Source organism: Gilliamella sp. LMG 34359 (assembly GCF_984569085.1).
The window spans coordinates 1730142-1787812 of sequence record NZ_OZ474906.1 but is presented as its reverse complement, the minus strand read 5'-3'; the positions used below and the strand labels follow the sequence as shown (position 1 = coordinate 1787812).

59 protein-coding genes, 1 tRNA gene, 1 pseudogene and 1 riboswitch (2 of these 62 cut by a window edge) are annotated in these 57671 nt (G+C 35.3%); of the genes and pseudogenes, 24 read left to right on the top strand and 37 right to left on the bottom strand.

Translation table 11 applies throughout. From position 1 onward, the window contains the following. Together rep and dusA are read right to left on the bottom strand one after the other, a co-directional pair. On the bottom strand, positions 1-499 hold the 5' end (the start) of the coding sequence (rep, locus tag AC5LXV_RS08305; protein ID WP_493467948.1) for a DNA helicase Rep. The gene continues 1517 nt to the left of window position 1, outside the view; only the first 499 of its 2016 coding nucleotides appear in the window; its start codon is at positions 497-499; its stop codon lies beyond the left edge, outside the window. A 96-nt stretch (positions 500-595) separates the two neighbouring features. After that, the gene (gene dusA / locus AC5LXV_RS08300) at positions 596-1522 is read right to left on the bottom strand and encodes a tRNA dihydrouridine(20/20a) synthase DusA (RefSeq protein ID WP_493467977.1); all 927 of its coding nucleotides are present in this window, start codon (positions 1520-1522) and stop codon (positions 596-598) included. 126 nt (positions 1523-1648) lie between these two features. Between dusA and AC5LXV_RS08295 the strand changes: the two genes are divergently transcribed. After that, complete coding sequence (locus AC5LXV_RS08295) at positions 1649-2032, top strand: DUF5362 family protein (RefSeq protein WP_493467947.1); 384 nt, start codon at positions 1649-1651, stop codon at positions 2030-2032. Positions 2033-2172: 140 nt separating this feature from the next. Here the strand turns inward: AC5LXV_RS08295 and AC5LXV_RS08290 are convergent, their stop codons facing one another. Then, positions 2173-3546: a ComEC/Rec2 family competence protein gene (locus tag AC5LXV_RS08290; protein ID WP_493467946.1), complete on the bottom strand. Its 1374-nt coding sequence runs from the start codon at positions 3544-3546 to the stop codon at positions 2173-2175. A 459-nt stretch (positions 3547-4005) separates the two neighbouring features. Continuing rightward, positions 4006-4425 (bottom strand): outer membrane protein assembly factor BamE, encoded by a 420-nt coding sequence (bamE, locus tag AC5LXV_RS08285; RefSeq protein ID WP_493451598.1) that lies wholly within the window; start codon positions 4423-4425, stop codon positions 4006-4008. 208 nt (positions 4426-4633) lie between these two features. Between bamE and bamJ the strand changes: the two genes are divergently transcribed. Beyond that, positions 4634-5245, top strand: coding sequence for a BamJ family beta-barrel-assembly machinery protein (gene bamJ / locus AC5LXV_RS08280; RefSeq protein ID WP_110433906.1), 612 nt, complete (start codon positions 4634-4636; stop codon positions 5243-5245). Between the two features lie 36 nt (positions 5246-5281). Here the strand turns inward: bamJ and AC5LXV_RS08275 are convergent, their stop codons facing one another. Then, positions 5282-6475, bottom strand: a complete 1194-nt coding sequence (locus AC5LXV_RS08275; RefSeq protein ID WP_493467945.1) for an MFS transporter — start codon at positions 6473-6475, stop codon at positions 5282-5284. Between the two features lie 127 nt (positions 6476-6602). Between AC5LXV_RS08275 and dapB the strand changes: the two genes are divergently transcribed. The 6 genes from dapB to tamB all read left to right on the top strand — a co-directional run bounded on the left by dapB (position 6603) and on the right by tamB (position 14764). After that, a complete protein-coding gene (dapB, locus tag AC5LXV_RS08270) occupies positions 6603-7424 on the top strand; it encodes a 4-hydroxy-tetrahydrodipicolinate reductase (RefSeq protein WP_493451601.1) in 822 nt (273 codons plus the stop codon). Between the two features lie 9 nt (positions 7425-7433). After that, positions 7434-7931 carry a tRNA adenosine(34) deaminase TadA gene (tadA, locus tag AC5LXV_RS08265; RefSeq protein ID WP_493467944.1) on the top strand — a complete coding sequence of 166 codons (498 nt, stop codon included), beginning with the start codon at positions 7434-7436 and terminating at the stop codon, positions 7929-7931. Positions 7932-8064: 133 nt separating this feature from the next. Beyond that, positions 8065-8604 (top strand): hypoxanthine phosphoribosyltransferase, encoded by a 540-nt coding sequence (hpt, locus tag AC5LXV_RS08260; RefSeq protein ID WP_110433909.1) that lies wholly within the window; start codon positions 8065-8067, stop codon positions 8602-8604. 51 nt (positions 8605-8655) lie between these two features. Continuing rightward, a complete protein-coding gene (locus AC5LXV_RS08255) occupies positions 8656-9108 on the top strand; it encodes a WapI family immunity protein (RefSeq protein WP_493467943.1) in 453 nt (150 codons plus the stop codon). 132 nt (positions 9109-9240) lie between these two features. After that, a complete protein-coding gene (tamA, locus tag AC5LXV_RS08250; protein WP_493467942.1) occupies positions 9241-10959 on the top strand; it encodes an autotransporter assembly complex protein TamA in 1719 nt (572 codons plus the stop codon). 1 nt (position 10960) lies between these two features. After that, positions 10961-14764 carry an autotransporter assembly complex protein TamB gene (gene tamB / locus AC5LXV_RS08245; protein ID WP_493467941.1) on the top strand — a complete coding sequence of 1268 codons (3804 nt, stop codon included), beginning with the start codon at positions 10961-10963 and terminating at the stop codon, positions 14762-14764. A 41-nt stretch (positions 14765-14805) separates the two neighbouring features. On the opposite strand, the gene mnmC2 is transcribed toward tamB, so the two are convergent. Then, the gene (mnmC2, locus tag AC5LXV_RS08240; protein WP_493467940.1) at positions 14806-15519 is read right to left on the bottom strand and encodes a tRNA (5-methylaminomethyl-2-thiouridine)(34)-methyltransferase MnmC2; all 714 of its coding nucleotides are present in this window, start codon (positions 15517-15519) and stop codon (positions 14806-14808) included. A gap of 86 nt (positions 15520-15605) precedes the next feature. Here mnmC2 and AC5LXV_RS08235 point away from each other — a divergent pair, with 86 nt between their 5' ends. Both AC5LXV_RS08235 and cmoM read left to right on the top strand, forming a co-directional pair. Continuing rightward, a complete protein-coding gene (locus AC5LXV_RS08235; protein ID WP_493467939.1) occupies positions 15606-16334 on the top strand; it encodes a 1-acylglycerol-3-phosphate O-acyltransferase in 729 nt (242 codons plus the stop codon). Positions 16335-16339: 5 nt separating this feature from the next. After that, positions 16340-17119 (top strand): tRNA uridine 5-oxyacetic acid(34) methyltransferase CmoM, encoded by a 780-nt coding sequence (gene cmoM, locus AC5LXV_RS08230; RefSeq protein WP_493467938.1) that lies wholly within the window; start codon positions 16340-16342, stop codon positions 17117-17119. Positions 17120-17191: 72 nt separating this feature from the next. On the opposite strand, the gene AC5LXV_RS08225 is transcribed toward cmoM, so the two are convergent. The 4 genes from AC5LXV_RS08225 to AC5LXV_RS08210 form a co-directional block, all read right to left on the bottom strand. Continuing rightward, positions 17192-18532, bottom strand: a complete 1341-nt coding sequence (locus tag AC5LXV_RS08225; RefSeq protein WP_375334985.1) for a GntP family permease — start codon at positions 18530-18532, stop codon at positions 17192-17194. Between the two features lie 202 nt (positions 18533-18734). Next, a complete protein-coding gene (pdxA, locus tag AC5LXV_RS08220) occupies positions 18735-19736 on the bottom strand; it encodes a 4-hydroxythreonine-4-phosphate dehydrogenase PdxA (RefSeq protein ID WP_493467937.1) in 1002 nt (333 codons plus the stop codon). 75 nt (positions 19737-19811) lie between these two features. Beyond that, entirely contained in the window at positions 19812-21110 is a 1299-nt protein-coding gene (locus AC5LXV_RS08215; protein WP_493467936.1) for a four-carbon acid sugar kinase family protein, read from the bottom strand. A 267-nt stretch (positions 21111-21377) separates the two neighbouring features. Then, positions 21378-22133 carry a DeoR/GlpR family DNA-binding transcription regulator gene (locus tag AC5LXV_RS08210; RefSeq protein WP_493451607.1) on the bottom strand — a complete coding sequence of 252 codons (756 nt, stop codon included), beginning with the start codon at positions 22131-22133 and terminating at the stop codon, positions 21378-21380. A gap of 240 nt (positions 22134-22373) precedes the next feature. Between AC5LXV_RS08210 and AC5LXV_RS08205 the strand changes: the two genes are divergently transcribed. The 5 genes from AC5LXV_RS08205 to AC5LXV_RS08185 all read left to right on the top strand — a co-directional run bounded on the left by AC5LXV_RS08205 (position 22374) and on the right by AC5LXV_RS08185 (position 26686). Then, a complete protein-coding gene (locus AC5LXV_RS08205; RefSeq protein ID WP_493467935.1) occupies positions 22374-23369 on the top strand; it encodes a KpsF/GutQ family sugar-phosphate isomerase in 996 nt (331 codons plus the stop codon). 131 nt (positions 23370-23500) lie between these two features. Next, positions 23501-24427 carry an ADP-glyceromanno-heptose 6-epimerase gene (rfaD, locus tag AC5LXV_RS08200; protein WP_493467934.1) on the top strand — a complete coding sequence of 309 codons (927 nt, stop codon included), beginning with the start codon at positions 23501-23503 and terminating at the stop codon, positions 24425-24427. Positions 24428-24438: 11 nt separating this feature from the next. After that, positions 24439-25485 (top strand): ADP-heptose--LPS heptosyltransferase RfaF, encoded by a 1047-nt coding sequence (gene rfaF, locus AC5LXV_RS08195; protein ID WP_493446324.1) that lies wholly within the window; start codon positions 24439-24441, stop codon positions 25483-25485. Positions 25486-25487: 2 nt separating this feature from the next. Continuing rightward, complete coding sequence (gene rfaC, locus AC5LXV_RS08190; RefSeq protein WP_493467933.1) at positions 25488-26450, top strand: lipopolysaccharide heptosyltransferase RfaC; 963 nt, start codon at positions 25488-25490, stop codon at positions 26448-26450. A gap of 35 nt (positions 26451-26485) precedes the next feature. Then, entirely contained in the window at positions 26486-26686 is a 201-nt protein-coding gene (locus AC5LXV_RS08185; protein WP_110433923.1) for a YaeP family protein, read from the top strand. Here AC5LXV_RS08185 and AC5LXV_RS08180 read toward each other — a convergent pair. From AC5LXV_RS08180 to trmA, 3 genes are all read right to left on the bottom strand, one after another. Continuing rightward, complete coding sequence (locus tag AC5LXV_RS08180; protein ID WP_493467932.1) at positions 26664-28082, bottom strand: heavy metal sensor histidine kinase; 1419 nt, start codon at positions 28080-28082, stop codon at positions 26664-26666. The genes AC5LXV_RS08185 and AC5LXV_RS08180 overlap by 23 nt on opposite strands. Next, positions 28069-28755 (bottom strand): heavy metal response regulator transcription factor, encoded by a 687-nt coding sequence (locus AC5LXV_RS08175; RefSeq protein WP_493467931.1) that lies wholly within the window; start codon positions 28753-28755, stop codon positions 28069-28071. The genes AC5LXV_RS08180 and AC5LXV_RS08175 overlap by 14 nt, the downstream gene beginning before the upstream one ends. A gap of 361 nt (positions 28756-29116) precedes the next feature. Then, positions 29117-30214: a tRNA (uridine(54)-C5)-methyltransferase TrmA gene (gene trmA / locus AC5LXV_RS08170; RefSeq protein WP_493467930.1), complete on the bottom strand. Its 1098-nt coding sequence runs from the start codon at positions 30212-30214 to the stop codon at positions 29117-29119. Between the two features lie 250 nt (positions 30215-30464). Here trmA and srmB point away from each other — a divergent pair, with 250 nt between their 5' ends. Together srmB and AC5LXV_RS08160 are read left to right on the top strand one after the other, a co-directional pair. Next, the gene (gene srmB, locus AC5LXV_RS08165; RefSeq protein ID WP_110433927.1) at positions 30465-31775 is read left to right on the top strand and encodes an ATP-dependent RNA helicase SrmB; all 1311 of its coding nucleotides are present in this window, start codon (positions 30465-30467) and stop codon (positions 31773-31775) included. A 124-nt stretch (positions 31776-31899) separates the two neighbouring features. After that, positions 31900-32502, top strand: a complete 603-nt coding sequence (locus tag AC5LXV_RS08160) for a peroxiredoxin C (protein WP_034884270.1) — start codon at positions 31900-31902, stop codon at positions 32500-32502. A gap of 135 nt (positions 32503-32637) precedes the next feature. Here the strand turns inward: AC5LXV_RS08160 and AC5LXV_RS08155 are convergent, their stop codons facing one another. The 5 genes from AC5LXV_RS08155 to AC5LXV_RS08135 form a co-directional block, all read right to left on the bottom strand. After that, positions 32638-32970 (bottom strand): DMT family transporter, encoded by a 333-nt coding sequence (locus AC5LXV_RS08155; RefSeq protein WP_493451609.1) that lies wholly within the window; start codon positions 32968-32970, stop codon positions 32638-32640. Between the two features lie 751 nt (positions 32971-33721). Then, positions 33722-34276, bottom strand: a complete 555-nt coding sequence (locus AC5LXV_RS08150) for a helix-turn-helix transcriptional regulator (RefSeq protein ID WP_493467929.1) — start codon at positions 34274-34276, stop codon at positions 33722-33724. Positions 34277-34575: 299 nt separating this feature from the next. Continuing rightward, positions 34576-34908 (bottom strand): primase-helicase zinc-binding domain-containing protein, encoded by a 333-nt coding sequence (locus AC5LXV_RS08145; protein WP_493467928.1) that lies wholly within the window; start codon positions 34906-34908, stop codon positions 34576-34578. Between the two features lie 82 nt (positions 34909-34990). Further along, positions 34991-35365, bottom strand: a complete 375-nt coding sequence (locus AC5LXV_RS08140) for a hypothetical protein (RefSeq protein WP_493467927.1) — start codon at positions 35363-35365, stop codon at positions 34991-34993. Positions 35366-35379: 14 nt separating this feature from the next. Further along, entirely contained in the window at positions 35380-35790 is a 411-nt protein-coding gene (locus AC5LXV_RS08135; RefSeq protein ID WP_493467926.1) for a hypothetical protein, read from the bottom strand. A gap of 52 nt (positions 35791-35842) precedes the next feature. On the opposite strand from AC5LXV_RS08135, the gene AC5LXV_RS08130 reads away from it, so the two are divergent. Both AC5LXV_RS08130 and AC5LXV_RS08125 read left to right on the top strand, forming a co-directional pair. Beyond that, the gene (locus tag AC5LXV_RS08130; RefSeq protein ID WP_141670768.1) at positions 35843-36022 is read left to right on the top strand and encodes a hypothetical protein; all 180 of its coding nucleotides are present in this window, start codon (positions 35843-35845) and stop codon (positions 36020-36022) included. Between the two features lie 3 nt (positions 36023-36025). Further along, complete coding sequence (locus AC5LXV_RS08125; protein ID WP_493467925.1) at positions 36026-36193, top strand: YlcI/YnfO family protein; 168 nt, start codon at positions 36026-36028, stop codon at positions 36191-36193. Positions 36194-36503: 310 nt separating this feature from the next. Here the strand turns inward: AC5LXV_RS08125 and AC5LXV_RS08120 are convergent, their stop codons facing one another. From AC5LXV_RS08120 to AC5LXV_RS08085, 8 genes are all read right to left on the bottom strand, one after another. Continuing rightward, complete coding sequence (locus tag AC5LXV_RS08120) at positions 36504-37031, bottom strand: BRO-N domain-containing protein (protein WP_493467924.1); 528 nt, start codon at positions 37029-37031, stop codon at positions 36504-36506. Continuing rightward, the gene (locus tag AC5LXV_RS08115; RefSeq protein ID WP_493467923.1) at positions 37018-37305 is read right to left on the bottom strand and encodes a helix-turn-helix transcriptional regulator; all 288 of its coding nucleotides are present in this window, start codon (positions 37303-37305) and stop codon (positions 37018-37020) included. The genes AC5LXV_RS08120 and AC5LXV_RS08115 overlap by 14 nt, the downstream gene beginning before the upstream one ends. Positions 37306-37315: 10 nt before the next feature. Further along, the gene (locus tag AC5LXV_RS08110) at positions 37316-37495 is read right to left on the bottom strand and encodes a helix-turn-helix transcriptional regulator (RefSeq protein WP_493467922.1); all 180 of its coding nucleotides are present in this window, start codon (positions 37493-37495) and stop codon (positions 37316-37318) included. A gap of 131 nt (positions 37496-37626) precedes the next feature. Continuing rightward, entirely contained in the window at positions 37627-37755 is a 129-nt protein-coding gene (locus tag AC5LXV_RS08105; protein ID WP_256363500.1) for a hypothetical protein, read from the bottom strand. 145 nt (positions 37756-37900) lie between these two features. After that, positions 37901-38107, bottom strand: coding sequence for a hypothetical protein (locus AC5LXV_RS08100; RefSeq protein ID WP_493467921.1), 207 nt, complete (start codon positions 38105-38107; stop codon positions 37901-37903). A 1229-nt stretch (positions 38108-39336) separates the two neighbouring features. Then, positions 39337-39412 (bottom strand) — tRNA-Lys (locus AC5LXV_RS08095). 97 nt (positions 39413-39509) lie between these two features. Further along, positions 39510-39824 (bottom strand): DMT family transporter, encoded by a 315-nt coding sequence (locus tag AC5LXV_RS08090; RefSeq protein WP_493467920.1) that lies wholly within the window; start codon positions 39822-39824, stop codon positions 39510-39512. Between the two features lie 23 nt (positions 39825-39847). Continuing rightward, the gene (locus AC5LXV_RS08085) at positions 39848-40171 is read right to left on the bottom strand and encodes a DMT family transporter (protein ID WP_144188191.1); all 324 of its coding nucleotides are present in this window, start codon (positions 40169-40171) and stop codon (positions 39848-39850) included. Positions 40172-40789: 618 nt separating this feature from the next. Between AC5LXV_RS08085 and AC5LXV_RS08080 the strand changes: the two genes are divergently transcribed. From AC5LXV_RS08080 to AC5LXV_RS08070, 3 genes are read left to right on the top strand one after another with little or no spacing between them, the layout of a single operon-like run. After that, positions 40790-41446 (top strand): nucleoside recognition domain-containing protein, encoded by a 657-nt coding sequence (locus AC5LXV_RS08080; RefSeq protein ID WP_034902527.1) that lies wholly within the window; start codon positions 40790-40792, stop codon positions 41444-41446. After that, positions 41439-41912, top strand: coding sequence for a YjiG family protein (locus AC5LXV_RS08075; protein ID WP_034902524.1), 474 nt, complete (start codon positions 41439-41441; stop codon positions 41910-41912). Before AC5LXV_RS08080 ends, AC5LXV_RS08075 begins: the two co-directional genes overlap by 8 nt. 14 nt (positions 41913-41926) lie before the next feature. Next, positions 41927-43027 carry a M20 peptidase aminoacylase family protein gene (locus tag AC5LXV_RS08070; protein WP_493467919.1) on the top strand — a complete coding sequence of 367 codons (1101 nt, stop codon included), beginning with the start codon at positions 41927-41929 and terminating at the stop codon, positions 43025-43027. A gap of 46 nt (positions 43028-43073) precedes the next feature. On the opposite strand, the gene AC5LXV_RS08065 is transcribed toward AC5LXV_RS08070, so the two are convergent. The 8 genes and pseudogenes from AC5LXV_RS08065 to eco form a co-directional block, all read right to left on the bottom strand. Next, positions 43074-45320: a TonB-dependent siderophore receptor gene (locus tag AC5LXV_RS08065; RefSeq protein WP_493467918.1), complete on the bottom strand. Its 2247-nt coding sequence runs from the start codon at positions 45318-45320 to the stop codon at positions 43074-43076. Between the two features lie 115 nt (positions 45321-45435). Beyond that, positions 45436-46365, bottom strand: coding sequence for an alpha/beta hydrolase (locus AC5LXV_RS08060; RefSeq protein ID WP_493467917.1), 930 nt, complete (start codon positions 46363-46365; stop codon positions 45436-45438). Between the two features lie 130 nt (positions 46366-46495). Beyond that, positions 46496-47134, bottom strand: coding sequence for a 3,4-dihydroxy-2-butanone-4-phosphate synthase (gene ribB, locus AC5LXV_RS08055; RefSeq protein ID WP_493467916.1), 639 nt, complete (start codon positions 47132-47134; stop codon positions 46496-46498). 150 nt (positions 47135-47284) lie between these two features. After that, a riboswitch (FMN riboswitch) is annotated at positions 47285-47423 on the bottom strand. 106 nt (positions 47424-47529) lie between these two features. Further along, positions 47530-48288: an ABC transporter permease subunit gene (locus tag AC5LXV_RS08050; RefSeq protein WP_110434114.1), complete on the bottom strand. Its 759-nt coding sequence runs from the start codon at positions 48286-48288 to the stop codon at positions 47530-47532. A 243-nt stretch (positions 48289-48531) separates the two neighbouring features. Then, positions 48532-49404 (bottom strand): annotated as a pseudogene (potH, locus tag AC5LXV_RS08045) (putrescine ABC transporter permease PotH); the annotation flags it as partial. Positions 49405-49728: 324 nt separating this feature from the next. Further along, on the bottom strand, positions 49729-50865 hold the full coding sequence (gene potG, locus AC5LXV_RS08040) for a putrescine ABC transporter ATP-binding subunit PotG (protein WP_219999759.1): 1137 nt from the start codon (positions 50863-50865) through the stop codon (positions 49729-49731). A gap of 101 nt (positions 50866-50966) precedes the next feature. Next, a complete protein-coding gene (locus tag AC5LXV_RS08035) occupies positions 50967-52076 on the bottom strand; it encodes an extracellular solute-binding protein (RefSeq protein WP_110433936.1) in 1110 nt (369 codons plus the stop codon). A gap of 313 nt (positions 52077-52389) precedes the next feature. Continuing rightward, positions 52390-52884 (bottom strand): serine protease inhibitor ecotin, encoded by a 495-nt coding sequence (eco, locus tag AC5LXV_RS08030; RefSeq protein WP_146210870.1) that lies wholly within the window; start codon positions 52882-52884, stop codon positions 52390-52392. Positions 52885-52985: 101 nt separating this feature from the next. Here eco and ydiK point away from each other — a divergent pair, with 101 nt between their 5' ends. Both ydiK and pssA read left to right on the top strand, forming a co-directional pair. Continuing rightward, positions 52986-54038, top strand: coding sequence for an AI-2E family transporter YdiK (gene ydiK / locus AC5LXV_RS08025; protein WP_493446312.1), 1053 nt, complete (start codon positions 52986-52988; stop codon positions 54036-54038). Positions 54039-54190: 152 nt separating this feature from the next. After that, positions 54191-55546, top strand: coding sequence for a CDP-diacylglycerol--serine O-phosphatidyltransferase (gene pssA / locus AC5LXV_RS08020; protein WP_493467915.1), 1356 nt, complete (start codon positions 54191-54193; stop codon positions 55544-55546). Positions 55547-55610: 64 nt separating this feature from the next. Here pssA and AC5LXV_RS08015 read toward each other — a convergent pair whose 3' ends face one another. From AC5LXV_RS08015 to dhaL, 3 genes are all read right to left on the bottom strand, one after another. Continuing rightward, entirely contained in the window at positions 55611-56594 is a 984-nt protein-coding gene (locus tag AC5LXV_RS08015) for a sugar-binding transcriptional regulator (RefSeq protein WP_110433939.1), read from the bottom strand. A gap of 19 nt (positions 56595-56613) precedes the next feature. Further along, a complete protein-coding gene (locus AC5LXV_RS08010; RefSeq protein WP_493467914.1) occupies positions 56614-57393 on the bottom strand; it encodes a triose-phosphate isomerase in 780 nt (259 codons plus the stop codon). Positions 57394-57463: 70 nt separating this feature from the next. After that, positions 57464-57671, bottom strand: the 3' portion of a protein-coding gene (gene dhaL / locus AC5LXV_RS08005; RefSeq protein ID WP_493467913.1) for a dihydroxyacetone kinase subunit DhaL. It continues 443 nt past the right edge of the window; only the last 208 of its 651 coding nucleotides appear in the window; the start codon falls outside the window, past its right edge; its stop codon occupies positions 57464-57466.

Genomic DNA, 57671 nt, shown 5'->3' with positions numbered 1-57671 from the left:
AGTGGGCAAATAATTTTTCTTTATTGGTTTGTGCTCGAGCCATCGCTATGGTTGAATCGATAATATCATTCTTCCAATTTGAGATGGTAGCGCGTAATTGGTTAATAAGGTCTTTGTCACCTTCAAACCATTGTTGAGTGAGCTCCTTAAGCAGAGCAAATTGATCATGATCATCAAATAGTGAAAAATTAGATTTTATTCCCAGATGTTTATATTCGCGGCGAACAATATCTAAACCTAACGTATGAAAAGTGGAAATTTTCAGCCCTCTGGCCTCTTGTTTACTTAACGAATGGGCAATACGTTCTTTCATTTCTCGTGCGGCTTTATTAGTAAAAGTCACGGCAACAATATGACGAGGCAAATACTCCTTAACTCGAATGAGGTAAGCAATTTTATTAATGATTACCCGAGTTTTGCCCGAACCCGCACCAGCCAATACCAGGCAAGGCCCCGAGACATACTCCACTGCTTGTTGTTGGCTTGAATTTAAACGCACAGAAAATGAACCCTAAGTAAAATTGTTCGCTAGTATATACTGATTTATCCATCATGTTCAATCAGAGGTAGGAGCATAAAAATAAAAACTCGAACTCTATTGAATGAAAGTCAACGCTTGTTCAACAACTTCAATTCCTGCCCCTGACTTATGTGCATTTTCACTAAGGTAACGTCGCCACTGTTTTGCCCCTTTTCTACCATTAAAGATACCTAGGGTATGTCGCATAATATGATTAAGCTGTCCGCCTTGACTAAGTTGCGTTTCGATATAAGGATAAAGTGTTTGTATTGCCGCAATCGGATCAATAATTGGCGTATCATCGCCAAAGATTTGCTGATCAATCTGGGTTAAAAGCATCGGATTTTGGTAAGCTTCTCGCCCTACCATCACACCATCAACATAATTTAAATGCTGTTTGATCTCTTCAATGGTTTTAATGCCACCATTTATGGCAATAGTTAACTGCGGATAATCACGCTTTAGTTGATAAACTCGTTCATAATCAAGAGGAGGCACTTCTCGATTCTCTTTAGGGCTGAGTCCTGAAAGCCATGCTTTGCGAGCATGCACAATAAATGTTGCGGTATATGGCATGACTTTTTCAATAAATTCACATAAAAATGCATAACTATCTAGGTTATCAATACCAATGCGTGTTTTTACCGTCACAGGTATATTGACCTCTTGTTGCATAGCTGCAACACAATTTGCCACTAAATCAGCTTTAGCCATTAAACAAGCGCCAAACATACCATTTTGAACACGATCCGATGGACACCCCACATTAAGATTAATCTCAGCATATCCTCGCTGCTCAGCTAAATTTGCGCATTTAGCCAATGCGATGGGATCACTGCCACCTAATTGTAAACTCACTGGCTGTTCCTGACTATTAAAAGCAAGATAATCGCCTTTACCATACAAAATTGCGCCGGTAGTGACCATTTCGGTATAGAGTAAGGTTTGTTTGGTCAATATACGATGAAAATAACGACAATGTCTGTCAGTCCAATCGAGCATGGGAGCAATAGAAAAGCGGTTTAATGTGGATTTTGTATACAAATTCACCTCGACATACCTTGATAAAGTGATATTCTAGCTTTGATTTTTTTATAGTACAACTATCTTATAGTATAAGGAATGAGGATGTTTAACAATCAAACAACTATTATTTCAACTAAATCAAATGAACAATCAAATGAACTATTAAAAGATAAAATGAAATTTATCGCGATCATGCAACAGATCTTTGGGGTATTAAATATTATTGGTGGTTCATTTTTCTGCCTAGGTATCTTTACTGCAATTATAGGTATTCCATTAATCATTGCTGGAGTTAAGCTTTTTAAATCAGGAGGGGCATTTAGTTTAGCCGCAGGGCTTAATAGAGAAGAGGACTATATCAAAGCTATCGATAATTTACATGGGTATTGGAAGTTTACATTAATTAGTTACATAGTTTTAATACTATTTCTGCTGCTTTATATTTTATTTGTAGCTGTAATAATTTTTGGTGCAGTTCATCGTTAGCTATCTGCCTATTTTACTTAGATTGACATAAAGAAAAAAACTCGTTATTGAAGTGCCCCCAATAGTTGGACAACCAATTACTGGGGGGCTTTTTATGTCAAAATATCGCCGCTCAATAGATAGATAACGCTATCCACTCATTAGTAAATCTTAAATCTCCTCGCATACTTTTTAGTATAATTATTACTAACATCTCTGATAATTTTATTTTTTTCTAAGAGTTTTAACAATAATTCGCCATTAGGATGGGAATATTTATTGTTTGAACCAAAACAGATAACCGCATTAATAAATTTTAGTTTAAAAAAATCGTCAGAATAATTGTCACCACTTCCATGATGAGGTATCTGCAAGGTTCCTATATGCCAATCAAAGTTATTTTCAAAATCGTAATCCTTAGATTCAGAATAAAGTTTGCTCAATGATGCATAAGATTCGATAATAAGTTTTCTAACTTCTTCTACGCAATTTATCTCTTTAGTAGCTTTAAAAGGAATATCCCCTGTATATAGGCAACTCTGTTTCTTAAAAATTTTATTATATTTTTTTAAGTCTAAATTTCGCAAATAAGAATATAAATGAAAGGGAACTGGACCAGAAAAAACACCTAAACAAATTTTATTTAAATCTCTATTAATTTTCATATATTGAGCTTTCAAATAATTTAATGGCTTGATATTAATATTTTTATTTTTATTTTTAAGTTTTTTTTCTATATTTTTAAGTTTTTTTTCTATATGTTTAAGTATTTCTGTTATATCTTTAACATCCATTAATAGCTCGGACGTTAACTTCGTTTTTATAAAGAAAGTAGAAATTTTTCTCTTATAATCCGAACAACAAAAATATTTTATAAAGTGATAAGGTAGATATAACCATATAGGAAAATAATAATGAGATTGAGGATCAGGATGATAAATAATCAATTTGTTATCATAATATTGTAATTTAAAAATGGGATTAAATGTTTTTAACAGTTCTCCTCTACTTTCAACTTTACCCTCATTTGTAACTATAACTAAATCTTTGTTTTTATTTTTATCTTCATCGGTATTTGATTCATCGGTATTTATTTTAATAATATGACAATTCTCACCAAAAAATTTTGGGGTATCTGTCAAGAGTTGATAATAAGCCTGAAAATCGATATCAATTTTTTTTAGTAATACATCTATCAATAATAAACTTTTTTGTTCCTCGCTCAGCACAGGAATAATCAAATTTTTAACTTGATATTGCCCTTTATAGGTTATCAAAAAACTAATATGATCTGCATGGAAATGAGATATAAATAGCAAATCTATTTTCCAAACTTTATCTTTATTGTTGATTATTCGATGTTCAAAATAATCAAATAATTTAGGGCTATATTCTTTAAGTTTTTTTTTGTTATGTCCTCGTTCATTACCACAGTCAAAGACCATTTCGAAAACATTGTTGCCTGAATAAATTTGCTCTGAATAAAAAGCGCCTTGGCCAACTGGGTGAAATACTCTTTTTAAAAATATTTTCATTGTCTCAAAACCTTTTTAGTATCACAATAATGTTTAATTATTGTCATTTAAAATAATTCTATCCACTATTCAATCAATTTTATGCATCATTTATACTACAGTTGGGTATCTTATTACTAAATTTTTAAAATATCTCATTGATAATGATTTATCTTATAACATTTAGGGTAAATATGATATTTATAAAAACGCAAAGTTATGTAGCAAAATATTTAAATATACTAATCCATAAGTTGCCTATTGAATAAATTTTTCCAAATATTTTGATAGTAACATCTAAAATTTGTAGATGAAGTAATAAGATTGAAAGGTTGATAATCAATATAAAGTAATAATGAGCTTAATTAAATATTCGCTATAAGAAATATAAAAACCCCAGTAATTGGTTGTCCAACTATTGGGGGTCACTTCATTCGAGGTTTTTTTAAAGATTATATTCGATTGTTTTGCTTTAGGGGTTTATGGGTTATTATCTTGATCATCATCAGAATCCGTATTAATTGGATCTGAGATACGTTGTTGGTTCATCTCTTCCAATGATAAAGAACCCTCTAAAGTTGAAGTTTTGATATCAGTCACCACGCCCCTGTTATCAAAATAAATTGCATAATTAATTTGGCTTACTTTGCCATGTTGTGGTTGTTGACGAAAGACATAATACCAAACGTTACCACCAAAAGAGGAAGTTAACATTGGTGAACCCATGATGAAAGCCACCTGTTCTTTGGTTTGACCGACTTTTAATAATTCAATTGCCTCTTGGGTAATATAGTTACCTTGATTGATATCTGGCCTATAAACTAGGCGGTCTGTAAATGAACAACCAGTTAACATCATAGCTGACACAATTATAAGCGGAATAAGTTTACGATACTGCATCTAAATTTATCCATTTAAAATAATAATAGCGCATATTATCGCTGATATTTTCACTAAGCGCTAGATAAAATAATAAAATCTTTAGGAATTGTGTTATAAAAAGCATTGTTATACTGACAATTATCAGCAAATTTTAATAAATTACTTCTTAAATCTAATCTTAATACTCTATAATGAAAAACTATTATCAAGCAATGACAGGTAAAAAATGAAATTAGAAACGATTGAACAAAAAGCAAGTTATGCGATTGGGCTGCAAATTGGCCAACAATTAAAAGAATCTGGCTTAAATAATTTAGAGCTTAATGCATTAAAATTAGCGATGGAAGATGTTTTGAGCGGTAATCAACCCGCATTACCTTTACAAGAGTTACACGATGCCCTTCGTCATGTTCACGAAGAAGCAGCGAAACAAAAAGCCAAACAAGCTGAAAAAATTGCCCAAGCAGGTCAAGAGTTTTTAGCTGAAAATCTAAAAAAAGAGGGCATAAAATCGACGGAATCTGGTCTGCAATATGAAATCATTAAACAAGGTGATGGCGCATTTCCTAAAGCAACCGATCGTGTTCGAGTTCATTATACCGGACAATTAATCGATGGTACGGTATTTGATAGTTCAGTTGAACGTGGGCAACCAGCTGAATTCCCGGTTAATGGTGTCATCCGTGGTTGGGTTGAAGCATTACAATTAATGTCGGAAGGTTCAAAATGGCGTTTATACATTCCTCAAGAACTCGCTTATGGTTCACAAGGAGCCGGCGCTTCTATTCCACCTTATAGTGCACTGATCTTCGATGTCGAATTATTAAAAGTCCTCTAAGTATATATGGACGCATTCGCGTCCATTATTTGGTATTTACTCATTAATTATTTTCGGTAAAAAACATGAGCCAAAGGCAGCCATTAGGAGTAAAACACTAGCAGCGCCAAAAGCAATATAGTGAGTATGCCAATTGTCATATGCCCATCCTCCTAACCATGAACCAACCATTGCGCCAATTTGATGTCCAAGGTAAGTTAATCCTGAGAGTAGGCCTACAATATTCACGCCATAAATATCAGCACTAATAGCACTAGATAAAGATAAAGCACCTGCCCAAACTAATCCCCCAACTAATGCAATGCCATAGAGTTGCCATTTAGTTGAAGCAATGACTAATGCGATAAAACCAAGCCCTCGAACTAAGAAGATCATTGCTAATACTAATTTTCGTTGCACTATATCGGAGATAATACCGAGTACCAAGGTACTAAAAATAGCCACTAATCCGATTAAACCTATTCCAGAAGAACTAGTAATTGCGTCGAAACCGTGATCGATTAACATAGGAACACCATGTGTACCAAGTAAATTCATGCTAAACCCACAAGTAAATAAGCCAAAACTAAGCAACCAGAAAGGCCGTGTTTTTAACACCTGTTTTAAAGTTATAACATTTTTTAGATTTTCCTGAACTTCTGTTGTCGCTGTCTCAATATGATTATCCTTCATAATAAAAATAGCGATAGGCAGAGCTAGTAGCATAAAAAACAGAGAAAATCCGACTAACGTGGTTTGCCATCCATACAGCGGAATAAAATAAGCAAATACCGGTAGCATAACTGCAATCCCCGCCATACTGCCACTCGACAGAATAAATAGTGCCAAGCCTCTATGTTTGCTAAACCAACGAACCACAATAGGGGTAAAACTGACAGAGCCGACAAATGAGGTACCAAAGGATAAAGCTACCCCAAAAGATAAGAAAAAGTTCCAATAGCCGTTTACATTAGCTGCCCAAACAGTTGAAATAATAATGATAATTGAACCTAATAGTAATACAAATCGGGTGCTATATTTGTTGACTAAGTACCCAGCTATCGGCATGGCGATACCGGAAAATAGCATCCCTATAGCAATAATACTCGACAAAGCACTTCGGCTGAAATGGAGATCGTTAGCTATAGGCAGAAAAAAGACCCCCATACTCATGCGTAATCCACTAGAAAGTAAGGTTAAAAATGCGGCTGCTATCACAATATTCCAGCCAAAATACCATCGACTATGCACTTCAATTTCCTATTAGTCTTAATATTAACAACTTAAAAGTATATCATCTTGTTTAGGTATATAACTTAAAAGTTTTCCGCTATAATAATTATTAATAAACATTCAATGGAAAGTTAAGGAAAGTTATATGTCTACAAATATGATTCGTATCGCTATTGCTGGCGCAGGTGGAAAAATGGGACGACAACTGATTCAATCTGTCTCGCAAATTGAAGGGGTTACCTTAGGTGCTGCATTTGAACGAGAGGGATCATCATTGATTGGTAGTGATGCTGGTGAACTTGCTGGTATTGGTCACTGTGGAATAAAAGTTACTGCTGACTTACAACAGGCGAAAGATCAGTTTGATGTCTTAATCGATTTTACCCGTCCTGAAGGCACACTTTGCCATTTAGCTTTTTGCATTGAAAATAAAAAAATGATGATTATTGGTACCACCGGATTTGATGAGGCCGGTAAACAAGCTATTACAACTGCCGCGAAACAAATTGCTATCGTGTTTGCTGCTAATTTTAGTGTTGGCGTGAATTTAGTACTTAAGTTACTTGAAAAAGCCACCAAGATTATGGGTGATTATACCGATATCGAAATTATCGAGGCTCATCATCGTCATAAAGTTGATGCCCCTTCGGGTACTGCGCTTGCTATGGGCGAAGCGATTGCCGATGCGTTGGGTTGTGATTTAAACGATCGAGCTGTTTATTGTCGTGAAGGACATACCGGTGAACGCCCTAAAGGTGCTATTGGGTTTGCAACTATTCGTGCCGGTGATATCGTTGGTGAACATACTGCTATTTTTGCTGACATTGGTGAAAGAGTCGAAATTAGCCATAAAGCCTCAAGTCGAATGACTTTTGCCAATGGTGCTGTTCGCGCTGCATTATGGCTTGCCAAACAACCAATTGGACTTTATGATATGCGTGATGTGCTCAATTTAAACAATCTATAATATTAAAGCATGTCAGATGAAGTTTGGATGCGTCATGCATTAAAGTTGGCCAAACACGCGGAGTCACTAGGTGAGATCCCAGTAGGTGCAGTGATTGTTGATGCAAATAACCAAATCATTGGTGAAGGTTATAATCAATCAATTATGCAACATAACCCAACAGCTCATGCGGAAATTATGGCTATCGAACAAGCCGGCCAATGTATACGCAACTACCGATTAGTAAATACAACTTTATATGTTACCCTAGAACCTTGTATTATGTGTGCTGGGGCGATCATTCATAGTCGTATCCAGCGTGTTGTCTATGGTGCCAGTGATTATAAAACTGGTGCCGCAGGTTCCTATATTGATATTCTGTCCAGAACAGGGATTAACCATTTTGCGCAAATCACCGGCGGTATTTTGTCTGATGAGTGTAGTTCAATGTTGAGCAATTTTTTTCAAAAGCGTCGGCAGCAAAAAAAACAGCATAAACAATCAATCCTTAACGCTATTGAAGATTAATTTCATATTTAAGCACAAATTCTTTAAATCATTTCTTAATTATTTGATAAAGTTTTAGTTTAGTTATTTTTTTTAATTATGAAAATTGCTAAAATCTCACTTTGTTTTTTAAAAAGTACATTGAGCATTATTAATGAAAAAGCACACATTAGAAACTATGATATCGGCGGAGGAGATCCAAACCCGAATTAAGGCATTAGGTCAACAAATTAGTCAAGATTATGCAAATAGTCAAAATGAACTTATATTAGTTGGTTTGTTAAGAGGTTCTTTCATCTTTATGGCGGATCTAAGCCGTTCTATTACCGTCGGTCACGAAGTCGATTTTATGACAGCATCAAGTTATGGCAATGCAGTGGTAAGCAATCGAGATGTCAAAATATTAAAAGATTTAGATGAAGATATCCGGGATAAAGATGTATTAATTGTCGAAGATATTATTGATACCGGCAATACACTAAGTAAAGTGATGGCGATATTAAAACTGCGTCATCCACGTAGTATTGAAATTTGTACCTTATTAGATAAGCCATCGCGTCGTGAAGTAGCTGTACCGGTAAAATATATTGGATTTTCAATTCCTGATGAGTTTGTGGTGGGCTATGGTATTGACTATGCGCAGCACTATCGTCACTTACCTTATATTGGTCATGTAACATTACTTGAATCTTAATTAAAGCTTCATTGAAAAAATTTAAAACATATGGCAAGTAAGGACGAATAAATGATCGAGTTAACAGATATTACCAATACAATAAATTTTCAATTTGCTATCGTCGGTTATCAGTTCCCTGATAGTAAAGATAATTGGTGTTTACTAAAAGTTATCGTACAACAAAATAATAATCGGTTTGAAAAAACCGATCCGGCTTTAGAGATCGCTGATTTACACACTCTGTATAATTGGTTTGATGATCTATCGAAAAGTCGATTACCTAGTCGTGCTGAGTTATGGTTTACTGAACCTTGCTTTTCACTTGCTTTCATTGCTAGCAAAAACCAAAAAGTCACAATCTCTATTAAACTTAGTTGTGAACTTAAACCGGATTTTTGTTTTGATGATCCCTATGAATTACACAATGATGGAACAATCGTTTTTCAGTTAGCTGAATCTAACTTTATAGCGATACTAGAAAATCTAAAACAATGGATCGAAAAGTATCCTCCTCGAAAATAATATTCGATGAGAATTAACGTTATTTTACAGATCGTATCATAGACGGTAAAAGAGCAGATATGTTAGATTGACAAACAATAACAAACCTATAATCGCTCCCATAACAATTTCTAAAAAATTATCGAGGTATATGTGTCACGATTTTCGCGTTCATTATGCTTACTTCTAATGGTAACGACGGCATCAACTTATGCCGAAATGAAGTTATCCATTAAAGGATTGTCAGGCAAACTTGCTGAAAATGTTGACGCTCGTCTTTCTTTGATTACCCCTGATAAGGTTAATACTACGCCAAATTTCAAACGCTATTTTGAAAGTGAAACCGGAAAAGCACTTCGTGCGTTAGGCTATTATTCCCCTACTTTTGAATATGATGAAACAGATCCAAAAGTGTTAGTGGTGACCGTGTTACCTGGTGAACCCATTAGAATTAAAGAATTAAATATTAATCTCAATGGCGAAGGTAAAGAAGATAAAGATTTTCAAGAATTGCTAACCACACAGTTACCTAAAATTGGCGATATTTTAAATCATGGCATTTATGAGAACTTTAAAAAGGACTTAGAAAATATATCACTAAAAAAAGGATATTTTGATGCTGATATGCCAGTACATCAATTAGCCGTTGCGCAATTTGTGCATCAAGCCTTTTGGAATATAGACTTCAATACCGGCAAGCGTTATAAATTTAGTATAGTTAAATTTCCAAATGTAAAAATCCGTAAGGATTATCTGCAAAATATTGTACCGTTTAAAGAAGGAGATGAATATTCGGCTGATGATTTATCACTGTTAAATCGTCGCCTGAGCTCAACTAACTGGTTTAATTCCGTTGTGGTTACCCCAGACTTTCCTCATCTTACCGAAGACAAAGCATTACCAATCGAAGTGGTGACCACCCCTCGCAAAAAAAATGCAATGGACTTAGGTTTGGGGTTTTCTACCGATAATGGGGTGCATGGTAAAATTGGCTGGAGCAAACCTTGGATTAATAGTCGCGGTCAGAGTTTTCAAAGTAGCCTTTCTCTCTCATCGCCGGAACAAATTATTACCATGAGTTATAAAATACCATTAAAAAAAGCCCCTATTGAACAGTATTACACCATCCAAAGCGGTTATAAAAAAATTGATAACAACGATACTGATTCACGGTCCTATACTTTAGGTGTACTTCGTAATTGGGATAACTTTGACGGTTGGCAAACCGCGCTAGGTTTTAATGTATTACGCGATGACTTTACGCAAGGTGACGACAGTTTCAAAACTTTCTTATATTATCCTTCACTTAGTATCACCCGTATACGTAATGACGGTAACTTATTACCTATGTGGGGTGATTCTCAACGTTATTCGGTTGAAGGGGCGGCTCGTGCTTTAGGATCAGATATTAATTTAGTGCGTTTTCAAACTCAACAAACTTGGATTCGTTCAATTAGCCATTCACATCGTTTTATAGCTCGCGGTACTTTCGGCATTATTCAAGCAAGTAATTTTGAACGGGTTCCGCCCTCTTTTAGATTTTTTGCTGGTGGTGATCGCAGTATTCGAGGATATAGCTACCAATCAATATCGCCAAAAGATAAAAAAGGCAAATTAAAAGGGGCTTCAAAGCTGATAACTGGTTCGGCTGAATATCAATATAATGTCACCGGTTCTTGGTGGGGAGCAGCATTTATTGATACCGGTGAAGCGATAGATAAAGTCGATAAGACTAAATTTTATACGGGTACCGGTTTAGGTATTCGTTGGGCTTCACCTGTTGGTCCAATTAAATTCGATCTAGCAACACCTCTTGACCGAAAAGATAAAGGCTCTATACATCTATATATTGGTTTGGGAAGCGAATTATAATATGGCAAAAAATCCAAATAATGTAAAAAAAGCTAAAAAAATTAAGCGAATACGAAAATGGAAAAAACGTAGCATTGCTGTGTTATCTATTTTTGTTTTGGTTATCACTTTTATTATTTTAATGATCTACACCAGTTTAGGTGTCAAGCTAACAACGTATGTTCTTAATAAGTTTTTACCGGAATTAAAAATAGAACAAGTAACCGGTACCTTTCATAACCTACACGTTACAGGACTTTCGCTTGAATTACCCGGTGTCAACCTACAAGTAAAAGATGCTAAATTGGAATTGGCTGGTTCATGTTTGATCCAAACCAAAATTTGTGTTGATAAATTTGACGCCGATGGCGTGAGCGTGGTTGTTAATACCGATCAACTTCAACCTTCACCTGATGAACCGATTTCAGAACAACGAACTACGATTAAGACCCCTCTGCCGATCGACCTTCAGCAAACCCATATTACTAATGTCACAGTAAAAGTGAATGATATGCAGTTTGCTATGTCTGATTTTAGCGGAAAAGCCAGTTGGGTAAATGAAAAGATTTATGTCTACCCTGCAGTTGCCATGGATCTACAAGCAATCTTTGCCGATACTGATGCCAATACCAATAAACCTAATACTTCTGATGATGACCTACCGGTAAATCAAAAGATTAACCAATTATTTAATCAACCCTTAATTAAATCACTTCCACAGGTGAATATTCCATTAGATATTGATGTTAGCAGTTTGACCGGCAACAATTGGCTATTGCATATTGGTGGCCAAGATTATCGTTTTAATCGAGTTAATATTAAAACGAATATGATTAATAATTATATTACTGTAAAACGAGTCGAAACTGATGCCATAACGCCATATGGCAATGCCCACGCTTCTGTATCTGGACAGATTACTTTAGGAGATGATTGGCCTATTTTTGCCTTAATCAAAGCGGATAACGACAATAATCATCTTAACGGACAATTTTCGGGAAAATTATTAGGCCAATTATTCACTTATACCAATGTTAGCGGATTAAATCAGATTACGGTTGAAGGGCAAATTAATTTTATTGAAAAATATCTACCATTGATGGCAAAAGTGGATGGAAAACATATTCAATGGCCAATTGAAGGAAAACCACAATATCAATTAGACAATTTTGATTTCACTTTAGATGGCAATGTTGAAAAATACAATATGTTAGCCAAAGGGACTATTAAAGGTAAAGATTTGCCAGAGACCAGTCTGGATATGGTTGGCAATGGAACTAATCAATCTGCATCTTTTGAGTATGCTAATATCAAATTCCCTCAAGGTGATATTAATATTTCTGGCCAGTTAGATTGGCAAAAGGCACTCAAATGGAATACCAGTGTTAAACTCAATAATGTTGATCTCACCAAAGAATTACCTAGCTATCCTATCCGTTTAACCGGGCAATTAAAAACCACTGGGTCAATCGATGGTGAAGCATGGCAATTGAATATTCCTGACATGCAATTAAACGGCAATATTAAGCAGGCAAGCTTTTCAGCAAATGGCAACCTATTTGTCGATTCTAACCATAAACTATCAGCCAATAACCTGGCAATGGTTTGGGGTAAAAATCAAATTAATATCAATGGTTCTAGCGATAAAGGCAATTTAAATGCCCAACTAAATTTGAGCGCGCTATCATTATTGCTTGATAACCTTAATGGTGTTGTCGTCGGTAATATAAAAATGACTGGCAATAGTGCTGCACCGGTGATTGATACTAATTTAAATATTAATGGTTTAAGTTATGAAGATATTACCGTAGCCAAGGCTAACTTTTCGGCTAAAGTTCAATACAGCAATCAACTCAGTGGTCAATTAAAGTTAGTTGCTCAAAATATTGATATTGCAACTCAAAGTGTTAAAAACGCCAATATCGAACTTTCTGGTAATGAAGCGCACCACACTTTAGCCGTCAATTTTAATGGTAGCCCGGTTTCCATATCAACCTCGTTAAGCGGAGAACTTGATAAACAACATACTAAATGGACAGTAAGTATACCACATGCCTTATTAACGCTTGGTGATGCTAGCCATTGGCAGTTAGCAAAACCGATAAGTCTCACTTATAATATCGTTAATCAGATACCAACTATTGGTGCCCATTGTTGGCGTAGTAATAATTCAAGCATCTGTTTAGATAAAACATTTGCTGTTGCGCCAAATAACGAGACTTCAATTAGTTTAAAAGATATTGACCTAGCTAAGCTACCGATTCCCAATGATGGTGAAACTAAAATTGATGGTTTTATCAATGGCAAAGCTGATATTAAATTTAATGACGGCAGCAAAATTCCTAACATTAAAGCTAATATAACCAGCAATAAAGTTTTTGTTAAACAGATGATCACCAATCAAGCTTTACCAATTCCTTTTAATTTGTTTAATATCAATGCAGAATTTAATGAGCAACAAGCTAAATTAGATTGGCATTTTAGTTTAAATAAGTTAGGGAAAATAACTGGTAATTTATTAGTTAAAGATCCAACCGCGACCAAAGTGTTAAGCGGTCAATTAAACATTGATAACTTAGCATTAGCCATTGTTAATCCATTACTCAGTAAAGATGAATATGCCAAGGGCGCCATTAATGGCAATGTCAATTTTTCGGGTTCATTAATGGATCCGATCTTAAATGGCGGTATTAATTTAAGGCATAGTGATATCAAAACTTATCAACTGCCAATTGATATTAAATCTGCTATGGTCGATATTAAATTTAATGGTAAATCATCAACCTTAAAAGGCGTATTAGCGACTAAATCAGGAAATATCAATATTAATGGCCAAGCGAGTTGGAATAACTTTGAAAAATGGCAAGCTAATATCTATGTAAATGGAGCAGCGATGGAAGTTACTGTCCCGCCTATGATTAGCATGTCAGTTATTCCTGATATTAAGATTGAAGCAACCCAAGATGAATTAACACTACTAGGTAAGGTATCGATTCCAAAAGGAAAAATTACTGTGGATTCACTGCCGGCTTCAAGTGTGGACGTGTCGTCTGATGAAGTAATGTTGGATAAGAACTTTAAACAAATTCAACCACAAAAATTTGGTATGAAAATTAATAGCCATATTGAGATCAATATTGGCGATAAGGTTACCGTTGATGCGTTTGGTTTAACCGCGTCATTAAAAGGGAAATTAATCGCCACCCAAACCAATAAAGGTTTAGATTTACATGGTGAAGTTCTAATTCCGAACGGTCGGTTCCATGCCTATGGCCAGGACTTAGTCATTAAAAAAGGTGTAGTCACTTTTTCTGGGCCGACTGACCAAGCCATCTTAGATATAGAAGCAATAAGAAATCCTGATTCAATGGATAATAATAATATTACCGCCGGCATTCGCGTCAAAGGATCAACACAAGATCCTAAAATTGAAATTTTCTCTGATCCAGCCATGTCACAGCAAGAAGCACTCTCTTATTTGATCCGTGGACAAGGGTTGGATAATTCTGATCAGAGTGATAATGATATGATGACCGCCTTTTTAGTCGGTGTCGGAACAGCAAAAACCGGGAAATACATTGGAGATATCGGTAATGCTTTTGGCGTCAAAAACCTTACGTTAGATACCCAAGGTGCCGGCAATAATTCAAAAGTAGTCGTGAGCGGTTATATCTTACCTCATTTACAATTAAAATATGGGGTCGGCATTTTCGACTCATTAGCAACTTTTACCTTGCGATATAGATTATTACCCAATTTCTATGTGGAAGCCGCTTCCGGCTTAGCCCAAACATTAGATTTTATTTATCAATTTGAGTTCAACTAATTTTGCTCTTCAATTTAGTTCGCCAAAATTGGCGGACTAAATTAAGATTTACTGCCTATGAGCATCTCTCGCTTGATCCCAAACCCTTTACGCTTTTCCACCTTAAAACCCGCACTAATTAAATTACGGCGAACAAAACCTGCCGCGGTAAACGTGGCAAAAGTTCCATCTTTATTGGTTAAGTTATAGCACTGTTTAAATAGGGATGCTGACCACATATCTGGATTTTTTGCTGGTGAAAAACCGTCAAAAAACCAAACATCAATTAAACTATTTTGTCGTTGTAAAAAATCAGGAAAATGAGTGATATCGTCAAAGCAAATAACTAGATTAATATCATCTAAAGTCTCATTAGCTGATCCTTGTAAATAATCGCGTAATTTTGGCGCGAGAGAACTTAAAGAATCATGACTGCTGATCACCTTGTTATGAATTTTTATCATTTCTAGTTCTGATAAGGGGTATCGTTCGACACTAAAAAAATTTAATCGTTTGAGCACACTATTGGGATTTTGCTGCCTAAATTGTTTGAAGGTCTGCCAAGCAATTAAAAAACTTAACCCGGAACCAAAACCGGTTTCTCCTATAGTAAAACTCTCCTGTTGATGTTGTAAAAAACGCGCAAATAAACGATTTCCTTCGATAAAAACATAACGAGTTTCATCTATTGCACCATTGGTATTAAAATAAACATCATTAAAAAAGCGAGAAATTGGGATTTGATCGTCATCCCAAATGATAGTTGATTCGTGCATAAACATCCTTTAACGCGATATTTAACAAACTGTATATTCATATAGATTACGTATATAATACGCCAAGTTAACTTGTGAGGTAAATTATGGTTTTTCTTTTTCGTTTAATCTTTGTGTTGTTTATTGGCATTATAACTTGTGTGCTAGGGGTTATATTTTGCTTATTCAATCCTCGCAATCCAAAAAATGTGGCTAGATTTGCCCATCTTTTTAGTTTTTTCTTTAAACCATTATTAGGGGTAAAGGTTGATACTCGTAAATATCCTGGAATTGAAAAGTTAGGTAGCTGTGTATTTATCGCCAATCACCAAAATAATTATGATATGGTTGTGGCTGCCGATATTGTACAACCGAAAACCGTCACTGTCGGCAAAAAAAGTCTGGCACTGATCCCTTTCTTTGGACAACTTTATTACCTTACCGGCAATATTTTAATTGATCGTAACAATAAATCAAAAGCCCGAGATACGATTAATTTCGTCGTTAAAGAGATAAAAAAACGTGGCATATCAATTTGGATGTTTCCGGAAGGTACTCGTAGTCGTGGTCGAGGCTTATTGCCATTTAAAACCGGGGCATTTAAGGCCGCTATTGCCGCGGGGGTACCTATTGTGCCTATCTGTGTATCAGATACGAATAATATCAAGTTAAATCGACTTAATAATGGTCATATGATTGTCGAGATGCTACCACCGATTGAGACCAAAGATTTAAGCAAAGAAGATGCAAGAACTTTAATGGAACAGTGCTATCAACAAATGTCAGAAAAAATTGCGCAAATTAATTTGGAAGTAACTAAATTAAATAATCAGTAATCATTATGACTAAAACCGATCGTAATTTTGATGATATCAGCCATAAATTTGCTAAAAATATTTATGGCACAAACAAAGGCAAGATTCGCGAAGCTATCGTTTGGCAAGAGCTAGAAAACATCTTAGCTAACTGTCGAGCGGATAAACCATTAACGATTTTAGATGCAGGCGGTGGACAAGGTCAGATTGCTTGTCGACTAGCAAAATTAGGGCATGAGATTACTGTTTGTGATATTTCCGAACAAATGCTGGAATTAGCAAAAAAGCAAGCTGAACAAGAAAATCTACAGTTAAATTTTATTCACTGCCCTATTCAAGATCTCGAACAATTTATTAAAACGCAATATGATATTGTGATCTGTCATGCCGTTTTAGAATGGGTAGCTGAGCCAATCCAAATAATTCAATCTTTAAAAAAACATCTTAAACAAGATGGCTATTTATCTTTAATGTTTTATAACTACCACGGGCTATTATTCAAAACCGTCACATTAGGCAATTTTGGTTACACTCAATCGGGACTGGCCAAACGCAAAAAGAAAACCTTATCGCCTGATTATCCCCGCGATCCAAATCACGTGTATCAATGGTTAAACCAACAAAATTTTGAGATCATCAATAAAACTGGGATTCGGGTTTTTCACGACTATTTAACCAATAAGTCAAAAGCAGAAACACATTTCGCCGAGTTATTAGCAATCGAAAAACAGTATTGTCAAACCGAACCCTACATTAACCTAGCAAGATATATTTTGGTCACGGCTAAATTATCAAATGCAAATTGATAGTAGAGATTAGGGAGAGATTAGGGATAGTATATTGCTAAACACTATCCCTATTTAATATTAGAAGAAATATTAGAAGAAAATTGCATTAACAATTAATAATGACACTGTTCCTGCCGCCCATAATACCGTTGAAGTAATACTCCAAACTTTAATTTGTTCTTTAACTTCCGTTACCCCTAATGAACGATTAACTACCCAAAAATAAGCATCATTGAAGTGAGAAAACATAAAAGAACCAATTGAGCAGCCTAACCCTGCCATGATTGGATTTACACCTAAGGTGCCAATCATTGGGGCAGTAATACTGGCTGCGGTAATCATAGCAACTACACCTGAACCTTGGATTAAACGAATCAACGTCGAGATAGTTAAGGGTAATAAAATACCGGGTACACCAATTTTAACAATATATTCGGCAATAATTTGACCGGTTCCGGAGTCACGGAGCACCATTCCTAAAGCGCCACCACCGCCAATAACTAGCAATATGATACCAGCAGATCGGATTGAGTTTTCCATGTGATGGACAACTTCTTTTCGAGGAAATGAATTGGTTAATGCCATTATGGAAATTAATAATCCGATACCAACAGCAACAATCGGATGCCCCATGGTTTTTAACATAATAGCAATGGTATTATCCCATTTCATTTCATTAACTAATGTTGCAGTCAATATCAGTATGATCGGGGTGACGATCGGCGCAAATGATGCTAATGCACTGGGTAAGTGTTGATCTTCATCAATATTATTCGAAGTCACAGTTAAAGGTTCACGGGTAAAATTCTCACCATCTTCTGTTGGAATTTGATAAATACTACGCCCAACATAGCGAGTATAAATAAAACCAGCAAAAGTGATAGGAATAGCAAGTAACATTGCCCATAACATATATTCACCAAGTCCAATACCAAATTGCGATACAACACCAAATGGTCCAACTGCTGGGGGAATCATACTATGGCTAATCACTAGCCCCATTGCTAATGTCGATCCTAGTCCGACAACTGATTTACCAGTACTACGGGATATAGCTTTAACCAGCGGTAATAAAACTATAAATGCAGAGTCACAAAATACCGCCAAGCTAACTAATAAACCGATGATGACCAGCGCTAAGGCTTCCCTCCCTTTTCCCAGTAATTTAATAAAGACTTGAGCCATTTTTTGTGCCGCTCCACTGAGCTGTAAAACCGACCCCATCATCACGCCAAAGCCAATAACGATCCCTATGTTACCCAGTGTATTACCAAAACCTTTACTAATTGTGGCGATCATGAATTCACCGGGCATGCCGCCTAATGAACCAGTGATTAAAGCGGATATAATTAACGCTGGAAATGCTTGAATTCGAGTTTTTAAGATCATAAAGAGTAACAAGGTAATTGCTACAAGTAAGCCGGCGACCATTCGCCAGCTACTTTTTTCTATGCTATGTAGACTGCCAAGATAAAAAACAATCAATCCCACAACCACTAAAATCACACCGTTGAATAAAACATAAGGATAAAGTGATTTTTTATTTTCTTTTTTAGACATAAGGATACCTCCTTCGATAGTGAATTTGGCACTAACGAAAAAAAAGATAATTATAAAAATGAATAACGACTTGTTAACGCTTGAAATTTGGTGCGTATAACGCCGCTAAACGAATTGCTTCAATCAAACTTACAGGATTTGCTATTCCCTTACCGGCAATATCGTTTGCTGTACCGTGATCTACTGAGGTTCGCAGAATTGGCATGCCATTGGTAATTGAAATAGTACGGTGAAAATCAATCATTTTCGCTGCAATATGACCTTGGTCATGATACGGCGATAACACGGCATCATAACTTCCTCCCATCGCAAAATGGAAGACACTATCAGCAGGTTTAGGACCGTTGATATCAATTCCTTGTTTTTGAGCCATTTCAATACCAGGTAATAGTACATCATCGTCTTCATGACCAAAAAGACCATGTTCACCACAATGAGGATTGATACCAGCAACCGTCATTTTCGGTTTATTAATACCCAATTTAATCAATGCTTCATTACAACGAATGGCGTAATCACAAACTCTTTCTGGCGTTAATGATGCAATGGCTTTGACCAGTGCTAAATGACGAGTTAAGAAAAATACCCGTAAATCTCGAACTTGAAACATAGTGAGCGGGTCTTGACTACCGGTAAGATCTGCTAATATCTCGGTATGACCAATATAGTTAACCTTACCAGCTTTAAGGGATTCTTTATTGATAGGTGTTGTTGCAATGGCATCAAGTTTTTTTTGCATAGCTAGCTCAGTTATCACTTTAATATAGTGGAATGCCGCTTGACCACATTGACCTTCAATCTGGCCAATTTTAAAGGTATCATAATTTAACTCACCACACTGAATAAGATTCAATACATTAGGTTTATCTTGTATTTGAGTTAGATCGGTAATTTCATTAATTTGTAAGTTTACTTTTGCAAACTTACACGCATCAGCTAACACCTTTTTATCGCCAGTTACCACTACACATCCATATTCATAGGTTTCTGGTGCGGCTATACTTTTCACGACAATTTCAGGGCCTATACCAGCAGGATCGCCCATAGGAACTCCGATTAAACAACGACGTTTCATTTATTACTCCTTTAAAATTATTCAAAATTTTCTCAACTTAGGTTGTTTTATCTAAGTTGAACTAGTTACAAAGTATTAATGCTTCAAGCTTTCATGTGATGAAATCTTGGTACTCAAATAGTCGATACAATGAACTAACGTATTATCATTACCGACAAAGCCACCTTTGGTTACAATCGAATAGCCATCACATTTCCCGCCGACTAGGTGGCCATAAACGGTTAATGGTTCGACTTCATCTTTAAGTAAAAAACCACTACTTCCTAATCGATTAACCACATTTACCGTGACATCCCCACCACTGGTATAAATACCTCTAATAATAGATTCAGGGTGGAATAAGACTTGAGCTGTTATTTCGGCAATAGCTTGATTCAAGGTATTACTAATTTCACTTATACTCATATTATTGTTAGCGGCTAATTTGCTTAAGTCACCAACATGTTCTGGCATTTCAACGGTATCAATACCAATAACATCAAATTGTTCTACTTTTTCTAGCAATTTGTTGACGATGGGTTTCGCTTTTTTAGTGTCTGTTGCAATCTCGATTAGTTGATCTATTAATACAGTTTCTAACCAAACTTTTCGGTCATATCTCAATTTTTTAATTTGTCTTTGAGTAAGATCCGAAACACTGCCTATTGCAACAAAAACTTTGTTGGCCATCTTTCGTTCTGATGAATAACGCAGATCAGCAAATTGCGCAGTGAATGGTCCCGGATCAACACAAAACACTGGCAAATTAACATTGTTCGCAGCTTGGGCTATCACGCTAATATCAGCATCGGTTGTCGCATCAAATATGACAATTCGTCCGCCTTGTTGATAGATGTGTTTTAATCGCTGTTCAATCCGATCCTTACCCTCCAAAACATCCTTGAGTGCGATATGAGAAATAGGATAACGAGATTGACAACGAAACAATTCAAGAATGGACGATTCAGTCATCGGATTTTTAGGATCATTACGCATTGCTGTATTTTGTAATGGCACACCATTAACTAACAAAGAACCACCTACACAGATGCGATCACTTGATGGATAAACGGGAACAACTAACGCCATTAAATTAGGATCATTATCAATAACTGCATCAACCTCGGCACCGAGATTACCTCGCAACGTTGAGTCTATACGTTTGCTAATTAAAGGCTGGTATTTGCTAAACTGGCTTATGCAATCGACAACCCGTGAATACGCCTCTTTATAAGGTATTGATCGAGAATCTGTGGCAAACGAGATAACATCAAATTTGCTAAGATCTTCATTTAATTTTTCTAAACAAGTTATTGCATTAAACCCTTTCTTGCTTAATAAAGCACATGTGGCATTAGCACCGGTTAAATCATCAGCTACAACGGCTACTTTCATAATCTTGCTTCCTCTTAAAAATTAAGTTCAATTAACTTTTTTACATCTTCCTATTGGTCATTGGTTTCATGATTGTTTTTTTTCATGTTTTTTATTTCATCGTTTTTTGTGACACCCATTTTGCTTACAACGATTTTGTTACTTTGCTATTTGTTACTTTGTTATTTGTTACTTTGCTATTTGTTACTTTGCTATTTGTTACTTTGCTATTTGTTACTTTGCTATTTGTTACATTGCTATTTGTTACATTGCTTTTTATAAAATCGCTTAATAAATATATTTAATATCCTGTTTGCTTAGTTGTTTTTCGAAATTACTCGGAAATTGCTTTTCAGTTATCAGGTAATTAAATCGATTTAAATCACAGATTTTAAAGCGACATTTAAGACCTAATTTACTGCTGTCAACTAGCAAAAAAGATTGAATCGATCTGGATAATGCCATCCATTTACAATCAGCTTTAATTTGCGATGTCGTTAACGCGCCATCTTCAAGATTAAAACCATCTGCACCAATGAAGGCTAAATCAATAACTTGCTCTGATAGATATTTCATTGCTTGCGAGTTATAAACGGCAGCACTGGATGTTTGTATCTCTCCGGGACAAATAATGGTATTTACTTCTGGGCGAGAAGATAATTCCAGCGCGACATGTAAATCTGGGGTAATCACGGTAACTGGCAGGTTGATATTCAAAGCAAACTCTCGCATCGTTGTCCCAGCATCGATAAAAATCACCATCCCTGGTTGCAATAAACCAACCGCAATTTTTCCTACCTGCTTTTTACCTTCGGAACATCGATTTTGTTTGATGTTATAAAGCGGCGTTCCAGTTAAGAAACCTCGTTTTATTTCACCGCCATAAGAGACTTTTATTAAACCTTTTTCTTGCAAAAGCTTTAAATCTCGTCTAATACTCATATGAGAAACGGAAAAAAGAGTAGATAACGAATTGATGTTGGCTACATCATATTCATCTAAGTACTCTAAAATTCTTTTATATCTCGGTAGTTCTTGTTTCATAGCTAATTTCTCGATTAATTTGTCGGCATTGTAGTAATAAAATAATTTATAAAATGTTAATCTTTTAACACTTTCACAACCGTGTTTAACTAATGTGATCCCAATCAAACTTTCCCTTTTTCCTCATGACTATTTTGTGAATCGTCAACATTACTTTTGGTTTTATCACTACAATTTCTAAATACCTTTATTGAGTTGTTATTCGAATGAAATGAATTTATAAATAAGGAAAATTTAGCTATGACCACAAAATCAGCAGATCTTCGATCGGTGAAAAGTGAAACGTTAAAATTAGCCAAACAAGTTTTAAGGCAAGAAGCTTCGGCAATAATGGCTATTGTTAGCACAATTAACGATAATTTTTTTAATGCTGTGGAGTTAATTTTACAAACCAAGGGAAGGGTTATCGTGACTGGAATGGGTAAACCCGGCTATATAGCCCGTAAACTTTCAGCGACATTGATGAGTACCGGCACACCGGCTTTTTATTTACATCCAGCCGAAGCTATGCATGGTGATTTAGGTTGCATTACCAAAGATGACACTATTATTGCCCTGTCAAACAGTGGAGAAACAGCCGAAATTGTCAATATTTTACCGACCATAAAACAAATTAATATTGCGTTAATCTCCATTTGTGGTAATCCCTTATCAACCTTAGCTCGTTTTGCAACCTACAATTTAAATGCCCATATCACCCAAGAAGTATGCCCTCTGAATTTAGCGCCAACTACCAGTACAACGGTACAATTAGCATTGAGTGATGCTTTAGCCATCTCAGTTATGCAGGCTAAAAAATTTAGCAAAGATGATTTTGCTTTTTACCATCCGGGGGAAAGCCTAGGACAAATACGTCTTATGACCGTTAAACAACTGGTTAGAAAGTATCAGAGACAGATAGCAATTACTGCCGAAAAATCTATTGCCGAGACTATTTTTGTGATGACGAATGCTGGGATAGGAGTGGTTGCAATAGTCGATAAGGCAAACACATTACTTGGAATTATTACAGATGGTGATATTCGAAGGCAATTAAATCATTATCCAAATTTGTTAAATATCAAGGTGTCGCAATTAATGGTATCCAGCCCAATAACCATTGAACCACATAAATCTGTTGCCGATGCTTTAAATATAATGCAACAACACCAACCAAGACCAATAACGGTGTTACCTGTGATTGATGATAATAACAAATTTATTGGCATGATTCATATTACTGATATATACCATTAAATCCTCTCAATGCTTATCGTATAATCATCTATAACCAAAAACCAAACTACATGGCAAAAATCAATACTCGAAAATTTATCAATAAATCGCTATTATAGTGTCATTAATTTTATTAGTTAAAGGTTGTGATTATGATCGTTGTTACTGGTGGTGCTGGTTTTATTGGAAGTAATATCGTCAAAGGTTTAAATAAACTAGGATATAAAGATATTGTAGTGGTGGATGATTTAACTGACGGCACTAAATTTAGTAATTTAGTTGATTTAGAGATCGCTGACTATATGGATAAAGACGAATTTATCTCATTAGTTATAGCCGGTGAAGATATGGATATTGATGTTATTTTTCATCAAGGAGCTTGCTCATCTACCACCGAATGGGATGGCAAATTTATGATGGAAAACAATTATCAATATTCAAAAGACTTGTTAAATTGCTGTTTAGATCTTGATATTCCATTTTTGTATGCATCTTCGGCTGCTACTTATGGCGGGCGCAGTGATAATTTCATTGAAGATCGCGCTTATGAAAAACCATTAAATGTGTATGGTTATTCTAAATTTCTGTTTGACCAATATGTTAGACAAGTTTTACCTACAGCAAAATCACAAGTCTGTGGATTCCGTTATTTTAACGTCTATGGACCTCGTGAATCACATAAAGGTAGCATGGCTAGCGTGGCATTTCATTTAAATGAACAAATTAACCAAGGTGAAAAACCGAAACTATTTGTAGGTAGTGATAACTTCAAACGTGATTTTATTTATGTAGATGACGTTGTTGAGGTAAATTTATGGTTCTGGAAAAATAAAATTTCCGGTATTTTCAACTGTGGCACAGGTCAAGCTGAATCTTTCCAATCTGTAGCCGATGCTGTTTTGAATTATCACCGAAAAGGCGAGATTGATTATATTCCGTTCCCAGATAATCTTAAAGGACGTTATCAAAGCTTTACTCAAGCAGATTTAACTAACTTTAGAAAAACAGGATGTCCAATTGAATTTAAAACCGTTGCCCAAGGTACAACTGAATATATGAAATGGCTTAACGAGCAATAAGAGGAGCTTCAATGAAAACGCTGATTATTGGTCCATCTTGGGTGGGTGACATGATGATGTCACAAAGCTTATATCGCACCTTAAAACATTTACAACCAACCATGGAAATTGATGTAATGGCACCTGCATGGTGCCGTGCTTTATTAAGTAAAATGCCTGAAGTTAATCAATCAATCGCTATGCCAATTAGTCATGGAGAGTTTGCATTAGCTAAACGTTATCAGCTCGGCAAAGAGTTACGTAACAATCAATACGATCAAGCAATCATTTTACCCAACTCATTTAAATCTGCACTTATTCCCTTCTTTGCTAAAATTCCTAAACGCACTGGTTGGAAAGGTGAAATGCGTTATGGTTTATTAAATGATTTACGGCAGCTTGATAAACAAGCTTTTCCATTAATGGTAGAACGCTATGTCGCTCTCGCCTACCCTAAACAAGATATTCATTCGGCTAAAGATCTACCTCAACCAATTTTGTGGCCAAAACTTAGTGTTGAAAAAGATGAAGTAGATCAAGCATTAGCAACGTTTAATATTCCTAGTGACGTGCCTTTAATCGGCTTCTGCCCTGGCGCTGAATTTGGTCCTGCCAAACGTTGGCCTGATTATCACTATGCCGCGTTAGCTGATTTAATCGTAAAGCAGCATGCTAAAATTATTATCTTTGGTTCAGAAAAAGACAAGCCGGTTGGTGAACAAATTATTGGCAAAATGGTACATGGTGATCAATGTATCAATCTGGCTGGTCAAACAAAATTAGACCAAGCAATCAATGTGATTTCAGCATGTAAAGCCATAGTCACAAATGATTCAGGGTTAATGCATGTTGCAGCAGCGCTTGATAAACCTTTAGTGGCACTTTATGGCCCGAGTAGTCCTGATTTTACCCCGCCATTATCCAATAAAGCGGAGGTCATTCGTCTAATTACCGGTTATCACCGCGTTCGTAAAGGTGATGCTGAACAAGGTTATCATCAGAGTCTGATTGATATCAAACCAGATCAGGTTTTTGAAACATTGATGAAACTCATCGTTCGCTGTGAAAAGAGTAATTAATTATGCGTGTATTAGTTGTTAAAACTTCATCAATGGGTGATGTATTACACACGTTACCAGCCTTAACCGATGCGGCTAACTGCATACCTGATATTACTTTTGATTGGGTGGTTGAGGAAAACTTCTCACAGATCCCCTCTTGGCATTTTGCAGTAGATGAGGTTATTCCTGTTGCCATAAGGCGTTGGCGAAAAAACTGGTTTGCTAAAGCGATTCGCCAAGAACGTCAGCAATTTATTACCCATTTAAGACGGCAACAGTATGATTGTATTATTGATGCCCAAGGTTTAATTAAAAGTGCATTTTTAATTACTCGTAAAGCTCGAGGCATTAAACATGGCTTAGATCGGCAAAGTATTAAAGAGCCAATTGCTAGTTGGTTTTATGATGTCAAACACCATGTACCTAAACAGATGCATGCCATTGAACGCGTTCGTCTGTTATTTGCCAAAAGCCTTAACTACACCCAACCAGATTCAATCGGTGATTATGCTATTGCTCGTCACTTTTTATCGGCATTACCAGCTGATAATGAGCAATATTTAGTTTTTCTTCATGCTACCACCCGAGAAGAAAAGCATTGGACAGAAGCGGCATGGCGAGAGTTAATTGAATTAATCGAACCAACAGGACTCAAGGTTAAACTTCCTTGGGGTGCACCTCATGAACAAGCGCGCGCTTTGCGTTTAGCGCAAGGCTTTAATCATGTTGAAGTATTACCTAAACTCTCTCTTAACGAGATTGCCACAATTATTGCTGGTTCTAAGGCTGTCGTCTCTGTAGATACCGGATTGAGCCATTTAACTGCCGCGTTAGATCGACCGAATATAACTTTATTTGGAAAAACTGATCCAAAACTAATTGGTGGCTATGGTAAAAACCAGCATAGCATCATTTCAACAGATAAAACGATGCAATCAATCTCTGCCAATGAAGTTTACCAACAATTAACTGATTTTATTTAAAATAGCATCGAAGTTTTAATAAATAGGATAGAAAAATGAACAAATATAATGAGCTCATACGTGAACGATATGCGCAAATTGGTAGTAATGATTTAGGTTATATTGATGATGCGTTGGGCGCGGTAATGACAGTTCTAAATGAAATAGTTGAAAATCAACAAGTTCCACAGGATTTACGCGAAAAAGCTGCCTATGCGGCAGCTAATCTGTTAATCAGTGATTATGACGTGAAATAACCGTCGGCAGTTTAATAATAAATCGAGTTGAGATATCATCCGATTCAACATAAATATGACCTTTGTGGGTGTCGATAATCGATTTTACAATCGCCAAACCAATTCCCGTTCCTGAACTATCTTTGTTATTTCGGTGGCGAGATTGATCAACTCGATAAAAACGGTCAAAAAGATGAGGTAAATGATGGCTTTCAATCTTTTTACCGGGATTGGCGATAACAATCTGAACTTTTTTCGGGCTTAGCTGGCTCAAATTAATTTTAATTGTCTGATTTTCCGATGTGTAGCGAATCGCATTGGAGATTATATTGATTATTGCCCGTCCTAACATCATTTTATCCCCCTGAATATGGGAACAATTACCTTCAAGTTCAAAGGTAATATTTTTCTCATCAGTCAAAGGTTCGAAATATTCACACATCAAACTAATCATTGAGTGCAAATCAATATCGATAAAATTTGGCACCAATTGATGATTATCTGCCTGAGCTAAAAAAAGCATATCGGATATCATCTGCGACATTTTTTCATACTCTTCTAGATTAGAGTAGAGGATTTCTCGATACTCTTCTGTCGAACGAGCATTATTTAACACGATTTGGGTTTGAGTGGTTAGATTGGTGATCGGCGTTCGCATTTCATGAGCAATATCGGCAGTAAAATTACGTTGCCGCTCAAAAACATCTTCCATACGATGAAGCATATTATTAAAAGCTTTAACTAAGCTCTCATATTTCACCGGCACAGAAGCCGTTGAAATACGGTAATTTAAGCTTTTCATATTAATTCGTTCAATTTTTTTAATTAAACGATTGATCGGTTTTTGTGTGTAATAGATGGAAATTAGTGATCCAATCAAGGCTAACACACAAGAAATAGCAATAAGTAAACCTAATCCATTTCGCAACCTGTTGATAAAATCAAGTTGTAAATCGCGTCCAACAGCAACAATCGTCGTATATTGTCGCCCGCCATCCAACATAACTCTAGATGCACCGATACGGTAAGATGATTTATCTATATTCCAAATTGCCGTACTGTTTTGGCTAATTAATCGTTCAAAATCTTGTTGCGGTAAAGCAATAGATAAATTAGGGCCACGGGTGCGATACACTATTTTTCCTGCATCATCAATAATATAAACAAATAGATGATGATGACCAGTTAAAATCAGGAGAAGATTTTGAAAGAATTCATCGCGATTTTCATCAGGTGAATAATAGGTGAGTTCACGTTCAACTGAGGTAATGACCGAATTCAATTCCGTAACATTTTGTTGAATTGAGATTTTTTCAAAGGTATGTTCAATAAGATAGCTAAAACAGTAAAGTAGCCCGCAAGTCAGCAGGCATACGATAAGGGGTAAACGAAACGATATGATGCTACTCTGCTTCATCCAATACATCTAATTTATATCCCATTCCACGCACAGTATGAATTAATTTCGGTTCAAAATCGGCATCAATTTTGTTCCTCAATCGCCTAATTGCCACATCGATGACATTGGTATCACTGTCAAAATTCATATCCCATACTTGTGAAGCAATGAGTGATCTTGGTAACACTTCACCGGGATAACGTAAAAAATATTCGAGTAATAAAAATTCTTTATTGGTTAAATCAATTCTTTTATCACCTCGGGTTACGGTTCGTTTTGGCAGATCCATAACTAAGTCAGCAATGCTTAATTGATAATTATTAACTTGCGGGACATTGCGTCTTAATAACGATTTAATTCTTGCTAATAATTCAGCAAAAGAAAAAGGTTTAACTAAATAATCATCAGCGCCCAAATTGAGCCCTTTCACTTTATCTTCGACACTACCCATTGCAGTTAGCAGAATAATCTGAGTATCTTTGCCAGCCTCACGTAACGACTGAATAATCTTCCAACCCACAATATCGGGTAGCATGACATCAAGAATAATTAAATCATAATCTTCCGTCATCGCTCGATGATAACCATCGAGACCATTATCGGTAAGATCTACAATAAATCCTGATTCAACTAAACCTTGGCGAAGATATTCACCTGTTTTTTGTTCATCTTCAACAACTAACAATTTCATATTGAATATTCCTTAATGTTTTATCAGGTTATCGAAATTGCATAATGTACTAATAGGATATCTTAGGAAGTCAAATGACATCATGACAGATCAATGACCATTTTGTAATTCGCTAGTCATTAATTAGTCTGTTTGGGTTTGCTATAGTAACGCCACAATGATTCATGAGGCTAGACAGTATTGTTTCATTGTTTTATTTCCTTTCATCCATTCCTTGCAATTTAATGCAGCCCTAGTTTATCTAGGGTTTTTTTTTGCTTTTTTAAACTACTTGATATGCAATAATTAGAATAAAACGGTTAATTAAGCGTAAAGCTAGTGTTATTGTAGCAAAATTAACCTTAGTTGGATATTGTTGATGTTATTTTTTACGAAGAACAATACCTGTTTCAACATGATCTGTATAAGGAAACTGGTCAAACATCGCAAAATGTTCGATATAGTGCGTTTTAGTCAGTTGTTGCAAATTATCTTTTAGGGTGTGAGGATTACATGAGATGTAGACAATTCGCTGATAACTTTGAATAATATTAATCGTTTTATCGTCTAACCCTGCTCGAGGAGGATCAACTAACACCGTTTGACAATGATAATCATCCAAATTAATCTCTTTTAATCGATTAAATTCTCGCTCTTTTTTAATCGCACTAGTAAACTCTTCAGCAGATAATCGCACAATAATCAGGTTATCAATATTATTGATTTTGATATTATGTTGCGCTGAATAGACCGAAGCTTTGGCAATTTCGGTCGCTAACACCTTACGAAAATTTTGTGCCAAGGCAATCGAGAAATTACCATTGCCACAATAAAATTCGAGTAGATCCCCTTCTGACCCTTTAGTCACCGAAATAGCCCATTCCAGCATTTTTATATTGATAGCCGCATTAGGCTGAGTAAAACTATTTTCTACTTGTCGATAACTAAAAGTTTTGTCGAATATTGGTAAAGTCTCATCAACATAATCAACATCGACCGCAATTTTTTGATTGCTTGCTCGACCAACCAGATTGGCTTTAATACCTCGTTCAGCTAATTGTTGTTTCAATTTCTCCGCGGCACTTATCCACTGCGCATCTAATTTTTTATGATACAAAAGTGTGATCAATAACTGTCCACTAAGCGTTGAGAAATAATCGATTTGAAAAAGTTGATGACGTAAAATATCGTTATATTGAATTAACGGTAAGATGGTCTGCATTGCACTATTAATTAATTTTGCGGCAATAGGAAAACTATCAATTCTTACTCTTCGCTTAGTTTTTTTATCATACATAATATGATAAAGCTCATCACCATTATGCCAAATTCTAAATTCAGCTCGCATTCGATAATGACTAATTGGTGAAGAGTAAGTCACTAATTCAGGCAAGGAAAAATCTGATAGTATAGTTTTTAAATTGGTTATTTTTTTGCTTAGTTGTTGGTTATATTTATCGTTAGAAAAAGATTCTGTCATATTTTTAATTCGATCATCAATTTAGATAAAGTGTGAATAGTATTCGCTATCTTATAATGTGTTTAATTCTATCATAATCCCCAACCTATGATAAGGTTATAGGTGAGTAGCGACATTATTATCTACCACATTTGTCGGCAAAACCAGTTTAATGCTTGTTTAAAGCTAAATCAGTTGCGTGTCGATAAAGATTGTAGTTATAGCGATTGCCGTTATAATGTGGAGCAAAATGATAGATTAGAAGAGCACTATGACAACGCAAACTTTCACTGATTTACAGTTAGATGATATTTTAATTGACAATCTACAAGCGCAAAACATTCACGAACCCACTGCAATTCAAGCTCAAACCATTCCAGTAGCTTTAGACGGTAAAGATGTTTTAGGATCGGCACCGACAGGTACCGGTAAAACGTTAGCCTTTCTCATTCCAGCCGTTCAGCATTTACTTGATTTTCCACGTCGAAAACCTGGGCCACCAAGAGTTTTAATTTTAGCCCCTACCCGTGAATTAACCATGCAAATAGCTGAGCAAGCTAAGTTACTTACCGAGTCGACTCACCTAAGTATAGCTACGATTACCGGTGGTGTTGCTTATATGAATCACGCCGAAGTTTTCAGCAAAAATCAGGATATTGTTATTGCGACAACCGGCCGTTTGTTACAATACATTAAAGAAGAAAACTTCGATTGCCGTGCTGTTGAAATGTTAATCTTAGATGAAGCAGATCGCATGTTAGATATGGGATTTGCTCAGGATGTGGAAACTATTTCGGCTGAAACTCGCTGGCGAAAACAAACCCTACTGTTTTCAGCAACATTAGAGGGGGAAGGTTTACACAGTTTTGCTAATCGTATTCTTAACGAACCAGTTGAAATTAATGCCGATCCTTCGCGAAAAGAACGAAAAAAGATTTTACAATTCTATTATCGTGCCGATGATTTGACTCACAAAGTGGCACTATTAACTCACCTGTTAAAACAAGAGGAAGTTAAAAAGACCATTGTCTTTGTGCGTAAACGTGAACGAGTACATGAGTTAGTATCATTACTGCACCAAGCAGGCATTCATAGTTGTTATCTAGAAGGTGAGATGGTGCAAGCCAAGCGTAATGAAGCCATCAAACGAATGAATAATAACAGCGTTAACGTCCTGGTCGCCACTGATGTTGCTGCTAGAGGAATTGATATTGATGATATTACTCATGTCATTAATTTTGATGCGCCTAAAACCGCCGATGTATATTTACACCGAATTGGGCGCACCGCCAGAGCAGGAAAAAAAGGCACCGCCATTATGCTCGTTGAAGCTCACGATAATGAGTTGTTACAGAAAATTGAACGTTATATTCGTGAACCAATCAAATTAAGAACCATTGATGAACTTCGTCCAAAAACCAAAGCACCAAAACCGGTGACTAAAAAGAAACCTTCGCAAAAAGCTAAGCAAAAAAATGCAGCTAAAAAACAGGAAGAGACGAAAAAGAAAAAAGTAAAACAACGTCACCGAGATACTAAAAATAAGGGAAAACCTAATAAAATGATAATTAAAACCGAATAATAATTTACTTATCATAGGTTAAACTTATGAAATCAATCGCTGATAACAACTTGGCGTCTCGTCACAGATTGCTATAATGCACTGCATATAAAATATAAATATTCGTTACACAAGGAGACATTGTATGACATTAGTAACTCGTAAAGCACCAGATTTCACTTCAGCAGCGGTGCTGGGTTCTGGTGAGATTGTAAATAATTTTAATTTAGCTGAGCATATCAAAGGTAAATATGCTGTGGTATTTTTCTGGCCTATGGATTTCACCTTTGTATGTCCATCTGAAATTATTGCATTTGATCATCGTTTAGAAGAGTTCAAAAAACGTGGTGTTGAAGTAATTGGTGTCTCTATGGATTCTGAATATGTTCATAATGCATGGCGAAATACGCCACAAGATAAAGGCGGTATTGGTGAAGTAAAATTCCCAATCGTAGCTGACATTAAACATAGCATTATGCAAGATTACGGTGTTGAACATCCTGAAGCTGGTGTTGCGCTTCGTGCTTCATTCTTTATCGATAAATCAGGTGTGGTGCGTCACGAAACCATCAATGATTTACCAATTGGTCGTAACATTGATGAAATGCTACGTATTGTTGATGCTTTCCAATTCCATGAGGAACACGGTGAAGTGTGTCCTGCACAATGGACTAAAGGCAAACAAGGTATGCAAGCCAACCCAAATGGTGTTGCTAGCTACTTAAAACAACACGCTAACGAAATCTAACATTTTCTGACACTAAATAATTAATAATTTTCTTACTTTCCTTCTGATTTCAACCGGAGTTTACCTCCGGTTTTTTTTGTTTCTCTAAACGTTAAAATAATTTATCTAAATAACAGTTTAATCATTAATTGTTTATTAATGTCCAGAAACATTAGAGAATAGATTGATAATTACCACGCCAAATATAATAAACCCCATACCAATTAATGCCGCCAGATCTAATGACTGCTTTAAGAAGATCCAAGCGATTAAACTGATGATAATAATCCCTATTCCAGACCAAATTGCATAAGCTATGCCCACTGGTATAGTTTTCAAGGCTAGCGATAGAATATAGAAAGAAGCACTATAACCGATTATGGTGATAATCGAAAAAACCAAGTTGGTAAAACCATTAGATAGTTTTAAGGAAGATGTTGCAATGACCTCACAGATAATTGCCCCAAAAAGTAGTAGATATGCGTTCATATGATTACTCTTTAATAAGTTAAAATTTTAATCAATAGGATATAGACTCGTTGTGGTACATTTTTATAGAGTATTGCGATATTAAAATGCGTTAAATAGATTATGATTTATGGAATTTTACAACGGTTAATGGTGGTTAAGGTACCTACTAATAAATGATTAGTTTAAATGCCCATATATAAAATATAACCAACATCGGCTATTGCTGTTTATTATACCTAAAAATAAGCAACTTGCAGTCTCTTTTATTAATGTTGGGTGATTAACGCCAGCAAATTAGCTGATTTTTTTCGACAGCAATTTTACTAAACTTGAACACTCTATTCATTTTAATGTTCATCAATTTTAATATCAGACAATATAAATTGCTAAAAAAGTAATAAAATCTTTCATATAGTGCTAGTGTAGTTATGGTTATAATTTATAACATTTCTTAAAAATCTTAATATTTTATTGATTAGTTACCCCCACTCAAAGGTTAACCCTATTAAGGATGTTGTAGTTATTTATAACACCGATGATATTGTAACTCGATCATTTATTATTAACGTTACGTTTTTAATAATTGGATATAGTAAAAATAGAACAATGAAAAAATCAACAAGTGATTTATCAACAATAACTATAATGAGAGATATGTCTCCTCAATTAAAATAGTAACTTTTAGTGATCAGGTTAATTTTATAGCCATTGTTTTTTTGCGGTAGCTAAAAATGATGCTGTAATCACAGTTTAAAATTATCTAAAACAGTTATATTGTTGTTATGCGCTTTAGCTTCGGCGAGTTGGAATTTATATCCTTTTTTTCTTTTTTTGATAATTCAACACCAATTTCATGCTGAATAGAGACTTTTTCACAATGAGAAAAATATGGTTGAAGTTTATCAGAAAAAAATAAATCAACACCATCAATTGAAATACATGGCATAACAATATTAGTATTAATTAAAAACATATTTCTTTCGCCTGGTTTATATTTGCCATGTATTTCATTCAAGGCTTGTTGTTTATTAATCAAGGTATCTGTCTTAGAATTTGCTGAAACAATTTGATTATGGTTTATGATAAAATTATCTGCCTTTCCGTCATAATAACAGTTGAATGTCGGTCTTTTACTTAACCAACCCTGAATCTCTTGACAGATAAAATGTATTTCGTCTTTACCTAGTTGAATAGGTTTAGGAAATAAAAGATTTTCATCTTTTATCCAGCTATCTAAAGTAGATCTATCACAACCTAACGCTTCAGCAAGCAGATAAGTGCTAATGGTATCTGATGATTCAATATAGCTAGATAATGTTTTCATAAAAACACCGCTGACAAGATAAAATTAATTTAATAGATACACTATATTATTATCCTAGATGAAAACATAGCGACTGATGACATTTCGACAAGTTTTAGCCAACATACGCTGGCTATCATCTGCCCTGAATCATTGGATTATAATCAGAATATTTCCACTACGATAAAATATATTACTTATTATCAAGTGCCACTGCAACAGATTATTAAGCCTGCAGTTATTGTTTATATTACATCTATTAAGATGGTGTTGAGGTGTAACGCAACATATCATTAATTAAAAATGTACTAAACACCTGATTAGCTAGATGATAATGAACATGGTAAAACAATTAAATTATAAACACTTTCTGTGATTAAGTTTGTAGGTTGAAACGGTATTTGTTCAATAGAGAGCTTCATTGGCGAAATAAATTCAAAAACTAGAATAACCAGTTCTTTAGTTAAATTTAGTGGTAACTTATAGCAAAAATTCAGTTCAACAAAAATAATGATAATAGTTTTGATAAGTTCTAAACCGTCACCGCTACCACATAGATTGCAGGAATAAGTACCGTAACCATTTTTATTATCAAACCAGAATCTATCTTTACCACCAAAGATAGAGCTAGGGTAATGTTTACCATTACCCACCTCAATACCTAATTAACTAAAGATTGATTCCCATTTGCCTATCGCTTCGGCTGTAATTTCGTTTATTTTCATTACTTTCCCCTTAATAGACTGTCGCGTTAGATTCAGCTTTGATATCTTCGGCTAAATCAATAAACAATGATGAAAGCAATTCTTGCCCGAATAGAGTTAATGAAATAGGTTTATCTGCGCTTTCTGTGTACATGTCTTTTAACATTCCATAAGTGCGATTTAATCCCTCACTTTCACCAAAATCCTCAATCAAGCATTGCTTAAGATTGATATTTAAACCTAAGACTATTAAATCTTTATTAATATCAATCTTAGTGCCTTCATGAATAAATACCTGACTATCATTTTTGTTAATCTGCTCAATTAAAAACAAACCCGCTACTATCGCCATAGTTGAATCAACGATGATATGGTGAATTGCAGTTATTTTTTGATTATTATTCATTATCGTTAACTTCCTTAATCATTAAGTTTATCGTCGAGTAAATTAATTTGATTGGAAGCAAAGCAAGCAACGTTTTTTAATTGTGCTAACAAGTAACCAATGTCGCGTGTATCGTCTTTAAATTGTTGTTCCTCATATTCTTCACATTCAGAAGCCCAAAACAACAAATTACCAATAGCACCGATTCCCCATATAATTGATTGTCTAAGTTCCTCTAAGTGTGCTTTTGCGTGTAATAAGTTTTGTGGTTGGATATCAGCCTGATATAAATTCAAGACGGATAAAAGGTTAGGTAGGTCATATTGCCCTTTTTTAGGGCATAGGGTATCATTACTATTAGCCATAATCATTACCTCTTTTAATGTTATTGTGGTTAGATCCCTCGATAGTGTTCCACCACTTCGAGGGATTGATTTTTCTGTCATGTGATAGTAACATGTCATCACACATAAATACATTACCATTAACGTAATAGAGGTGTCAATACACATGTCAGAAAAAAGACGAGGTAATCCCCCATTCCAATTTAGGCTAGATCCCGAGTTACGTCTTGCCATGGAAAAAGCACAAAAAGAAGATGGCGACGAATCACTTGCAGGTTGGATGAAAAGAGTAATACGAAAAGAATTACAATCACGCGGCATTGAGGTCAAGTAACCAATGCAAGAGAAAAAAATAAAAAGTAAAAATGACCGTTTAAATAGCACAAGACAAACAATTCGTTTTGAGGATGATTTGCTTAAATTAATCCAACAACAAGCAAAGATAGATAATGAATCTTTTTCAGGCTGGGTCAAAACTGCTTGTAAAATGAGATTAGAGAAATAATTTATGAAAAAAGCAATATTTGCTGTTATAGTAATCTTCATCGCTATATGTTTTGTATATGATAAAATTAATGCACCTTGTGAAACAAATGATAAATTATGCCTACATAAAGAATAATTAAAATGCTCTCGAACACTTCCGAAATCTACCCATTTTTTTAACCCTGCATTATTATAAGAACGAGCTTTAAACGCGTTACGCTTTGGCACAAGTTCAATGCTTTTGATTAGTTCTATTGACATTTGATACTACCTTAATTAATTGATTTTAGTGATTGAATATGGGCAACTGTTACAAGTTGCCTTTTTTATTAAATCAATTCTGGTTGATATTTTTTCCATAGTGCTTGCTCTTCTGCTATCAAATTAGCTTTCCATTTTTTACAAGCTTCTAAATTACGTCCTCTTCTGCTTGATTCAACAAGATATTCTTTTTCACGTTTAGCATGATCATTCAAGAAAGCCCAAGGTACACCATAAGCACCCGTTTTACGAATTGTTGGAATAACTTCACCAAATACCCAGTTACTAAATCGATAAGCAAATGTTCCTTGCTGAGTCGCCTTTCTACTTCGTGAAATGAGTTTATAAAATCCTGATTCTGAAACTATGGCATAATTTGAATTTCCTCTATTTCCGTAACTTAAAGTTACGGTATTCCGTTCATACTCATTTAATGACATTAATGCTTTTCTTGAGTTTTTAATTTCCAAGGCTTTTGCAATATCAATAGCTATAAACCACGGTTCACCCAAATAAGTAATAATTCGTACTTTGGTGCCATCAAATTTTATGATGCTTACTTCATCTTGTTTAACTATTATCTTAGTAGCTCCCATTAGCAAACCCTCGGCGTTTAATCGGTTGATTTATCCTTTCAACTACTGGCGGATTATCGATCCAGTGAAGTAATTCCACTAATGACCAACCGCATGAGTTAGCACCTAATGATTTTCTTAATGGATATTTACCGTCTTTCTCAAGTTGCCATGCTGTTGAACGGGCAATACTAGTAATTTTGTATCTCTTATTTTCACGAATAAGGCGATCATATTGGATACAATATTTATCCCTAATGACTTTGTGTTGTTCAGGTGTGATTGAATATGACATTGAAAGCCTCCTACTGTACTCGGTTGCTTTCTAAGTAGGTTTTAACCTCAGCCATATCGTAAACGACGCGACTTTTACCTACTTTCAAACCTTTTGGAAAGTTTGGATAATAGCGTAATGTATTCTTAGCACAGCCTAAGATTAACGCCAGTTCGTCAAGAAAATAGTATTTTGGAGTGTTTAATTGCATTGTTTACCTCAATAAGTTTGTTTGTGTTTAACTAAAGAGGTAATTATTGAGATTTTTATCGGAAATGCTCCGCACGCGGAATCATAGTTTGGCTTGCGGAACAAATTTTATTGATTTAGTTAGCTAACTTTTTATTTACCTTTAGGTTTACTAGGTTTTACGTCTGGTCTATTTCCTGGTGTATCCTTGTTATCTCGTTGACGTTGATCTGGTTTACCTGTTGATGGAACAATTCGTTTTGGACCTGGTTTAAGAGCCATATAGTTCTCCTTAAAGTTTAAGAGGAAAAATCCTCTACATAAATATATATTATGCTAGACAAGTTATCAAGAAAGGGGGGCAATTTTCAATAATTCACTCATTATTGAGACTCAGCCTTAGTAAAATAGAATGCTATATCATGATTTATATTTTTTGTTTAACATTGACCACATTGATTCTAGGCGTCTTTTTACTCATACCTTTTAATGTATTATCTAATTCTTGATTAATTGTCTCTTGCTTCCATTGACGAGCTTTAGAGCATAAAAGTTCTTTTAATAAAAAAAGAATATTTTGAAAATTTTCAATAGTAAAACAATCATCTTGTATTTGTTGGGTGAATATATCCAATTCTTCTCTAGTTATAACGACATCATTTATAGAAAATTCAAATTGAACAGGTAAGAGAACACTAGGTAAAACCTTCTCAAAATTATTTGGAAAACTATCATTTTCTATTCTATTGTTTGAGGCATTAGAAAAATATTAGTTTTACTGTTTGTCCATTTTTTAACTTATCAATATCACCATAAGATATTGTTAAATAACTACTGATAAATTCCAATAATAAGTCAATTCTTTGAAAATTTTCATTTTCCATTTTAATGAATCTAATATTGTAGATATCAATTTCACTGTAGTTAGTAAAGTTATTGCTATTTCTTTATTGAGTTTATCTTTTATCCATTCAGCTATTTAATTCGTTGAATCAAAATCATATTCTTCAGTAACAAAAGAACAATCCAATTACTTCTTGCTTACCTAAATCAATTGGATGCGATACAGGATAAAAAAGCCCAATTTCACCGATTAAAGCATAATGAAGCTAGTCATCTAGATCAATATGTTCTTTATCTGGAATATAGGAATTAATTTTCTTAACTGCTTTATCTAATGAATAATGTTGTCTTTCTGGTAATGCCATTGTTCCCCTAAACAATCACTTATGAAATGATTACGCCAGTCCGTTAGCGTTACGGATATTCGGGGATCAGCCTAAGCGTAGTCTTTTCATTATACCATTACCGTATAAAAAGCTATTATTCGAATAACCACATTTTTGGATTTAGCCAGCCAAAGGAAAGGATCTCATTGGGAAATCAGCACGGATTTGATATCCGACCTAATAACATATTTGAATGTTATATATGTTATTACTTTCTTTTAATAACACTTAAAAAAATATATATAAATCAATTATATTATGTTATTAGTGTTGTTAGTGTTATTAAAATATATATAAAGTATTTATTAAATAATAGGTAATAAAAACCAGTCTAATTGACTGGATTAAATATGTGATTATGGCAAAACTAACCATTAACCGTTTTTAAAGCATTACTCCCTGATAAAGACTCATTCCCTTGGCTTGACTGACTTGATTTGAGTATCATTTAGAGGTTTTATAATCTTGGCCATGTTATACGAATTTAAGTTATATTTGAGCGTATAACATAATATATAACATAAAAGTTTGAATTTCACTAAATCTACTTGAACTTAGATAAACAGTAAATTAGTTAAAAAACTTGTTATATAAAGGTTTTTTGAACGTTATTGAATTTTGATGAATTGAGGAATGGTGGGTTGTGAGGGGATCGAACCCGCGACCAATTGATTAAGAGTCAACTGCTCTACCGACTGAGCTAACAACCCACTGGAAAGTGTCACTATTTTATATAACTTTATAGAGTAATGCAACATTTTCTAGTTTGAAATTAATATAATAACTAAATTCAACACGCTTTTCTTGCTACATAGTAACATGCAAACCGACAATACCAATAACAATAACACTTAGCCCAAATATTCGCGTGCAATTTTTGGGCTCATTAAATATAAACATATTGGCTAATACGGCGCCGGAAGTACCAAGTCCTACCCAGACAGGGTAAACGATACTTAAATCTAGATATTGAAGTGAACAATAAAATAGTGTGAACGAAACGAAAAAACCACCCCAATACAGCATTAAGCGAAACAAGCTTTTTTGCTGAGAATAAAGTTTAAGACCAATAGCGCCAACAACTTCAAAAATTGCAGCTGTTAAAATAAATAACCATCCCATATCTAAATCCAAATTTGAGTTAATTAGCTATCCGCTCGTTTAAGTTGCACAACACCGATAATAATTAATGCAACAAAAAATATTTCAATAAGTTTGATTTCTTTACCAAATACAACCATGTCAATAACTAATGAACCAATGGCTCCGACGCCCGAAAAAATTGCATACACGGTGCCAGTTGGAATGGTTTTACATGCATTAGTTAAAAACGTAAAATCAATAACGATTATGAGTATAACAATCACCCAATGCCACCACTGATTTGCAGTAGTAAAACCCAATACCCAACACAATTCAAAAAAGCAGGTGAGAACAACAAATGCCCACTCTTTATTCCTGCTGTACATAATGACCTCATTATTTTTTTATTTTTAATTTATATTGCTTAATTTTGTCTTTTCATTAATGTGCTTAATGAAAACAAAAGACGGTTCGCAAACTAGAAGGTTTGCCACCTAAAGATTATGATGTTTATGCAGAGAAACAATTCAACTTTATATAAAATATCGATAATTTCCTAAACAGGTTATTGATACTTTATTACTATTTCTTGCCATATATTTATAATTCTATAATGACGGTTGCAAAATGGCAAGCCTAGAGTAATTGTTAATTACATGCTTTTAAATAACTTTCTCAAAAATCATTAAAAGTAGAAAGAAAAATAGTGCTTTTAACCCCTATTTCTTATCCAACATGATCAGCTTTTAATGGGTTGATTCTGCCTTTAATACCAACGATAGTTTAGCTTTATTCAGCTTTATTATTAATATGAATTAATGAATATAGACAATTTGAATGGTAAAAAATTTGCGGAAAGGGGTTTTTTTTCAATTAAATCAATATAGAATACTTTGCTTAGTGCTTTAGTTCTTTTCGAAAGCAAAATAATTCAGGTACTTTAAACACAACTTATTTAATACTTTTATTAAAGAATAAGTCAGATAAATCAAAAGGAATAGATAATGTCAAAAAAATCGGACGATGAATTTAAAGTCGGCATAAAAGCTTATGTATCACTTATTGTGGCCATACTGTTTTTTTCCGGACTATTTTATAACGTAGATGGAAAGGCTTGGTTGGGGGCATTTGATTTTACCAGTTTAAGTGGTAAGTTTGGCACAATGCTCCATCCCGAAAAAAACACCTTCGTTGGTGAGGGTGGAGTTAGCGCCAGAGCCGGCTTTATTTTCGCTCTGTCATTAATCCCAACTGTTATGCTTGCATTAGGCGTGTTAGAAATCTTTACCCATTATGGTACCATCCGTGCTGCTCATAAATTATTAACTCCACTACTTAAACCTATCTTAGGCGTTCCGGGTAAAACGGGTTTAGCGTTAATTACGGATTTACAAAGTACTGATGCTGGCGCGGTATTAACCAAGGAATTATATGATGAGAAGCAGATCACGAAAAAAGATCTGATCATCATTAGCGCATGGCAATATTCTGGAGCCGGGTTGATAAATAACTATTTTTCGATTGGTTCAGCACTATTTGCTTCAATGTCTGTCGCAATATTTACGCCACTCGTCATTATGATTGTATTGAAATTTGTCGGTGCAATTTTAGTCCGCCTTGTTTTAAATTCAGTTTATAAAAAGGATTTTATCAATGAGTAATTCAAGCAATCAAAAACAGACTAACAATCCATTAGACATTTTTGTCATTGGTGCGCGTAAAGGCTTTAATATTGCCATTAATAATTTAATGCCAAATATCATTATGGCATTTGTTATTACCGAAATCCTAAAAAGACTTGGCTTAATGCAATTAATTGGTGAAGCATTTGCCCCGGTTATGGGACTATTTGGCTTACCAGGTGAAGCTATTACCGTTTTATTGACAGCTTGGTTATCAGCCTCGGCTGGAACGGGTGTTGCAGTAAATTTAATTAGTGGTGCTATTCTCACTGGTACTGATATCACTATATTAGCACCAGCTATTTTCTTAATGGGCTCACAATTACAATATATGGGCCGTCTACTTGGTGTTGCCGATGTGCCTAAAAAATATTGGCCACTATTAATGGTTAATAGTATTGTTAATGCGTTAATAGCTATGATCATTATGCGATTTATTGTGTGATAAAGGAGATATCTATGTCGAACGTACTCGAACACTACCACTATTTGCATCAAATTCCTGAGCTAGGATTTGAAGAAGTTAAAACATCAAACTATATAGCAAGTAAACTAGAAGAAGCTGGCTACAAAGTAACCCGTAATATAAATAATACTACAGGTATTGTTGCAGAATATGATAGTGGTAAATCAGGTCCTGTACTGGCATTACGAGCGGATATGGATGCCTTAGGACACATAATTGATGGCCAACATTGTGCCAGACACACCTGTGGTCACGATGGCCATTCATCAATGTTATTAACCGCCGCCCAAGAGCTTATTAAAGAAGGAAATATCAAAAAAGGCAAACTAAAGCTGATCTTCCAACCAGCTGAAGAGTTAGGTTCTGGTGCATTAGCTATGATTGAGGGTGGTGCAATTGACGATGTTGATATGATTATCGGTTTACATGTTCGACCTAAAGAAGAATGCCCTAAAGGTTTTGCATCTGCCGCTATGTTCTATTCGGCTTCAACCACAGTTGAAGTCAATATTCATGGTATTCCCGCACATGGGGCAAGACCACATTTAGGCGTCAACGCTTTAGATGCGGCAACTATGGCAATTCAAGCCGTGAATACCATTCATCTAGCACCAAGTTTAACCTATAGCGTCAAAGCAACTCGTTGTATTTGTGATGCCGGTGTAACCAATGCTATTCCGTCCGAGGCTTATGTTTGTTGGGATTTACGCGCACCAACCAACCCTGCTATGGATGAATTAAAAGCCAAAACGCTTAAAGCGATTGAATTAAGTGTAGCATCTATCGGTGCTAAAGCTGATATCAAAGTATCGAAGGAAATCCCTGCTGCGGAAATTGATGATGAAGTTACGCAAATTATTGCTGAATCTATTATCGATGTACTTGGCAAAGAGGGATTGAAAGAACCAATTTTCACACCAGGTGGCGAAGACTTCTTTAATTATCCGCGTGAAAGAGATGTAAAATCTGGTTTTTGGGGCTTAGGTGTTGATTTGACACCCGGTCTTCATCATCCTGATATGACTTTTGATACATCTGCATTAGAAAATGGAGTAAAAATTACTAAAACTTGCGCTTTGAAAGTTTTAGGTTAAGCAATAAATCCGCCGATTATTTCGGCGGTTCATTGAGCGTAATTGTTTAAAATGAGACATTAGTATTAATAAATAACGTTCTCCCTGGTTCGTTATATGTTGCAGCACCAGCACCTCGAACACTGATTACACCGTTTTGAGGATTTTTTAAAGAAGAAGAATTTCCCTTTCTAAATAGACGTTTATCAAATAAATTATCAACACCAACTGTGAACGTAAAATTCTTGTTAAATTGATATTGCCCACTTAAATTTAAAAGCGCATAAGGACTGAGTTGATTGGTTGAACTATCTGTAAGTTTTTCACCCAAATAGTCATATTTTCTTGGTCGTTGTTTGCCATACCAAGTAACAGCAGTTAATAATGAAAATTTGTCGGTTGCTTGCCAATCTATTGAGGAGTTTAAGGTATATTTCGGGATGATTGACAAATAATCACCGCTTTTTTTATTTTTTGACTGCAACATCCAAGTTAAGTTATTACGAAAATTAACGGTTGATGTAACAGGAATAGTTATACTACCTTCGAATCCTTCAATTACCGATTTAGGTACATTTTGCCACTGAAAAATATTCGAATTTTTAAACTTATTTTGGCCACCTTCTGCTTGACCAATAGGGCTAGTACCAGAGTCGATTTTATTATGATAATCATTACGGAAATAAGTTAAGCCTGCAATTAAGCCTGCATTATTATGAAACTCTAAACCGATTTCTTTATTTACACTTGTTTCCGCTTTTAATTTTTTGTTACCTATTAAGTAACAACTACCACCCGCGCCATAACAGCCCTGTCCACGACTATAAAGCAGATAATTAGGGTTAGTTTGATATAAATTAGGTGCTTTATAGGCTCTAGCAATACCCAGTTTTAAACTAAAATAGTCACCTATTTCCTGAAATAAATTTAACCCTGGACTCCAGTTACTACCTGACTCGCTTTGATGATTATAGCGTATCGTTGGCGTCAACATGGTAGTTTGGGTGAGTTCGATGTTATCCTCAACAAACACGCCCCAAAGATTAGCTGAAGCGTTTTCACTGCGATCTTTATTTTTAATCCATGGTATACTGCCACCTTCTGTAATAGTTTGTGTATTGGAAGTGGGATCTTTCATCTTTTGATGATTATATTCACCACCAATAGTCATGGTTTGTGGAACCACAATGGTTAACGGAAAACTAGTTTCATTATGTAAAGTAAAATTATTGTATGTAATCGTTGAAAAATTATCATCTTTAAAGCGACCTTCAGTACCACCAGCTAAACCTTCATTCAAACGACTATTATGTGTTTTTTCAAGTTGGATATAAGACATGGTATTCACGCCATTGTCCCAATAACCACGATGAGTAACTGAGTAATTTTGACGATTCATTCTATTAGTTTCGTCATTATAAAATCGACTAACCAATTTATCAGGATTATTATTTTGGGTATCCCCAGCGTAAATATTACCTTGTCGACTAACACTTGTTTCAAATTCTAGTGACTGTTTATCAGTGATATCCCAACGAAGTATGCCATTGATATCTTTATTACGCACCCCTTCACGCCCGGCACTAACCGAAGATGGATTAATTTGATGTTTTTTGTTGATATCCCAATCGTCAGCCTCAGTTTTGTTGAGATTACCATATAAACGCATACTTAAATTATCCGTTAAGCCACCAGTTAATAAAAAATTGGTCCTTTTGGTTGCCCCTTCTTCTCTATGTGAAGGTAGATTTAAATAGCTATTCCACGAAATATGCCACTCTTTAGTCGGCTGTTTTGTGATAATATTCACGACACCACCAGCAGCACCATCACCATAACGAGCGGCGGCTGGACCACGCAAAACATCAATCCTTTCGATAATTTCAGCAGGTACCCAATTGGTATCACCGCGAGTATCTCTTTCACCCCGCCAGCCATAGCGAACTGACATACGGCTTTTTACTGGTCGTCCATCAACTAAAATTAAGGTGTTTTCTGGTCCCATTCCGCGAATATCGATTTGTCGATTATTACCTCGTTGACCACTAGTAGAGTTACCGGTCAAACTAACACCAGGCATGGTGCGAATGATTTCTGAAATATCATTTTTAGGTGGCATTTTACTTAATTCTTTTTGGGTAATCATTGAAACACCTAAAGCTTGTTTGCTCTGCTCAGAGGCGGTGACGACCATAACCTCATCGGCATCGTTATCATTATGAACTGATGAATCACCATTATCTGCATAGGTATTGTGACAAATAAAACTGATGAGTGTTGCTAATAAGTAAGTCGATTTATATTTGGTATTCATATATTATCCCTGATATTTTATTAATAATGATTATCATTATTAATTAAGCCGAAGTAATATAAATGAAATTCATTTATATTCAAGCTAATTAGGGATATTTGGATTAAATAAATTTTTATTTAACTTTGAAATTTAATTGAATGCTATCTTGTAGCGCAATAATAGCCGCTGTTTTGTGCGATTGCTCAGGATAGACTTTATAACTTATGGCGAGCTGATTAAGCTTGGCTTGTTTTAATCGAGTAAATAACTGTTTTGCATAATCGACCATTTTCCGATTCTGGCGGTGTTTTAATAGCAGTTTTCGCTGCTGTTCGGGTAATGTTTGCTCAACAGGCAGTAAAGATTGTTCGGCACCGCCCACAGAGATCAACAAATTAACAGGTTGATTTAGAGCATATCGCTGATTAATTAAATAGTTTGCTAATACACTAAACATATAGCCATCACTAAACCACAGAGATGGGCTGGATATCACATAAGTATTAAAAACCACTGGTTTAGTTAAAAAAATGTATAAATTAAATAATCCACCATAGGAATGACCAAAAATGGCTTGCTGGTTAGGATTAATAACATAGCGCTTTTCTATTTCCGGTTTAAGCTCTTGGATTAAAAAATCGTAAAAAGCATCCGCTCCGCCATATCTACTTGCCAAATTTATTTGCTTATTGGGCAAAACTTCAAAAACATAATTCTCTGGTTTAGGTAAAAAATCAACATCACGCCGTGTTTGATTAAAATAATCTATGGCAACAATGATGCCTTCTTGAATAATGCAACGTTCACACGTTTGATTTGTAATTATTTGCTTAGTTGCTAAAAAATAACTGTCACCATCAAGTAGATAAATAATTGGCCAACCACCGTCGGGAGTCGGTTTATTAGGAGTATAAATCGTTACTTTATAATCGCCATTGGTTTTTGAATGAAATAGTTCAATATGAGTATTCGGGATAGTCACAACTTTCGACAGATGAGATTTTGACTGGCAACCAGTGATAACAAACACCATTAGGATATAAAAAAAACTTAATCGTGACATAAATTGCACCAGAATATCAATTATCAATTAACTATAAGATAGGCTAAATATGTTGAGTTTACCAATGTTAAACTAAATAAAGCTGAAATTACTGTCGAATAATCAATTCGACAGTTAATCGTGGTTATAGTTAATTTGATTGGCGATAGGCCACTATATCTTCAATGGTGACTACCGGTAGCTGATGCTGTTTTGCAAACGCAACAACTTGTGGCGCTCTAGCCATTGAACCATCATCATTCGTTAATTCACAAATCACTGCTGCTGGTTTATAACCCGCTAATGCCACTAAATCCACAGAGGCTTCGGTGTGTCCCCGACGGTTTAATACCCCACCCTCTTTGGCAACTAATGGAAAGACATGTCCGGGATGATGCAAATCACTTGGTTTAGCGTCGTCGGCGACCGCAGCTTTTACTGTAGTGACCCTATCCGCCGCTGACACGCCGGTGGTAACACCTTTTGCCGCTTCAATAGTAATAGTAAAAGCGGTATGATTTTTACTAGTATTATTTGCTACCATCATCGGTAATTCTAATTTATCACAATAAGATTGTGGCATACATAAACAAACTATACCGCTGCCATGACGAATAGTTAGTGCCATTTGCTCGGTTGTGATTGTTTCGGCTGCCCAAATAATATCCCCTTCGTTTTCACGATCTTCATCATCTAAAACTAATACGCCAGATCCAGCTTTGATTGACGCGATTGCTCTTTTTACGCGCTCAATTGGGGTTCCGAATTCATTTAAATTAAACTGATTCATGGTAGATACCTATCCTGTTTTATTAAACTAAATATATTTATTCTTAATTAACTAAACTAAATTTATTAAGTATTAAATATATTAAATACCAGAATCAGGGCAAGTGCTTGACCATAGTGATTTTGCTATAGCGCAAATATAGAAAAGATAAGCTACTCTCTTTCATCCAGACTTTAACTGTCGGCTTTGGAATCTCACCAAATCTGCTGTCCTTAATAAAATAGAATTTTACTAAGCGCTCGTGGGCTATACCACCGGTAGGGAATTGCGCCCCGCCCTGAGAATTTTGTCAGTAACCTGACTGCGCACACTATAATATAAAATGGCTAAAAAAACACGTATATTTTATAAGGATAAAAAAATTGCCGCAAAAGCGGCAATAATTAATAGATAGATTATCGCATGCGAATCTCTCTTAAATGCCGTTTTTCGGCGTTACGCATCCAAAGCCATGAAATAAAGCCGATAATACCAACAATTAGTAAAATAATGGTCGCTAAGGCATTAACTTGTGGATCGACACCTAAACGAACTTTAGAAAATACTAGTTTTGGTAATGTCATTGCCCCCGGTCCGGTAACAAAATTAGCAATAACCACATCATCAAGTGATAAAGTAAATGCCAATAACCAACCAGAAACCAGTGCTGGTGCAATCATTGGTAAAGTAATTATGAAAAATACCTTTAATGGATTAGCACCGAGATCTAAAGCCGCTTCTTCGATTGACTTGTCTAACTCTCGCAATCTAGCACTAATAACAACGGTCACATAGGCGGTACAGAATGTTGCATGCGCCATCCAAATAGTCAATGCACCGCGTTCTTTTGGCCAACCAAGCGCTTGTCCCATTCCGACAAATAGCAATAACAAAGCTAAACCAGTAATGACATCAGGCATAACTAACGGTGCCGTAGTCATAAACGAGAACAGGTTAGAGCCACGGAATCGTCTAAAGCGAATGATAGTAAAAGCAGCTAAAGTACCCAGTACAATCGCTAATGAGGCAGCACCTGCCGCGATAGTCAAACTCAATCCTACTGCTTTGAGTAAAGTATCATTATGTATTAACTCAAAATACCATTTGGTTGAAAATTCTGCCCATACCGTTACCAGCCTTGAACTATTGAACGAATAAACAATCAGAATAATCATAGGGATATATAAAAAGGAAAATACTACTAAGAGAATCAATCCTTTTAAACATCTCACTAATAACGCGATTGCTACAATAGTTGTTAAAATAAGGCTAAATAGCAAGCATCCGACATATAAGCTAGCACTACCTAATAGTGCAAATCCTGATGCAGAGATCAAAACCGATAGCACTATTGAACCGAATAATGCAACAATAAAAACAATCAATGCTGAGCGCATGACTAATGGTAAATTATTCATTTATTTACCTCCCATTTGTCGGTTCTGGAACTTATTAAAGTAGTAGATAGGTACAATTAATATCAATAACATCACTGTTGCCACTGCTGACGCGGCTGGCCAATCGTGATTATTGAAGAATTCAGTCCATAGCTGTGTACCAATCATTAGACCATCTGATGGACCTAATAATTCTGGGATAACATATTCACCTACCGCAGGAATGAATACCAACATGCCTCCGGCAATAACGCCATTTTTGGTTAACGGTACAATAATCTTGAAGAAGGTTTTAATTGGTTTACAACCAAGATCTAACGCCGCTTCAATCAGTGTTGTGTCTACTTTACTTAATGAGGTATAAATTGGTAATACCACAAATGGTAAATAAGAATAGACAATACCGATATAAACCGCCAGATAGGTTTTCATTATGATTAATGGCTGATCTATAACCCCTAACCACATTAGGAAATTATTTAATAGACCATTAGGATTTAAAATTCCAATCCAAGCATAAACCCGAATTAGAAACGAAGTCCATGATGGCAAAATGATTAATAACAATAAAATATTTCTGGTTGACGGTTTACATTGTGAAATAGCCCAAGCCAAAGGGTAACCGATTAAAATACATAGCAATGTGGAAATTGCTGCAACTTTTAATGACTGTAAATACGAGTCTAGATAAATAGTATCCTCGAGTAAATTAAAATAATTACCAAAGTTTAAAACAATATTGACTAGGCCATCTTCATAACTTAGCAGTTCAGTATAAGGTGGTACGGCTATCGCCACTTCGGAAAAACTGATTCGAAATACAATCAAAAACGGTAATAAAAATAGCAACAACATCCAACAATATGGAATAGCTATTACTAATAGACGGCCGTAGAGTGTCATCAAATCAGAATCATCACGTTGTAGTCGCAACTTACGATAAGCATAATAGATCGCCACTAAACCTAATCCAGCAGGTATATATAAAATACTGCCGGCTATAATCAATCGATAAGCAAATTTAGATGGTTTATAATGTGCCAAATATGCGCCAACACATGATACTAATAAACTCAATACCATTGACGTAAATAACGCATCTAAAAACAGATTGTCAAATGCATTGATGGTTACAAAACGTAAATAAACACCAAGTAACACTAAGGCATTTAACAACAAACCCCATAAAATGGATCGCATCAATTTATCCTCTTGTGTTTATTCGGTCAGCACAACACAGCTATCAATTTCCCAACTTAAGTTGACAGTATCACCCCAAGTCGGCATTCCTTTACGATAACGGTGTTCGTTTTGTAGTTGAGCAATAATAATCTGTCCACTTTGTAATTTAACATGGTAAATCGACAGATCACCTAAATAAGCAATTTCAACCACTTCACCCGTGGCAACGTTGTAGCCATCGGCTGGAATTTCATCACAAAGTTTAATTTTTTCCGGTCGTAATGCGACTTGAATAGGTACACCTTCAACCGCCGGTGAATCGTAATCGACTTTTAATGGGTGTTTAATCATCGGACAACTGATAATTAATCCATCTTCTAAGGTCTCTTGTAAAATGCCGTCAAAAACATTTACAGAGCCAATAAATTCTGCACTATAACGGCTATTTGGATGTTCATAGATCTCTTCAGGCTCACCTATCTGCACAAACTGGCCTTTATTCATAATCGCAATACGGCCTGCCATAGTCATCGCTTCTTCTTGATCATGGGTAACCATTACGCAGGTTGCGCCTACTTGTTCTAAGATGCTAACCACTTCAAGTTGCATACGATCACGAAGTTGTTTGTCCAATGCGCCCATTGGTTCATCTAACAGTAGTAATTTCGGTCTTTTCGCTAAGCTTCTGGCTAAAGCAACACGTTGTCTTTGACCGCCTGAAAGTTGATGAGGTTTACGTTTGCCAAACTGTTCCATATGAACAAGTGCCAACATCTCTTCAACTCGATGTTTAATTTCATTTTTATCTAATTTATCTTGTTTTAAACCAAAGGCAATATTTTGCTCAACCGTCATGTGAGGAAAAAGAGCATACGATTGAAACATCATATTAATCGGACGATTATAAGGTGGTACTTGTGATAAATCTTTCCCATCTAAAATAATTTGTCCGGAAGTCGGTTGTTCAAAACCGGCAAGCATCCGCAATAATGTTGATTTACCACTACCTGAAGCACCTAATAAGGCAAAAATCTCTCCGGTATAAATGGTTAAATTGACATCATCAACGGCATAATAATCATCATTAAAAACTTTGGTTAAATTTTTGATCTCCAATAATGGAGTTATCATCTTTTTTTTAGGCTGTACCTGAATTGTTGTTTTATCGTTCACGCTTTTTTCCTCATAACAACAAGCCAAAAAAAACAAGACGGAAAGATTTTAAATCTCCCCGTCTAGAATATATAAGTCAATTAGTTGACATTTTCAAACGGTTATTTACCCGTTTTCAGTTTTGTCCATGTGCGAGTAATCACACGTTCTAGTTTAGGTTCTTTTACCGTTAAAGTGAATAAATTTTCCATCACTTCTGGTTTTGGATAAACCGCTGGATCATTTCTCACTTCAGGTTTCACAAACTTATCGTTTGCAACTTTATTTGGGCTAGCAAAGTTAACATCATTAGTCACCTGAGCTGCAATTTCTGGTTTCAAAATAAAGTTTAAAAACTCATGTGCTTCATCAGGATTAGCTGCATCTTTTGGAATTGCAAGGGTATCAAAGAAAACCAGTGCACCTTCTTTCGGGATGTTGTAATTAATATGAACACCGTTATTCGCTTCGTTAGCTCTGTCGCGAGCTTGTAAAATATCGCCTGCCCAACCTAAAATCACACAAATATCGCCATTTGCTAAGTCAGTAATATATTGAGATGAATGGAAATAACGAATATTTGGTCTGACGTTTGCCAACACACCATAAGCAGCTTCTGTATAATCTTTAGCATCAGTGCTGTTTGGATCTTTACCTAAATATTTAAGCGCACTAGCAAAGATTTCAGTTGGCGCATCTAAGAATGCCACACCACAATCTTTGAGTTTTTCCATATTTTCAGGTTTAAAAACTAAATCCCAACTATCAACTGGGGCATTTTCACCAAGACGTTCTTTAACTTTATCAATGTTATAACCAATACCTGTAGTCATCCATACATATGGAATTGCATACTTATTATCGGGGTCATGGTTAGCCATTAACTTCATTAAATTAGGATCGAGGTTGTTCCAATTAGGTAATTTACTTTTATCTAATGGTAAATAGATATCAGCTTTGATCTGTCTAGCTAAAAAACTGTCTGAAGGGGAAACCACATCGAAACCTGAATGACCGGCCATTAGTTTACCTTCAAGCGCTTCATTGGAATCATACACATCATAAACCAGTTTAATACCAGTTGATTTTTCAAAATCAGAGATTGTACTATTACCAATTTGACCTGCCCAATTATAAAAATGCACGACACGGTCTTTTGCTATAGCAGATTGAGATAGTGCTAGTGATACACCAGCGATGATTGAAAGAATTGTTTTACGTTGAGTAAACATGCTCACCACTTCTCCTCTAGTTAGGGATATTACATGTTAGACACAAGCCCATTGTTAAATACAACGGACCCCCAAATTTTACCATTATTATTGAATTTAATAATATGGCGAAACCGAGGTAATCAGGCAATCACAAGTCATTAATATAATTAATGAACAAGTAGAGCTAACCTTGCATTACGTGGGATAAAATACCTTTTTTTTTCCAGATGTCTACTTAAAAAATCAAATATTCTAAGATTAAGGATTGAGTGACTAGATTTTAATCAATCAACCCTTTATTAGCGAGCTATTAACAATTAATTTACTTTTTTTATTCGGCGTTAGCTTGCAAAATTTTTGCTTCCGGTTGCCATATACGATATTTAACCGTCACATCTTTTGGAACATAGAATACTAATGGCAAACGGCTGTTGTAATTTAATAAACCTAAATTATGATTGATTGTAACAAATTTATTCTCATTAGTACCTTCAGGGCAAGCCATCATAGTAGAGATGCTACCTTTAGCTTCTTCAACAACATAGTATGAGTAACCCCAACCTTTAAGCTCTTGTTCTTTAACAGTTCCGCCTAAACTACGGGTATTACAATCCACATTCATCTCTTTACCAATTAGTATTTCTACTTTAGCGTTAGCTTCATCTTTTAAGCCTGGTAGATGAATTACATAACGAGTAGCGTCTGCTTTAGCATCGGGATAAGGTGCAATTTCATTCAACTTTTGCTCAGTTTGTTGGACCTTTTGCCCACTTGTACAAGCCGATAGTGCCATACCCATTAAAACTAATAACATTAATTTTTTCATTTTATACCTCCAATAAATTGTCTATTTTATACAACATCATATTCTTTTTAAAACATAATGCGTATAATAACACTATCTAGATTAAAGAATATGAGGTAAAAATGCCAGCGGAAAAAAAAACTGATGACTTGCTGAAACTTATTTTAAACTTATTATTAATAGGTTTACTTATTGTTGTAACTTATCGGGTGATCGAAGTATTCTTATTTGGCTTTTTTTGGGCGGTAATGGTGGTTATTGCAACTTGGCCATTGATGATAAAAATCCAACAAAAACTTTTTAATAAACGTTGGTTATCTCTTTTAGTCATGGCTTTACTATTGGCATTTGTCTGTGTTATTCCTTTTATTCTCATCATTAGCAGTGTTGCTCAGAATGGACATTATTTAATTGAATGGGTTAGAACGCTTTCTCATCGGGAATTACCTACTTTCGACTGGTTAATGAGTATTCCGATGTTTGGCGAAGAACTTCACCAAAAATGGCTTGAACTTATCAAAACGGATGGCACGCAATTGATGTCCGATATTCAACCCTATATTGGCATAATGATTGGTTGGCTTTTAGAACAAGTGACTAATATTGGCGTTTTTATATTTCATGCTGGCGTGATGATTATATTTAGTTTATTACTGTTCCTTAGAGGCGAGAGTATTACCAAATATGTTTATGTTTTTGCTAATCGTTTATCCAAACAATATGGAACAACTACCGTTACATTAGCTGGCCAATCGATACGTGCAGTCGCATTAGGCGTTGTTGTCACGGCTATTACCTTAGCTTTAATTGGTGGTTTAAGTTTTTTAATTACTAAAATGCCATTTCCTGGCATATTAACATTAGTTTTATTTATCTGCTGCGTTGCACAAATTGGGCCAGTTATTGTTATGCTTGGCTGTATTTTTTGGCAATTTTGGGATGGTCACGTGGTATCAGGTATTGTATTAATTGTAGTTGCCATTATATTAACAACATTAGATAGCGTAATGCGAGCCTATTTAATTAAAAAAGGTGCCGATCTTCCTTTTCTGCTTATTCTATTCGGCGTAATTGGTGGCATTCTGGCTTTTGGTATTATGGGATTATTTATCGGTCCTGTGGTATTAGCATTAAGTTACAAAATCATTCAAACTTGGGTTAATGAACAAGCTTAAATTTAACGTTAATAATATTAATTTGCATTAAAAAACAATTTGAATAAAAAATTAATTTAACCACAGGTTAAACTATGAAAAACAGGAGTGTTATTTTCTGACATAATTTGTGATATTCTACACTTTGTGTCAGATTTAATGATATTTAGATCATGCGAATACCTTTTATAAAATATAATCATCAAAAACATCTTGATGAGTTAGCTAAAATTCAGCAAAAAGCTGAACAATATCAAATTATCTACGATCCAAATTCCTATAGAATTGCTTTGCTTGAACATATCAAAAAAGCCCAACAGCGTATCTATATTGTTGCACTTTATTTAGAAAAAGATGAAGCCGGTCGCGAAGTTCTTGACGCTCTTTACCAAGCCAAAGCTGAACGCCCCAATTTAGATATCAAGATTTTTGTTGATTGGCATCGAGCTCAACGGGGAAGAATTGGTGAAGATAAAACTCAAACCAATGCTCGTTACTACTATGATTTAAAACAACAATATCTAAATATTGATATCCCAACTTATGGTGTACCGATTAATCGCCGTGAAGTACTCGGTGTGCTACACTTAAAAGGGCTCATCATTGATGATACCGTAATTTATAGTGGGGCAAGTATTAACAACGTCTATTTACATAAACTTGATAAATACCGTTATGACAGATATCACTTTATCACCAATAAAGCCTTATCTGACGCTATGGTTAATTATGTAAATGACAACTTCCTACCACTTGAGGGTGTGCAACACTTAGATGTTAATGAACATAAAACCCGGAAACAAATCAAACCGGCAATTAAAGCATTACGCCAACATCTTACCGATGCCAAGTACCAATATGTAGGCGATACTGATAATGATACCCTATCCATCTCACCACTAGTTGGCCTTGGTCGCAATAATCAACTCAATAAGATTATTCATCATTTAATCAATATTACTGAACAAAAAATCACTTTTTGTACCCCCTATTTTAACTTACCAAACATATTAGTCCGCGATATTATTCGCCTTCTAAGAAAAGGCAAACAAGTGGAAATCATCATTGGTGATAAAGTTGCCAACGACTTTTATATTCCTGAAGATCAACCTTTTAATATCTCGGGTGGATTACCTTATTTGTATGAAATCAACTTAAGACGTTTTGTGGAACGGCTACAAACTTATATAGATAAAGAACAGTTAATCATTCGATTATGGAAAGATGGGGATCAAACCTATCACTTAAAAGGGATTTGGGTCGATGATGAATGGATGATGATTACTGGTAATAACCTTAATCCTCGAGCTTGGCGTTTAGATCTGGAAAATGCACTATTAATCCACGATCCAAAACATGAATTGCAAAAACAGATTAAGCAAGAACTTGCCACAATCCGTGAAAAAACGACCTTAGTCACCCATTTCCAACAAATTCAAGCTAGCCAATTCTATCCAAAACATGTACATAAATTAATTAAACGTTTAAGCCGAATTCGAGTAGATCGAATTATTAAACGCTTACTATAATCTCAAATTAATTAAAACGCTATTTGTCGCTTGGTGACAAATAGCGTTTAATCCAAATTGAATTTTACTTTGTTGTTGGCATTTTACTTTGTTGTAAACTTAGTACCGTTCTAGCATTTGAAGCACTGGTTGCAATGATATCAATCACCCCTGAACGAAGTGCACCTAAAATTGCCGTCGCTTTAGTGTTTTCTGATGCTATAGCAATCACACAAGGGATATTACGTAACTCATCAATGCTTAAACCAATTACCCGATCGTTCATGTTGGTATCAACTGGATTGCCATTAATATCAAAGAAGCCATAACCGGCAATATCACCGACAACACCTTGATTCAATGTTGCATAAGTCACTTCTTGTGGCGTAAACCATCCTAATTGCACCATGTAACAGTTTTCATTCATATCACCAATACCCACTAAGGCGATGTCAGCTTTACTTGCACGTTCTATGGTATCTTTAATTACTCGATTCTGCATAAACGCACGTTTGAGTTCACGGTTTTCAACATAAGCTGGCGCATATAAAGTTTCACTACTGGCACTGAATTTTCTTGCTAGACTACGGCTAATATGATCGGCGTCAATAATCTCGCCAACTCGCTGGGTACCACCAATACCGCAAATAAATTTACACTGTTTTTCAGGAAAAACCCCTACATGGCTAGCAATAGCGGCAACATTACGCCCTTGGCCAACAGCAATCGTCATGCCATTCTTTAAGGTACTGGATAGATAGTTAGAAACAAGTGCCGCAACTTGTCGTCGTTGCTCATCTTCATCTTGGTGATCTAAAGCTATCAGCGCCCTTTTAATCCCAAAATTATTAACAAATTGCTGTTCAATACGCGAACTAAATACCGGATGATATTTGACATTAATTTCAACAATGCCTTCCGCTCGCGCTTTTTTCAGCAAGCGACCTACTTTAATACGGGAGATACCAAATCGCTGAGCAATCTCTTCTTGAGTTTGTTCATATTCATAGTAAGCAACGGCAATTTCCGTAAGTAGCTCTGACTCTTGTTTATCTTCAAATATATCCATTAGGCTTGCCTTTATTATCTTAACTTTGCTGATTAATAGCAGATAATATAGTACAAAAATCTTTAGCTTGCCATGCACTACGTCCAATAAATAATCCATCAATGTTCGGTTGGCTAATAAATAATGGAGAATTTTCGAGATTTACACTACCACCATAGAGTAAAATTACTTGATTAGCGGTATCGATATCATAAAGTTCAATCATTGCAGAACGTAATTTAGTATGGATATATTCTGCTTCATCAGGGGTTGCAGGTACTCCTTGTTCACCTATTGCCCATATTGGTTCATAAGCAATAATTACCTTAGTCACCTGATTTTTATCAATGCCAAATAAAGCAATCTTCATTTGTTTAACCACAGTTTCTACTGATACACCCCAAGATTTTTCTTGGGCACTATCACCTATGCAAATTAATGGGGTTAAATTGTAGTTTAATGCAGCATGAACTTTTTTATTCACAAAGCTATCTGTCTCGGCAAAATATTCTCGTCGTTCGGAATGCCCCATTTCAACTATGGTGGCACCAGTATCAGCAACCATATTGGCTGAAATTTCACCGGTGAAAGGCCCTGATTGGGCAAAATGCATATTTTGCACGCCAGTTAAACAGTTAATCTGGTGATTATTGATATAATCGGTGACATCCCGAACACAAGTAAATGGAGGAATAACAAATGGTTGAATATGACTTTTCAGATTTTCCGGATAAAAGGTTTTAAGTTGTTCACAAAAAAGTAACGCCTCAGCTAAAGTTTTATTCATCTTCCAACTTGTACCAATATAGATTTTTTTCATATTCAACCTTCCAGTATCTACTAAATATTATTTAAAACTCGTTAATTGCAATCAATAGCTAAGCCATTGATTAGGATATCGTTTTGAGTTGTTGTAAAAATACATTCATAATCATCCAAGCCGATTCAGAGCCGGGATCTCGATGACCAACTGCACGTTCACCTAAGCGTAACGCTCGACCTTTTTTGGCCATTAGCGGAATAGTTTTATCTGAACCTAACTTCATTTCATTTACACAATTTTCTAAAGTATTTATAGGATCATCACCTTCTTGATAA

Coding starts and splice junctions, on each gene's coding strand:
- bamE (WP_493451598.1), bottom strand. CDS start 4,425: ATGCAGTATCGTAAACTTATTCCGCTTATAATTGTGTCAGCTATGATG.
- pssA (WP_493467915.1), top strand. CDS start 54,191: ATGCGAATACCTTTTATAAAATATAATCATCAAAAACATCTTGATGAG.
- AC5LXV_RS08185 (WP_110433923.1), top strand. CDS start 26,486: ATGAACAAATATAATGAGCTCATACGTGAACGATATGCGCAAATTGGT.
- dusA (WP_493467977.1), bottom strand. CDS start 1,522: ATGCTCGATTGGACTGACAGACATTGTCGTTATTTTCATCGTATATTG.
- AC5LXV_RS08150 (WP_493467929.1), bottom strand. CDS start 34,276: ATGAAAACATTATCTAGCTATATTGAATCATCAGATACCATTAGCACT.
- srmB (WP_110433927.1), top strand. CDS start 30,465: ATGACAACGCAAACTTTCACTGATTTACAGTTAGATGATATTTTAATT.
- bamJ (WP_110433906.1), top strand. CDS start 4,634: ATGAAATTAGAAACGATTGAACAAAAAGCAAGTTATGCGATTGGGCTG.
- trmA (WP_493467930.1), bottom strand. CDS start 30,214: ATGACAGAATCTTTTTCTAACGATAAATATAACCAACAACTAAGCAAA.
- eco (WP_146210870.1), bottom strand. CDS start 52,884: ATGAAAAAATTAATGTTATTAGTTTTAATGGGTATGGCACTATCGGCT.
- AC5LXV_RS08015 (WP_110433939.1), bottom strand. CDS start 56,594: ATGGATATATTTGAAGATAAACAAGAGTCAGAGCTACTTACGGAAATT.
- ydiK (WP_493446312.1), top strand. CDS start 52,986: ATGCCAGCGGAAAAAAAAACTGATGACTTGCTGAAACTTATTTTAAAC.
- AC5LXV_RS08295 (WP_493467947.1), top strand. CDS start 1,649: ATGTTTAACAATCAAACAACTATTATTTCAACTAAATCAAATGAACAA.
- AC5LXV_RS08180 (WP_493467932.1), bottom strand. CDS start 28,082: ATGAAGCAGAGTAGCATCATATCGTTTCGTTTACCCCTTATCGTATGC.
- hpt (WP_110433909.1), top strand. CDS start 8,065: ATGAAAAAGCACACATTAGAAACTATGATATCGGCGGAGGAGATCCAA.
- AC5LXV_RS08070 (WP_493467919.1), top strand. CDS start 41,927: ATGTCGAACGTACTCGAACACTACCACTATTTGCATCAAATTCCTGAG.
- AC5LXV_RS08210 (WP_493451607.1), bottom strand. CDS start 22,133: ATGAAACAAGAACTACCGAGATATAAAAGAATTTTAGAGTACTTAGAT.
- rfaC (WP_493467933.1), top strand. CDS start 25,488: ATGCGTGTATTAGTTGTTAAAACTTCATCAATGGGTGATGTATTACAC.
- ribB (WP_493467916.1), bottom strand. CDS start 47,134: ATGAATCAGTTTAATTTAAATGAATTCGGAACCCCAATTGAGCGCGTA.
- AC5LXV_RS08160 (WP_034884270.1), top strand. CDS start 31,900: ATGACATTAGTAACTCGTAAAGCACCAGATTTCACTTCAGCAGCGGTG.
- AC5LXV_RS08155 (WP_493451609.1), bottom strand. CDS start 32,970: ATGAACGCATATCTACTACTTTTTGGGGCAATTATCTGTGAGGTCATT.
- AC5LXV_RS08255 (WP_493467943.1), top strand. CDS start 8,656: ATGATCGAGTTAACAGATATTACCAATACAATAAATTTTCAATTTGCT.
- AC5LXV_RS08060 (WP_493467917.1), bottom strand. CDS start 46,365: ATGTCACGATTAAGTTTTTTTTATATCCTAATGGTGTTTGTTATCACT.
- AC5LXV_RS08225 (WP_375334985.1), bottom strand. CDS start 18,532: ATGGTCGCCGGCTTACTTGTAGCAATTACCTTGTTACTCTTTATGATC.
- cmoM (WP_493467938.1), top strand. CDS start 16,340: ATGACTAAAACCGATCGTAATTTTGATGATATCAGCCATAAATTTGCT.
- AC5LXV_RS08090 (WP_493467920.1), bottom strand. CDS start 39,824: ATGGGATGGTTATTTATTTTAACAGCTGCAATTTTTGAAGTTGTTGGC.
- rfaD (WP_493467934.1), top strand. CDS start 23,501: ATGATCGTTGTTACTGGTGGTGCTGGTTTTATTGGAAGTAATATCGTC.
- dapB (WP_493451601.1), top strand. CDS start 6,603: ATGTCTACAAATATGATTCGTATCGCTATTGCTGGCGCAGGTGGAAAA.
- AC5LXV_RS08235 (WP_493467939.1), top strand. CDS start 15,606: ATGGTTTTTCTTTTTCGTTTAATCTTTGTGTTGTTTATTGGCATTATA.
- tadA (WP_493467944.1), top strand. CDS start 7,434: ATGTCAGATGAAGTTTGGATGCGTCATGCATTAAAGTTGGCCAAACAC.
- AC5LXV_RS08035 (WP_110433936.1), bottom strand. CDS start 52,076: ATGTTTACTCAACGTAAAACAATTCTTTCAATCATCGCTGGTGTATCA.
- AC5LXV_RS08065 (WP_493467918.1), bottom strand. CDS start 45,320: ATGAATACCAAATATAAATCGACTTACTTATTAGCAACACTCATCAGT.
- rfaF (WP_493446324.1), top strand. CDS start 24,439: ATGAAAACGCTGATTATTGGTCCATCTTGGGTGGGTGACATGATGATG.
- AC5LXV_RS08125 (WP_493467925.1), top strand. CDS start 36,026: ATGCAAGAGAAAAAAATAAAAAGTAAAAATGACCGTTTAAATAGCACA.
- AC5LXV_RS08290 (WP_493467946.1), bottom strand. CDS start 3,546: ATGAAAATATTTTTAAAAAGAGTATTTCACCCAGTTGGCCAAGGCGCT.
- AC5LXV_RS08175 (WP_493467931.1), bottom strand. CDS start 28,755: ATGAAATTGTTAGTTGTTGAAGATGAACAAAAAACAGGTGAATATCTT.
- AC5LXV_RS08205 (WP_493467935.1), top strand. CDS start 22,374: ATGACCACAAAATCAGCAGATCTTCGATCGGTGAAAAGTGAAACGTTA.
- pdxA (WP_493467937.1), bottom strand. CDS start 19,736: ATGAAACGTCGTTGTTTAATCGGAGTTCCTATGGGCGATCCTGCTGGT.
- AC5LXV_RS08110 (WP_493467922.1), bottom strand. CDS start 37,495: ATGCAATTAAACACTCCAAAATACTATTTTCTTGACGAACTGGCGTTA.
- AC5LXV_RS08215 (WP_493467936.1), bottom strand. CDS start 21,110: ATGAAAGTAGCCGTTGTAGCTGATGATTTAACCGGTGCTAATGCCACA.
- AC5LXV_RS08135 (WP_493467926.1), bottom strand. CDS start 35,790: ATGACAGAAAAATCAATCCCTCGAAGTGGTGGAACACTATCGAGGGAT.
- AC5LXV_RS08050 (WP_110434114.1), bottom strand. CDS start 48,288: ATGATTATTCTGATTGTTTATTCGTTCAATAGTTCAAGGCTGGTAACG.
- mnmC2 (WP_493467940.1), bottom strand. CDS start 15,519: ATGCACGAATCAACTATCATTTGGGATGACGATCAAATCCCAATTTCT.
- AC5LXV_RS08115 (WP_493467923.1), bottom strand. CDS start 37,305: ATGTCATATTCAATCACACCTGAACAACACAAAGTCATTAGGGATAAA.
- tamB (WP_493467941.1), top strand. CDS start 10,961: ATGGCAAAAAATCCAAATAATGTAAAAAAAGCTAAAAAAATTAAGCGA.
- AC5LXV_RS08105 (WP_256363500.1), bottom strand. CDS start 37,755: ATGGCTCTTAAACCAGGTCCAAAACGAATTGTTCCATCAACAGGTAAA.
- AC5LXV_RS08080 (WP_034902527.1), top strand. CDS start 40,790: ATGTCAAAAAAATCGGACGATGAATTTAAAGTCGGCATAAAAGCTTAT.
- AC5LXV_RS08075 (WP_034902524.1), top strand. CDS start 41,439: ATGAGTAATTCAAGCAATCAAAAACAGACTAACAATCCATTAGACATT.
- AC5LXV_RS08140 (WP_493467927.1), bottom strand. CDS start 35,365: ATGAATAATAATCAAAAAATAACTGCAATTCACCATATCATCGTTGAT.
- AC5LXV_RS08010 (WP_493467914.1), bottom strand. CDS start 57,393: ATGAAAAAAATCTATATTGGTACAAGTTGGAAGATGAATAAAACTTTA.
- AC5LXV_RS08085 (WP_144188191.1), bottom strand. CDS start 40,171: ATGTACAGCAGGAATAAAGAGTGGGCATTTGTTGTTCTCACCTGCTTT.
- AC5LXV_RS08120 (WP_493467924.1), bottom strand. CDS start 37,031: ATGGGAGCTACTAAGATAATAGTTAAACAAGATGAAGTAAGCATCATA.